The organism is Ruegeria sp. AH7, assembly GCF_056541325.1.
In genome coordinates this window covers 1-56,410 of the sequence record NZ_JBQFYF010000004.1, presented here as the reverse complement: position 1 = coordinate 56,410, position 56,410 = coordinate 1, and the positions used below count along the sequence as shown (strand labels likewise).

Below are 56,410 nucleotides of genomic sequence, written 5' to 3'. Positions count from 1 at the left end.
CCCTTACCGAGCCCGGATCGGGTTCAGATGTTGCGGCCAACACCATGACTGCGACGCGCGACGGGGATCATTTCATCCTTAATGGCGAGAAAACCTGGATCTCGAATGGCGGGATTGCTGATGTCTACACGGTCTTTGCGAACACGGGTGAAGCGCCGGGTACCAAGGGCATGTCGGCCTTTATCGTCACGCCAGACTTGCCGGGTTTTGATGTTGCAGAGCGTCTTGATACCATCGCGCCACATCCTTTGGCGACCTTGCGGTTTACGGAATGCCGTGTCCCCGCAAGCAGCATGATTGGGAATCCGGGGCAAGGCTTCAAAATCGCAATGTCTGTCTTGGATGTGTTTCGTGCCAGCGTGGCAGCCGCGGCTTTGGGCTTTGCGCGCCGCGCGCTGGATGAAGCACTTGGGCGCGTCTCCTCCCGGCACGTGCAAGGGTCTCCGTTGTTTGATTTACAACTGGTTCAGGGGCATATCGCTGACATGGCTTTGGATGTCGATGCGGCGGCTTTGTTGATTTACCGCGCTGCATGGATGCGCGACAAGGGTGCCCCGCGCATCACCCGCGAGGCGGCGATGGCAAAGCTGTTTGCCACGGATCAGGCGCAACATGTGATAGACAAGGCGGTTCAGCTTTTTGGTGGAGACGGCGTAAGATCAGGGTCTTCAGTGGAAACGCTCTACCGCGAAATCCGGGCGCTGCGCATCTATGAAGGTGCGAGCGATGTTCAGAAAATCATCATAGCGCGCCAGACCATGACCGTGTTCGAGGGGGGTGCCTGATGCTCGGACCGACGGCGCATAGTGATGGTTTCGCGCGGGACAACCTGCCTAGGCAGGACAGTTGGCCTGATTTCTTGACGGCTGGATTTGATTACCCAGAATATCTGAATGCCGGTGTGGAACTGACTGATGCGATGGTGGCCAAAGGGTTCGGAGATCACACGGCGCTGATCGGAAATGGTCGGCAGCGGACCTACAAAGAACTGACGGATTGGACAAACAGACTGGCACATGCACTGGTCGACGATCTGGGTGTAAAACCAGGAAATCGTGTGTTGATCCGTTCGGCCAACAATCCGGCCATGGTGGCCTGCTGGCTTGCTGCTACGAAAGTAGGCGCTGTGGTGGTCAACACAATGCCGATGTTGCGTGCGGTCGAATTGCAAAAATACATCGAACTGGCCGAGATCACGCATGCGCTATGCGACACCCGACTGATGGATGAACTGGAACTTTGCGCAAAGGACTGTCCTTTTCTGCGCGTTGTGGCATTTGACGGGACAATGAACCATGATGCCGAGCTTGATGGGCTGGCGCTGGAAAAATCGGTGACGTTCGATGCGGTTCAGACGGGTCGTGACGATGTCGCCTTACTGGGCTTTACCTCCGGCTCCACAGGTGCGCCCAAGGCAACCATGCATTTCCACCGCGACCTTCTGATGATTGCGGATGGATATGCGCGCGACGTGCTTAAGGTGGTGCCCGAAGATGTCTTTGTCGGTTCACCGCCATTGGCGTTTACATTCGGCTTGGGTGGTCTGGCGATCTTCCCCCTCAGATTCGGTGCAACCGCTACGCTGCTAGAAGACGCAACACCGCCGAATATGATCGACATTATCCAGAAATATAAGGCGACGGTATCCTTCACAGCACCAACCGCCTATCGCGTGATGCTCTGCGCTATGGAAGAGGGGGCTGACCTTTCCAGTCTTCGGGCTGCCGTGTCCGCAGGAGAGACCCTGCCTGCACCGGTTTATGAGGAGTGGATCGCAAAAACCGGCAAACCGATGCTGGACGGGATTGGGGCGACTGAGATGCTGCACATCTTTATCTCGAACCGTTTTGACGATCACCGCGCGGGTTGTACTGGCAAGCCTGTAACGGGGTACGAGGCCAAAATTCTGTCACCTGACGGCAGCGAAGCGCCAATTGGCGAGGTTGGTCGACTGGCCGTGCGCGGCCCGACGGGGTGCCGATATCTGCGGGGTGACCGTCAGGACACCTATGTTCAGGATGGATGGAACGTCACGGGTGACAGTTTTCGCCGTGATCAGGATGGCTATTTCTATTTCGTAGCCCGCAATGACGACATGATAGTCTCCTCTGGTTACAATATTGCTGGGCCCGAGGTTGAAGCGGCCCTTTTGGGGCACGAAGCCGTTGCTGAATGTGGCGTCATTGGTGCGCCAGACGAGGCGCGCGGGTCAATTGTTCAAGCCCATATTGTTCTTGCTGAGAATGTCGAACCATCCGACGAGCTGATCCAAGCTCTTCAGGACCATGTGAAAGCGACCGTTGCGCCCTTCAAATATCCACGTTCTATCATTTTCCGGGATGACCTGCCAAAAACCCCAACAGGAAAGATTCAACGCTTCAGACTGAAAGAGGTGATTCCGGAACAAGGGTCGACATGAGCGTTATCGGACAATTGTCCCCTCGATTTGGGCGGGATCGAGAGGACAAAGCCACGCTTACAGTGGGAACAAGTTAACCGTGCCGAAACGAAACAGGGAAAGGAAAAACCAATGAAAAAAATATTTGCGATGACGACAGCGCTTGCGCTTGCCGCTACCGGAGCGGTGGCCGAGACCAAGATCGGCATGATCACGACACTTTCAGGTGGAGGTGCCGGCCTGGGGATTGATGTGCGCGATGGCTTCATGCTGGCAATCAAACAATCCGGCCGCGATGATGTAGAGGTTGTGATCGAAGACGATCAGCGCAAGCCGGATATCGCGGTTCAGCTGTCAGACAAGATGATCCAGTCCGAGAAAGTAGACATTATGACTGGAATCATTTGGTCAAACTTGGCCATGGCTGTCGTCCCTTCGGCCGTAAACCAAGACGTTTTCTATCTGTCGCCCAATGCGGGACCTTCGGCATTGGCTGGCAAAGGCTGCCATAAAAACTACTTCAACGTTGCCTGGCAGAACGACAATCTTCACGAGGCTGCTGGCGCGTATGCAAATGGTGCGGGCTACGCCAACAGCTTCATCCTTGCCCCTAATTACCCGGCCGGGAAAGATGCTTTGACCGGATATAAGCGTTTCTTTGAAGGTGAGTTGGCCGGCGAGCTTTACACCGAACTTGGCCAAACAGACTATGCCGCAGAGATCGCGCAGATTCGTGCCTCGGGCGCAGATAGCGTGTTTTTCTTCTTGCCTGGCGGAATGGGAATTTCCTTCTTGAAGCAATATGCAGATAGCGGTGTTGATCTGCCTGTGATCGGTCCGGCGTTCAGTTTTGACCAAGGTATCCTGCAAGCGGTGGGGGGCGCCGCGTTGGGCGTGGTGAACACATCGCAGTGGAACAAGGATATCGACAATCCGACAAATGCCGCCTTCGTCGAGAGCTTTCAGGCTGAATACGGCCGTCTTCCGTCGCTGTATGCAAGCCAGGGGTTCGATACGGCCAACCTGATCCTATCGGCCCTGAACATCACGAGTGTTGACGATGCCGACGCGTTCCGTGCGGCTCTGAAAGCCGCCGAGTTTGACAGCACGCGCGGCGACTTTGCCTTTGGCGATAACCATCACCCGGTGCAAACGATCTATGCCCGTGAGGTGATCCAGGAAGGTGACGTTTTCACCAACAAAATTCTTGGTGCCGCCCTCGAAAACCACGCCGACGCCTACGCGGGTGATTGCAAAATGTAGTGAAGATGGCAGGCCTGCCGTACGTGGTGTGCACGGCAGGCCTGTTCGTTTCCGAGGCGATTGAATGTCAGCTATTCTCATTATTGAGCAGGTTCTGAACGGGCTTCAGTTTGGTGTTATGCTATTTCTGATGGCAGCAGGCCTGACCCTGATCTTCGGTGTTATGGGGTTGATTAATCTGGCCCATGGTTCGCTGTACATGGTTGGGGCCTTCGCGGCCGCAGCCGTTGCAGGATACACAGGCTCTTTCGTTCTGGCGCTTGTGGCGGCGCTGGCTGCCGCGGCCTGTGCTGGCGCGATTGTTGAAATGACCGTTATCCGACGGCTTTATCATGCTCCGCATTTGGATCAGGTGTTGGCGACTTTTGCCCTGATTTTGATCTTTTCCGAAGGTACGAGATGGGTTTTTGGGTCTTTCCCTCTGTTTCTTGACATCCCCGATTACCTGTCAGGCCCGATCACATTGCCGGGCGGTATTGAATATCCCTTTTATCGTTTGACCCTTATTTGCGTGGGTATTGTGGTGGCCCTGGGGCTGTGGTGGCTTACCGCCCGTACCCGGATCGGTATCCAGATCCGCGCAGGAGAAAATGACCGCGAGATGATCGCAGCGCTTGGCGTCGATATCTCGAAACTCTACACGATCGTCTTTGCCCTGGGCGCGGCGCTAGCCGGGTTCGCAGGTGCATTGGTGGGTGCTATCCAATCGGTGCAGGTGGGGATGGGAGAGCCTGTTTTGATCCTTGCCTTTGTGGTGATCGTGATCGGTGGAATCGGCTCGATCAAAGGGGCGTTCATCGGAGCTGTCCTGGTCGGATTGACCGATACGCTGGGTGGAATATTCCTGCCGGAAGTTTTTAAACTGTTCATGGAAGCAGGCGCTGCGACGCAAACCGGCTCTGCCTTGGCGTCGATGGCTGTCTATATCCTTATGAGCATCGTTCTGATCTGGCGCCCGACCGGTTTGTTTGGGGTGCGGGCATGATCAGGGAACATTATGTCAATTGGGTCGTGCTGGCCGGGCTTTCGGTTGTGCCGCTTTGGGCTCTTGCAATTGATGAGCCATTCACGATCACATTGGTCACACGGATCGTTGTTCTGGCGCTGGCCGCGGTGGGGTTGAATATCGCGCTTGGGATTGGCGGCTTGGTGAGCCTTGGGCATGCGGTGTTTTTTGGCCTAGGCGGCTATGCGATGGGCATTCTCGCCCATCATGCCCAGACATATACCGCGCTGGAGCTTGGACCATTCAGCATCGAAGGCACAAAATCCATGCCGGTGATATGGTTGACGGCGATTGTCATCTCCGCCCTGGCGGCGTTGTTGATCGGGCTACTGTCTCTGCGCACAACGGGTGTCTATTTCATCATGATCACGCTCGCGTTTGGACAGATGTTCTTTTTCTTCTCCATTTCCTGGAGCGCCTATGGCGGCGAAGATGGTCTGTCGATCTACGTGCGCAACGGATTTCCAGGCATGAACACGCTAGTCCCGATCCAGTTCTTCGGTCTGTGTTTCGCGGCGCTTTGTGCCGCGCTGCTGCTCCACTGGCGACTTCGTGCATCTCCTTTTGGCTTGGCTTTGAACGCAGCACGACAGGTGCCGCAACGTGTGGAAACGGTCGGGCTGAATCCGATGCGTCTGAAGCTTTTGGCCTTTGTCATCTCTGGAGCGGTGACCGGACTAGCGGGTGCTCTTTTTGCTGATCTAAATCGTTTCGTGAGTCCGACGATGTTCAGCTGGCAACTGTCGGGCGAGTTGATTGTTCTGATTATCATTGGTGGTGTTGGGCGTCTGATGGGTCCTGTCATTGGAGCCGCACTATTTGTTATGCTCGAGCATTTTTTGGGGGGTTTGACCGATTTCTGGCATGTTTGGCTTGGGGTGATCCTGCTTCTGATTGTGCTGTTCGCCCGCGGTGGCCTGTTGGGCATTTTGACCGGCAAAGAGGGCCCCCATGTCTGACGTTGTATTATCCACGCAGAATCTCAACAAAAGCTTTGGCGCGCTCAAGGCTACGAAGGATGTCTCGATTGATTTGAGGGCTGGAGAAATCCACGCCATCATCGGTCCGAACGGCGCTGGCAAATCAACGCTGATTGGCCAAATCTGCGGCGGGTTGAGGTCCGACTTCGGTCGCGTCTACTTGAACAATCAGGACATCTCGTCCCTATCGACGCAGGAACGTGCCGAGGCCGGTTTAGGACGAACCTTTCAAATCTCTGCACTTGCGATGGAAGACACCGTGCTTGAAAATGCGCTGCTGGGCGCGCTTGGACATTCCGGAAACCCTTGGCGTTTCTGGGGCGCGGCAAGCCGGGAGACCGACTTGCGCGACAGGGCTATGGAGGCGCTTGTCCGCGTCGGCTTAGACGGTGCCGCAGGCCAAACCACTGCCAATCTCAGCCATGGGCAACGCAGACAATTGGAAGTCGCCGTTGCTTTAACCCTATCCCCTAAGGCCTTTGTCATGGACGAACCGATGGCGGGATTGGGTGCGGAGGGGTCGAAGGAAATGACCGGCTTTCTGGACAAACTGCGCCACGAGTCACCGATCCTGCTGGTTGAACATGACATGGATGCGGTTTTCTCGTTGGCCGATAGGATCAGCGTTCTCGTCTATGGCCAGGTGATTGCGTCCGGAACGGTCGACGACATTCGATCATCGCCCGAGGTCCGAGAGGCCTATTTGGGGGAGGAGGCATGAGTTTGCTCGAGGTTGAAAACCTGACAGCATCCTACGGTCGTACGCCTGCTTTGTTCGGCGTTGATCTGACCCTGAACGCAGGCGAGGTTTGCGCATTGATGGGGCGGAACGGTATGGGAAAATCCACCACTGTCAAAGCGATCTGCCGAATGATCGACTCGTTCGGCAGCCTGATGTTTAATGGCAAAAACCTGCATAAGATGGCGAGCCATAACGTGGCTCGGCTGGGTGTTGGATTGGTGCCAGAAGGGCGCCGTTGCTTTCGGGACCTGACGGTCGAGGAGAACCTCATTGCCGCGGCACGCTCCGGCGCTTGGGACTTAAAAGCCGTCGCCGGGCTTTTTCCCCGACTTGAAGAACGCAGGGGCCAACGCGCGGCCTCGCTTTCAGGCGGAGAGCAACAGATGCTCGCAATTGGACGGGCATTGATGACCAATCCTCAGCTTTTGGTGTTGGACGAAGCCACTGAGGGCCTGGCCCCGATTGTCCGTCAAGAAATCTGGGCAGCGATCACGCAGATTAAGCGTGAAACCGGCATGTCGATCCTGTTGATAGACAAATCCCTGCGCGAGCTGTCCTTGGTCGCCGACAACGCTGTCATTTTGGCGCGTGGCAAGACGGTTTGGGCTGGCAAAATGGACGCTTTGACGCACGAATTGACAGCGCAATATGTAGGTGTGTGATGAGCTTTGAACTTACACAGAAGGTCATGTTCAAACACTGTGACCCTGCTGGGATTGTCTTCTACCCACGCTATTTCGAGATGATTAACGACTGTGTTGAGTGTTTTTTCGCGGACGTGCTGGATTGGCCGTTCGAAGACATTCATGGCCAGAGCGGCGTGCCGACGGCACAGATCAACACGCGGTTTGCCGCCCCAAGCCGGCACGGGGACAAGCTGATATTGCGCTTGAAGATTTCTGCCATCAGCCGCCGATCAATGACGTTTCGCCTGACTGCGCATTGTGAAGAAGAGCTTAGATTCGCAACCGAGGCAACCTTGGTTCACATCAACGCGACAGGACGTGCAGCGCCCTGGCCGGAACGGATCGCACAACGACTGCAAGACTTGAAGGAGCCCACTGATGCCGCATGACGTAATTCACCCCGAAGGTTGGCTGCCGGCGCTGGGCTATGCAAATGGAATACTGGCGAAAGATGGCACGCTTCATATTGGTGGCCAGATTGGATGGGACGCGAACAAAGAGTTTGTGAGTGACGATTTCATCGGTCAAATGCGTCAGGCGCTGCTCAACATCCGCACAATTGTCGAAACGGCCGGTGGCAAAGTCGAGGATGTGATGCGCCTGACCTGGTTTGTCACCGACAAGGCTGAATATTTGGCCGCTCAACGCGAAGTTGGTCAGGCCTATCGGGAGATTTTTGGCAGACATTTCCCGGCCATGTCGATGGTGGTTGTCGCCGGTCTTGTCGAAGACGCGGCAAAGGTAGAAATCGAAGCAACGGCGCAATTGTGATCTTGGTGCAAGCCTATTTCATCTGCGATATGTAACGAACGCCAATCTGTCGGTATGGCGGCGCACTGCCTTCGATCCGTGCTGACTATCTTGCGCGTTCGCCGACTAGGCCGTGATGGAACATTGGTCCATCAATTGGAGCACATCGGGCCACATTATCCAGGGCGCAGTGAACCAATCCTTTGAAGATATCCGCTGATCCAATGGAGTTCTCAGCCTTGTAAAGGCATCGCTCAACTACAATTTAGGTAAGGTCTGCCCACTGGTAAATCACGCTTAGCAAAGGATATCGCACATGCCCCTGATGACATCTCCAATCGACGGTTCGCCCATGCGTGAGGTGGAACGCTATGGTGTTAAGATGGATATCTGTCCCTCTTCGGGTGGCATCTGGTTGGATCGTGGAGAGTTGGAAAAGATCATCATGGCCATCCGCGAAGAAGCGCTCATCGATAGCGGCGTCTCCGCTGACGATGCATATTCTGATGTGCATTATCACGAAAGCCCCCAGCGCGCGCAGCAGGGTTACCCAAAGCGCCGCAAGCGCGGCGGCATGTTCGACAATCTGCTAGAGATTTTCGACTAGGCATATCGCGCTCCTCGTGGCCACTACTGCCGTGCGCGTATGTATGACCGTTTGCCGGGCCTACCGTGTGACTGCCGGGCAAGTCCGGATTGAGGATTTGGCTTAGGCCTTCAAGCGCTGCCACGCAGCTTTGCAAGACCGGACTTTCGCCACAACTGCAGCGTCTAGGTAGTCGGCCAGGTGCCCCGTTTGGGCCGGCACTCTGCCCTGATCGCCTGAAACTGACGGATCGCTTAAGCTCATAGGAACACGTGTTTTGGTGCGCGTCAAAGCCTGGTTTGGCGTTAATACAGACGATGATTGCAGATAGGGAGAGGCTGCGCCGTGACCGCTAGCGCAATACGCAGAGCGCTTTGTTCATGTACGAAGCGTTACCTCACAAGCCAAGCGACCTAGGCGTTCCGATGTATTAAGTTCCAGCTTCCCACCATAGGCAGCCAGTAAATCAACGGAAATAGACAGGCCTAAACCAGTTCCTCTTACTGAGGCGTCCAGCCGACTGCCGGACCGAAGGGCTTCGTCTCGGGCGCCTTCCGGAATGCCGGGCCCGTCATCTTCAATACAAAGTTCGATACCGCTTTAGGCAAGCCTTGCGGTAACTTGGAATGTTGTTTGGCTCAGGAATTGTACACAAGTGGCGTTACGTTGTGATCGCTGTCCCAAGGTGCTCCGCTCCGCAGTCGCCCTCGTAACAGCCATCATCTACTGGCTGTGAATCCGGACCCGAGATCGTCGCGACAGTGTCTCTTCGGATATTAGAGTTTTAGGCGTCTTCCAGGAACCAAGTTGGCTCTGCCAGCAGAGGTTCAGGCTGCAGAAGTTCTACAAATCTGTTGCCGAAACCGGTTTCGGAGCTGAAAGTTAGAAAGATGGGAGCGAATCTTACAAATCGGTTGGATGTATCTGTTGCTGAAAATCAGCAGATGTCTGGCCGTGTTAAGATCCATGATCTTGCAGCCCGGCTTGGTCTTTCGAAAAGCACGGTTTCGCGTGCGCTGAACGGATATCCCGATATTTCCGAAACCACGCGCAAGCGTGTCGAAACCATGGCACGTAAGTTGGGGTACCGTCCCCTTAGCCATGCACAAGCTATTCGAACTGGGCGTGTTCGCGCCATTGCGATGGTGCTTAACGCTGACGAGCCGGATGGCCACAACCCATTTCTGCAGGAATTCCTAGCCGGAGCTTGCGAGGCCGCAAGCGGTTTTGACTGGACGATGACGATATCAACCGCAAGATCTGAGCAGGACACGCTCAAGGTTCTTGCCCGTCTTGTTGAAGAGCACAAGGCTGATGGGTTTATCCTGCCTCGAACTGCGGTCAACGATGCGCGTATTCGATTTTTGCGGCATCTGGATGTACCGTTCATCCTATATGGCCGTACTGGATATGGATGCGCCACTCCGCCTGCAAATACGTCGTGGTTCGATATCTCGGGCGAGACAGCCATCCGTAAGGCGGTGCTTCGGCTGGCAGGTCACAACCATACCCGCATCGGATATGTCGGCAGTGATCTGAAATTCAACTACAGCCATCTCCGCCGCGATGGTTATGTTGAAGGGCTGGGTATCGCCGGGTTGCCTTTCGATCCAGAGCTTGTGCGGAACGGCGCTCGAACGCGCGAAGAGGGAGCCGCCGAAAGCCGGGCGCTTCTGCGTCTGGATCGGCCACCCACCGCGATCGTTTTTGCCACCGACCTGGCGGCCTTGGGATGTTACGGGGTCGCAACCGATCTAGGGCTGAAGATCGGACAGGATATTTCGATCATTGGTTATGACGGTATCCCTGAATGCCACTATGCCCGTCCGGGCCTGACGACGTTTAATGTTGATAGCCACGCTGCGGGGGCTCGCCTCGCAACATTGCTGATTCGTCAAATCCGGGGGGAAGCCCCTGACACTTTGCGCGAGCTTGGCGAGGCATCTTTGACCGAACGGGCCTCTGACGGCCCGCCATCGCTGACGTCGGAGGAGTTGGCGGAAAAAATCACGAAATCCAATGAACACATCTTGGGAGGAACCAATCAATGAAACTTACGCCCAAAGCGGCCAAGCTTATGCTGGGCTCGTCGCTTGCACTCGCGCTGACTGCGTTATCCGTGCAGGCGGACACGATCCGTTTCTGGACAACCGAGGAACAACCAGAGCGTCTGGCCAGACAGCAGGAGATGGCTGATCAGTTCAAGGCCCAGACCGGTACAACGGTTGAGGTGATCCCGGTTACCGAAAGCGATCTTGGCACCCGCGCCACCGCCGCCTTTGCTGCCGGCGATCTGCCGGACGTAGTTTACCACCCGCTGCAATATGCCCTTCCATGGGCTGAAGCTGGCATTCTGGACACCGGGGCTGCAAGTGAAGTGATCGAGGATCTGGGCGCGGATACCTTTGCCCCGGGCCCTCTGTCCATGGCTGCCTTTGATGATGAAACTGCTTCGGTTCCGGTCGACGGCTGGACCCAGATGGTAGTCTATCGCAAGGACCTGTTTGATGAGGCGGGTCTGGAAGCACCGAACAGTTTTGCTGACATTCAGGCAGCGCTGGATGCGCTGCATAACCCACCTGAAATGTACGGGTTTGTTTCCGCGACCAAGGTTGATGAGAACTTCATGAGCCAGGTGTTGGAGCATGTCTTCCTCGCCAATGGCGTCAGCCCTGTAGGTTCCGACGGCTTCCAGCCATTGGACGAAGCCAAGACCACCGAGGTTCTGGACTTCTACAAAGCGATCTCTCAGGCCTCGCCTCCGGGTGAATTGTACTGGAAGCAATCGCGTGAGCTGTATTTCGACGGCAAAGCCGCCATGATCATCTGGTCCCCATTCATTCTGGACGAGCTGGCTGGTCTGCGCGACAGTGCGCCGCCAACCATCAACGACGATCCGACCTCGCGCGATCTGGCCAGCAAGACCGGAATCGTGACCAAGCTGTCCGGCCCGTCAAACCCGGATGGAGCTGCTTGGGGTGATGTGCGTTACTTCGGTATTACCAGCGATGCGGATACAGATGCGGCGATCGACTTTGTGAAGTTTGCTATGGATGATGGCTACACCCAAACTTTGGCTATCGCACCAGAGGGCAAGTTCCCCGTCCGTCGTGGCAACGCCGATAACCCGACTGCCTTTGCGGAAGCATGGGCTGAACTGCCCGTTGGTGTCGATCGCAAAGCGCCGCTCGGGGATCTCTATGAACAGGCCATGATCGATGAAATCGTTGGCGGTCTGGACGTTGCCCAGCGCTGGGGCGTGGCCGAAGGTCAGCTGGCACTGGCGTCGAAGATGATCAACAGCCAGGCGATCAATCGGGTCGTTCGTCAGTATATTGATGGTGAAATTGACGCTGCAGCTGCGGTTGCCGCCATGAATGACGAACTCGCCAAGGTCGAATAACGCGACCTCTCTTTGGCATCTGCAGCGGCGTTCGCGCCGTTGCACCCAACCCCTCGAGGTACCTCATGACTTCGGCCACCCCACCGACCGGAACCGGGGCCTTAGCCAAACGCGAGGCGCGTCTGGCCTGGGCGCTGCTGGCTCCAACCATCATAAGCGTGTCGCTGGTTGTGATCTTGCCATTGCTGGCAATCATCTGGATCAGCTTCAAACCCTTCTCGCTGTCAGACCTGCGTCCACCTGCGCCCGTTGTACGCGAGAGCCTGCGAGGATCGGGTGACGATCTGCGTATCGAATATCGACTGCGCAACTCTAGTCAGGAAATCGCTGTCGAAGGTGTAACGCTCAGCGATGTTTTGCCTGATGGTGTCACCGCGGGTGAGGTCGCCACTCCCTGCATTCTGAATGGACAAGACCTATTCTGCGATTTCGGTACGTTGGAGGGTGGTCAACGGGAACGTATTCGCATTCCGGTCACCCTGGATGGCGATAAGGACACATTTGAAGATCTAGTGGAAGGATCCGAACCGGGCATTACCGGCAAAGGACCAAACGTTCTGACCAGTCTGGACTTCAGTCTGGAAAACTTCGCTCGTGTCTTTGACGGATCAGAATTCTGGGGCGTTCTCTGGGTCACCTTGTTTTACACCGTCTTCGGTACAATTGGTGCCTTGGTCATGGGCCTGTTTGCCGCGCTGCTGCTGAACAAAAGCTTCAGAGGTCAGGGCTTCATCCGGGGTCTTTATCTATTCCCCTATGTCGCACCCGTGATTGCCGTGGCCTTCACATGGGTCACACTGTTTGACCCCTTTTCTGGCTCGGCCAATGCGTTGCTGGTGCAAATGGGGCTCAGTAATGATCCGATCAACTTTTTCGGTGAACGACCACTGGCACTGATCATGGTCACGGTGTTCGAAATCTGGCGCTATTTTCCACTGTCCTTCCTGTTCATTCTGGCGCGGATGCAATCCATCGATTCCAGCATGTATGAGGCTGCGGATATGGATGGCGCTTCTCCCTTCCAGAAGTTCTGGCTGCTGAGCATTCCGCAATTGCTGGGCATCCTGTCGGTGCTGTTCCTGCTGCGCTTTATTTGGACGTTCAATAAATTCGACGACATCTTCCTGCTGACCGGCGGCAATGCGGGGACCCGCACATTGACCGTGAACGTCTATGAGCAAGCCTTTGCGATCTCGAATATCGGTGCAGGCGCTGCCGTTGCTGTTGTGATCCTGATGTGCCTGATCACCTTCAGCTTCGTCTTCTTCCGCTTCATCAGCCGTGAGGAGGGTTTGTGATGCGCAATGGATTTATCACTGGACCTGTTCTGGGTGCACTTTGGCTGGTGGTCATTTCCACAACCGTCGCGGTGACCATGTCTTTCGCGACGGGCGCAGCCTTTCGTCCGCAGGTTCTGATGAGCCTGATCTGGGGGGCGGTGGTTGGTCTGACCTACGTTCGCTTTCCGGCGCGTCTTGCCCCGGCACGCCTGGGTGTGACGGCCCTGCTGGGCCTGTCCTGTGTGACAGGTTTTGGTCCGGTTCTGGTCGGATCAGACACCACGCTGCAGGCCACGATGATCACCGTTATCGCCATGGCTTTGGTGATGCATCTTTCAATGGCAGAAATCTTGAAGGAACTGCCTTTCGGAGAGCTAACCCGCCATGAGTTCGAGGATGCGGTGATCCGCTTCTGCACCGGATTCGGCTATATCTTCTTTACCGCCATTGTCGTCATTCCCTTCTATGTGATGGTTATGACCAGCCTGAAGTCGCAACAGGCGCTGTTACAAAATCCGCTGGATTTCTCGGTGGACCTTTCGCAGGGCTGGGCGCTGTTTCGGAGCTATACGGAACTCTTCCGCGATTTTAACTTCGGCACCTATCTTTGGACCTCTCTCTATGTCTCGGTCCTGACAGTTTTCATCACACTGGCGTTTAGCGTTCCAGGTGCCTATGCGGTCGCGCGTTTCCGGTTTCAGGGGCAAAAGGCGTTCTCTCGCTCAATCCTGCTGATCTACATGGTGCCGATGATCGTTCTGGCGCTGCCGATCTATATTGCGTTCTCGCTGACTGGTCTGCGCAACTCTATCCTGGGCATCGTTATGATCTATCCGGTCACGACGATCCCGGTCGCGCTTTACATGCTGCAGGGGTATTTCCGTGGACTCCCGACCGAGGTGGAGGAGGCTGGTCTGATGGATGGCCTCTCGCGCTTGGCGGTGATCTGGAAGATCACGTTGCCGCTCAGCCTGCCAGCCCTAGCCTCGGTCTCACTCTATGTCTTCATGATTGCCTGGAACGAGTTCCTGCTGGCCTTCATGTTGCTGGACGATCCGTCGAAATTCACTCTGACCCGAGGGGTCACCATGCTGAACTCCTCGGAAATTCCCCGACAGCACCTTATGGCCGGCGCGGTGATCGCCACTGTTCCGATCATGGCGCTGTTCCTGGGGCTTGAACGTTTCATGACCAAAGGCCTGACGGCAGGGTCTGTCAAAGGATGACCGAGATGAACCAACATACAAACCCCGACCGCGAGGCACGCAACATTCTGATTGCCAACGATCGCGGCGGTTACACCATCCCAACCGAGGGGCTGTACCCCTATCAATGGAACTGGGACAGCGCCATCGCTGCGCTGGGCTTTGCCGAGTTCGACATCGACCGCGCATGGGTCGAAATCGAAACATTGTTTTCAGGCCAATGGGATGACGGTATGGTGCCACATATCCTGTTTCATAAGCAGGATGAGGGTTATTTCCCGGGCCCTGACGTCTGGGGCTGCAACGGGCCAATTCCCTCCTCAGGTATAATCCAGCCGCCGATCGCCGCAACGATGGCCCGCAAGATCTGGGAAAAAGACCCCGAAGCCGGTGAGGCGCGGATGCGTTCATTGTTCCCGGCGCTGCTGGCCTGGCACCGGTGGATCATGACGTGGCGCCTGGATGACCACGGCGCAGTTTGCACTACCCATCCATGGGAGGCTGGCCGGGACAATGCACCGGATTGGGACAACACGATGGCGCGGATGGATGCCTCGGACGTGGGCGAATATCAGCGTCGTGACACAAAGCACGTGAACAGCGATGACCGCCCGACCAAATACGACTACGACCGTTATATAAAGCTGGTCCAGATCGGGCGGAACGTGCATTGGGATCAGAGTAGGCTGCTCAATGATAATCCATTTCGGGTTGCCGATCCGACCATGTCCTTCACCACTTTGCGCGCTGCACGGGATCTATTGATCGTCAGCGAAGCTTTGGATTTACCCGCCGACGGTTTGACCGAGGATATCGCAAAATTGGAAGCCGGGGCGCAATCGCTTTGGAGTGATGAACTTGGGTCCTTTGATTCTCGCGATGCGCACACCGGCGAGTGGTCCGGTAGCGTTTCAAACGCATCTTACCTGTGCTGGTATGCAGGTGTGGATTCTAAGGGAATGCTGCAGCGCGCACGGTCGGTATTGGAAACCGTACCATACCCCTTCCCAAGCTATGACCCGTCAATGCCGGGCTTCGATCCTCGCCGATATTGGAGAGGGCCAAGCTGGGCGATCATGAACATGCTGGCCGGGTTCGGTCTGGACGAAATGGGCCACAAGGTAGAGGCAGAGTTGTTACGCAGTAAAACAGCAGATCTGATCTCAACCTTTGGCTTTGCAGAATATTTTGACCCAATGACGGGCAGCCCCGCAGGCGGCAAGGCATTTACCTGGACAGCCGCTGTTTGGCTGCATTGGGCTGGGAGGAACTGATGGGCAGTATTGAACTCAAAGGCGTCGAAAAATGGTTCGGCAGCGCACAGGTCATCAAGGGCGTCGATCTTAAGATCGAAGAAGGTGAATTTGTTGTTTTCGTCGGCCCGTCGGGTTGTGGGAAATCCACACTTCTTCGCATGATTGGCGGGTTAGAAGATATCTCGCGCGGTGCGCTTCTGATCAATGACGGCGATGTCACCGACCACCCGCCATCCAAGCGTGGGCTCACCATGGTTTTCCAGTCCTATGCGCTCTATCCGCATTTGACCGTGGGCGAAAACATGGGCTTTTCACTCAAGGTAGCGGGCGTGCCCAAGGCTGAGATTCAGGAACAGGTTACAAAAGCCGCCGAAGTGCTGAAGCTAGAGCCGTTTCTGGAACGCCGACCAAAGGATCTATCGGGGGGACAACGTCAGCGTGTTGCCATCGGACGCTCGATCGTCCGCGATCCCACCGCTTTCCTGTTCGACGAACCGCTTTCGAATCTCGATGCCGCCCTGCGGGTCGAAATGCGGTACGAGATCGCGAAACTGCACCAGAACCTAAAGCGTACGATGATCTATGTGACCCATGATCAGGTCGAGGCCATGACGCTTGCGGATCGGATTGTCGTACTGGAATACGGCAAGATTGCGCAGGTGGGGACACCACGCGAGTTGTATGAGCGCCCGGCCAATCTGTTTGTTGCTCAGTTCATCGGAAGCCCAAAGATGAACATCCTGCCATGTTCGACGCGGGATGGCGCATATCATCTGGACAATGGCGGTTCAGGCGGGTTTCCCCTGACCAGCGAAGCGACCAAAGTCGGAATACGCCCCGAGCATATCGAGATCGCAGACCCCGGTGCCGGTCAATCGGACGCGACAATCGAGGTGGTCGAGTATCTGGGGGCAGACTCGTTTCTGATTGTCGATTGCGGTAACGAAGAACGTGTCACGGTGCGTCTGAACGGGGATACTGATCTAAGAAGCGGCGCAAGAATTGGCATGGTCTTTCCACCTGACAAAACACACTTCTTTGATGCCGACGGACAATCGATGACCGAGCAAGCTGCAAAGACATGATCGGTCTTTCGCGTGCTTTTCTGGCCAGATGAAATGGAACGGTCGGTGCACTAAAGCCGATTTTGGGCCGTCAAAGCCAGATCCGATGATCCAGTTTATTCCATGGAAGTTCGTTTGACGAATTCGGACGATGCTTTACAAAAATGGCCATGTCAGGTGCACAGCTTGAAATCATCGTTTTTGTAACGCCGCATTTTAATGTCTCGGCGACTTCTGCATTTATCGATCCGTTCCGCATCGCGAATTATCTGAGCGGAGCGTCGAAGTTCAATTGGGTTTTCGTTTCCAAAGACGGTGGCGAAGTTGAAGCCAGCAATGGGATGGTCGTTTGCACCAAGCCGTTGAAAGAGGTCGAACGATCCGAGCCCTGGATGATCCTGGTTAGTTCCAGTTGGACACCCGAACGGCACGCGTCGCGCCAACTTCGCACACTGCTTCAACGATGGGCTGGATCGGGTGTCATCATTGGCGGGTTGGACACCGGCGCGATCATTTTGGCAATGGCGGGATTGCTTAAGGGTAAGACCGCAACAGTTCACTATGAGCACATTGATGCCTTCATCGAAATTGCAAACAACACCACGGTTTCTGAGAACATGTTTGTACTGGATGGTCGCATGTTCACCTGTTGCGGCGGCACTGCTTCGACGGATATGGGGCTGAAACTCGTGCACAAAGTTGCGGGTGAAAGCACTGCCAACGCGACAGCACGCTACCTTTTTCATCACAATGTCAGGGGTGAAGATCAATCACAAAACCCGAAGGTTGTTGAACCCATGGGCTATGTAACATCTGGCGTCGTCCGCGCCGCCATTGATTTGGTGGAAGCCCATCTGGAAAACACCCTGTCGATCCCCGAGATTGCGGAGCGATTGCAAACCTCACAGCGGCAACTCAGCCGCCTGTTTCAGCAATATGTACATAGATCACCCGTGGCTTACTATCGTGATATCCGGCTGGATCGGGCACGTGGTTTGGTCACACAGACTGAGTTGAAGCTAAGTGAGATTGCTGCGGCCTCTGGTTTCAACAGCCAAGTGAACTTTAGCCGGGCCTATCATCAACGTTTCGGCTTGGCACCAAGCGCGGATCGGGTGGCTGGGCGGGTGCCGTTCGAGTTCCGTGCTTGGCCCATGTACCAGCCTGACATCAAGAGCGAAGGTGCCGGGTCGCTGTCTGCAACGCAGTGAGCATTCGATCTCGTTGAGCAGATAGGTCTGCGGTGCTTTGGCCCTTGGATTGTGCTGACATTCCATCGACCAAAAGTTCGATAACATCGTCATTGAGTCTGGGATCCCCAAGATCATCCCACCAGCCGTTGAACGTGTCCTTGAAATGCGCGCAAAAGGCCCTGAGCCCACCTTCGCCCGCGCCGAGGTGAAAGAGCGTTGTCGGGCCCATTGCGGCCCAACGCAAACCGGGTCCTGCCCACATGGCTTTGTCGATGTCTTCGACGCTGGCGACGCCTTCGATGGCCATATGTACTGCCTCGCGCCATACAGCGGCCTGCAAGCGGTTCGCAACGTGGCCCGGAAGACCTTTGCGAATTCGGATCGTGACTTTGCCGATATCCTCATAGAACGCTTCTGTTCGGTCCAAGACATCCGCTTTCGTCGCGGTGTTAGCAGTGAGTTCCACCAGTGGGATCAGATGGGGTGGGTTGAATGGGTGGCCAAGGATCAGAGGGCTCGGATCTTGCCAGCCTTCCTGCAATGCTTCGAGCGTCAAACCCGAGGTGGAACTGGAAACGATCACATCTGGTGTGAGAGCGGCTTCGATATCTTTGTAGGTCGCGTGTTTGATGGGCAGTCGTTCCGGGACGTTTTCCTGAACGAATTGCGCGTCGCGCACAGCCTCTTTTACGTTCGCAACAAAGCGAATGGCATCGGGTGTTGCACGCGTCGTCAATCCAAGCTCTTCAAGGGCGGGCCATGCTTTTTCGATATAGTCACGCACGTCAGATTCAACGGTTGGGCTGGGGTCAAAGACAGTGACACTACGACCCGCAGCGAGGAAGAGTGCGGCCCAACTTGCACCGATAACGCCAGCCCCAAGGACGGCGGTATGATTAATCTCTGTCATCAGAATAGTCCCGGATTAAGGGGTGAGGCTGCGGTCATGCCGCCATCAACAGTGAACAGCTGCCCGGTTGCGAAGCCCGCCTCATCAGAGGCGAGCCAAACAGCCATAGCAGCGATATCCGCCGGTCTGCCAAAGCGTCTAACCGCATGCCGGGCGAGCGCGTCTTGTTTGGCTCGTGCTGGATCATTTGCCAAATCAAAACCTGCATCCAGCATGCCCGTTTCGATCCAGCCGGGGCAGATGGCGTTGCAGCGAATGTCGGGGCCATGATCGACAGCGATTGAGCGGGTCAGCCCATGCACAAAGGCCTTGGACGCATTATATAGTGCCATTGATGGGTCCGCGACAGTTCCAGAAATCGAACCGATGTTGATAATCGCCGATCCCGAAGGCATGTGTGGGATGAACGCCCGACAACAGTTGAACACGCCGCGCGCATTGACGCCCATCACCCGGTTCCAATCTTCGTCTGTGCTGTCGACTACGGACTTTTCGACCTGCACGCCCGCATTGTTGACCAGGATATCGGTGCCGCCGATTGTCCAGACGATTTGTGCAACTGCATCAGGGTCGGACACATCCAGCGTGTGCCAAATTGCATTCTCTGGCAGATCATCAGGTTGTGGGCCGCGCCCGCAGGTCGTAACAGCAGCCCCTTCAGCCAGAAAAGCCTCAACAATTCCGCGACCAATCCCTTGCTTGCCGCCCGTAACAAAAGCGCGTTTGCCAGCCAGCCGCATTAGTGCGCCACCATCACATGGCGGATCGCGGTATAGGCGTCCAGCGCATAAACAGACATATCGCTTCCAGTGCCGGACCCTTTCATCGCGGCCCAAGGCATTTCCGGTGTGGCAACCCCATGCGTATTCACCCAAGTGAAGCCATAGCGCAGTTTCGACGTCATCTGCATGGCCCGGCCGACATCACGCGTCCAGACCGAGGATGCGAGACCGTAAGAACCGCTGTTTGCAATCCTCAGAGCATCGTCCGCATCTTCGAACCGCGAAACTGTCACAACTGGACCAAATACTTCCTTGCAGGCGACCTCGGCATTGTTGTCGACATTGGCGATGACGGTTGGTTGGTAGAAAAAACCTTGTCCGTCAACCTCGGCACCACCGGTCACGATTTCAGCAGCGCCGCGCGCTCGTTCGACGTAGCCTGCAACGCGATCCCTTTGCGCCAAAGAGACCAATGGCCCCATTTCGGTGCCTTCCGCCTTTGGAGCGCCGATCTGAATTTGGCTGACCTGGCCTTCAATGGCTGAGACGAGCTTGTCATAAGCTTTGGCAGCGACCATCACCCGACAGGGTTGGGCACAGTCCTGACCGGTGTTGAAATAGCTCCCAAAGCGAATGGTCTCGGCTACGGCCTCAAGATCAGCGTCATCAAAGACAATCACAGGTGCCTTCCCGCCCAGTTCAAGGTGGACATGCCGGATTTGCTGCGAAGCTGCCCGCATCGCCGCCATGCCCGTTGCGGGGGAACCTGTGACGCTGATGGCTTCCATTTGCGGGCTGTTGATGAGGGCGTCGCCAACAGTTGGGCCGCGCCCGTGGATCACATTCAACACCCCTTTGGGAAGGACGTCTTGCAGCAGCTCCGCCATGCGAAGGGTAGACAGAGGGGTTATCTCGGACGGTTTCAGGACGACCGGGCAACCGGCGGCGATAGGGGCCGCCAACTTCCAGGAGGCCATCATCAAAGGATAGTTCCATGGTGCGATGGCGGCGACCGGACCCACGGGATCACGACGGATCATCGATGTATGCCCGGCCACGTACTCTCCGGCGGCTGAGCCCGTCATTGTGCGTGCGGCACCGGCAAAGAAACGAAAGACATCGATGGTTAGCGGCATTTCGTCATCAAGGGCCGAGGGCCATGGTTTGCCGACATCAAGGCTTTCCAATTCTGCTAGTTCCTGACTGTGTTCTTCGAGGATATCAGCGATCTGCAGCAAAATGGCGGCGCGATCAGCAGGAGGCATGCCTGCGAAGCTGTCGAAGGCTTCGGCAGAGCTGCGAACAGCCGCTTCGACCTGTTCTGACCCGGCTTCATTCACGGCCCCGATGACCTCACCCGTTGCGGGGTTCACGACATCAAGCGCCTCGCCCGTACCGTCCACCATTTCGCCATTGATCAGCATTTTCGTTTGCATGTTGTCCTCCCTAGAACCCGACCTGATCGCCACCTTTGAGGGCAAGCCGTGCGCGCGCTTCTGCAGGGGATGCAACTGTGAGGCCAAGGCTTTCAACTATCGTGCGGATCCGTGCCACCTGTTCGGCATTCGATTTGGCCAGTTCGCCTCTACTAATAAATAAGCTGTCCTCTAGCCCGACGCGTAGGTTGCCGCCACGCATGGCGCTTTGCGTGGCGAATGGCATCTGGTGGCGGCCAGCGGCCAGCACGGACCATTCGTAGTTTTCTGATCCGAACAGCTTGTCGGCTGTGTTGTGCATGTGGACCAAATGGTCGGGGTCAGCCCCGATGCCGCCCAAAATTCCAAACACCATCTGAATGAAGAATGGCGGTTTGATGATCCCCTGATCGACAAACCATTTAACGTTGTAGAGGTGGCCAAGATCGTAGCATTCAAACTCGAACTTCGTGCCATGATCTCCGCCGAGTTTTTCGATAGCGTAGCGGATCGTCTTGAACGTGTTGGGAAAGATGAAGTCTTCGGTCATCTCAAGGAATGGACGTTCCCAATCATGCTGGAATTGGGTGTATTTCTGAAGCATCGGGAAGATCCCGAAATTCATTGAGCCCATGTTCAGGCTGGCCATCTCTGGGCTCGCAGACGTGGCCGCCAACAGCCGTTCGTCGATAGACATTCCCAGCCCGCCTCCAGTTGAAACGTTGATGATCGCACCAGTCGCCTGCTTGATGACAGGCAGGAACTGGCCGAATAGCTCCGGCCGTGGGTCGGGCTTACCCGTCTCAGGGTGACGGGCGTGCAGGTGGATGATCGACGCGCCAGCCTCTGCCGCCTCGATGCTTGCTGTTGCAATCTGAGATGGCGTGATGGGCAGGTGAGGCGACATCGACGGCGTGTGAATGCCACCGGTCGGTGCGCAGGTGATGATAACGGGCCTGGGCATCAGAGCTTCATCTGTTGCACTTGCGCCGACAGACCTCCGTCCAGCACCCATAGTTGGCCTGACGCATAGCGCGCCTCGTCCGAGGCAAGCCAGTTCACCAGATTGGCGATATCCGTCGGTGTGCCGTAAGTGCGCATCGGGTGCACGTCGCGCACTGCTTTTTGCAGGGTTTCGATATTGCCTCCGCCACCGCCCGAGCCATCGCCGTTGAAGAAACTCTGCAACATGGGCGTATCGATGTAACCAGGGCAAACCGCATTGACCCGAATGCCTTCTGGGCCGTGATCGCAGGCCATGGCGCGCGTAAGCGCGTGGACCGCCCCTTTCGTCGCGCAATAGGCAGCCAGTCCCGGGTCAGCGATGAACCCGTCATAGGAGCCAAAATTGATCAGGCTGGCGCTGCTACCAGACTTTGCTGCTGCTCGCATCAAAGGCAGCGCGTATTTTGAGGTCAGGAACGTGCCGGTAGAATTAACCGCGAAACTTTGGTTCCATTCCTCAAGCGTGGTTTCTTCGACCGTCTTTTCGATCTCGATACCCGCCGCGTTTACTAGGATGTCCAGTTTGCCATGGGCCGCGCCGACGATGTCCATTGCGGCGATGGCGTCCGCTTCCAGGGTGACATTGAGTTTCACAAAGTGACTGCCGTCGTCGTCGTGCTTTTCCAGTGACCCTTGGGGCGTCAGGTCGGCTGCGTAGACCGTCGCACCCTCTTTCAAAAACCGCGCTACAATCGCGCGGCCAATTCCACCGCGCGCACCCGTCACCAGTGCGATTTTTCCTTTTAACATCATTGATCTTGGTCCTTCCGGGGTGGGAAGCGATACCTGCTGGCCGCAAGCGTCCAATCCATGTGGTTGCGCACATATTGCTGGCTGGCGTCAGCGGGCGGGTTGTAATCCCAAGACTCGCATGCTCCGGCTTCCATAGCAGCATGCAGAGCCCGTCGTGACCTTTGCGTCGCTATGATCTGCTTTCGAAGCGTTTCGCCATGCCATCGTTCAGCGACCTCTTTGGCAAAGCTGGCTGCGGCATCTGTGTAACCCGGGTCTGCGGCGACATTTTGCGTTTCCTTGGGATCGCGGCCAAGGTCGTAGAGCTGAGGGGGATCACTATCGCAGTGGATGTACTTGAGCGGCCCACGCCGGATCATGATGACGGGGTAGCCGGTCATTTCGGCACAGTACTCGCCAATCGCCTCGTCCACAGGATCGTCTTTTCCCTTCATCAAAGGGATCAAGCTGCGCCCGTCTATCGGTTCGCCCAGCATCGATAGATCGCCACCAGCGATGTCGATGAAGGTGGGGAGGAGGTCTACAAGCGAGACCGCGTTCTGAGCCGTCCCAATCACTACGCCAGGGCCTGCCATCACAAGCGGCACGCGCGCGGAATGCTCAAAGAAGTTCATCTTGTACCAAAGACCACGTTCACCCAACATATCGCCGTGATCTGCGGTCACGATCACGATCGTATTTTCAAGTTCCCCAGTTTCTTCGAGGGTCTGAACAAGTTCACCGATCTTGCTGTCAAAGTAGCTGACATTGGCCAAGTAAGCGCGTCTCGCGCGGATCACTTCCTCATCCGTCAGTGGTACGTAAGACGCCTCGATCCCATCCAACAGCCTGCGTGAGAACGGGTCCTGATCTTCAAGCGCGGGCACAAAGTCCGGCATCTCGATATCGTCGTCGGAATATAGGTTCCACCACTCGGGCCGGGCAACATAAGGGTCATGCGGGTGAATGAAACTGGCAACCATCGCAAAGGGTGCCGCGTTGCCCGCCGCCTTGTCGCGCGCTGCATCAAAGAGCCACCGTTTTGCGGTAAAGGCGACCTCATCGTCGTAGTCGATCTGAAATGTTGCATGTGCCAGGCCGCTTTCCTTGACGGTCTGCATATTGTGATACCATTTGTCGATCCGCTCATCGGGTGCTTCCCAGTCCGGGGTCCAGGCAAAATCCGATGGATAGATATCAGTGGTCACGCGATCTTCGAATCCGTGCATCTGGTCAGGGCCAATAAAGTGCATTTTGCCTGACAGGCAGGTCCGATATCCCAACATTTTCAGATAATGGGCGAAGGTCGGGATGGATGCCTTGAACTCTGACGCGTTGTCATAGGCCGCAATACGGCTGATATGCTGACCTGACATGAAGGCGAAGCGCGAGGGCGCACAAAGAGGTGAATTACAATAGGCCGCATCAAACCGCATACCACGCGCAGCAAGCGCATCGAGATGCGGCGTTTTAGAGGTTTTGTGCCCGTAAGCTCCGGTGAAGTGTGGCGCCAGTTGGTCTGCCATGATCACGAGTATGTTGGGCTGCGTCACGCGGCACCTTTGGTGTAGGCATCCAGAAGCAGTCCGTGAAAGTGATGCACCGCATGTTCGGATTTTCCCGATCCATCAGGGTCATGCACGATGCGCCCTTGGGTAAAGGCAGGCGTGCTCATACCGCGCTGCACACTTTCGACCAGACCGATGTCTTCGACCTGAAGAACCTCATCCAGATATCGGATGGCATCAAGCTCCATTGCGTCAGGCTCGGGCGTTTCCAGAAAGAAATCGTAGGTTTCCAAAGTCCGATCCGGCCCAACTGGAATGATATTAAGGACGATCATGCTGGACCGCCCCGGATATCGCATCAGGCAGGTCGTTGGATAGAGCCACCACACCGCGTGGGTTTTGACTGTGGCATTGGCAACGTCATACGCTGAATTTGCGTGTTGACCTGCATCGGCCATGTGGCTGGAATAGATGGAGTGGGTTGTTACCTTATAGGTATCCATGTCTACCAGATCGCAGAAATCCTTATGCGCGGTGGGGCAATGGTAACATTCCAGGAAGTTATCGACGACATTCTTCCAGTTCGATTTGATGTCGTATGTCAGTCGGTGGCCAAAGGTCAGCTGATCTACATCAGGGGCCCAATGGCGCACTTCGATCTCAAGATTGCCAGACTGCTCTGCCAACGGGATGGCGTTTGGGTCTAGGTTGACGAAAACGAAGCCACAGAACTCTTCAACCTGCACCTCGTCCAAGCAAATTTCGTTCACGTCGAAATCGACGAGATTTTCGGTATGTGGCGCGCGCACCAACTGCCCATCCAGTTTGTAGACCCATGCATGATAAGGGCACATAATCCTTGTTGTGGTGCCTTCGCCTGAAAGGAGTTCATGAGCACGGTGTTTACAGACGTTATAAAACCCACGCAGTACGCCAGTTTTGTCACGTACAACCGCAATTGGCTGGCCCGCGATCTCAACTGTGACATAGGCCCCCGGATCACGTGTTTTTTCAACGTGGCAGACCCATTGCCAAGTCTTGCCGATCACGGACTTTAGGTCAGTGTCGAACCATCTTGGCTCGGTATAGGCTTCTGCCCTCAATGATTTCGAACGCGCTGGATTGTCGTCATAGCCATCTGAAATTGCCGCGATGTCCATCAATTCATCCTCCCGGATTTGAAAAAACGATATTGAAGCGGTGGAACGAAACTTAGCATTTTTCGCCAAAATAATTACAAAAATAGCCATCCAACAAAGGAAGAGTCTGTGAATTTGGATCAATCTCAATGGGCTTTGTTTACGAGAAGTCTGAAAAATACAGTTGCCAAGATCTGAAGCATCGTCATGAAACATTGTGTTGAGGTCTAGACCATTGGCGCTGGGTGCCTCATCTTTTGTCAGCAATCATTCTATTCAAGCATGACGAGTTATCTCTGCGCTATGATCTTTGTACCGCTGCCTTTTGTTGTCACAATCTTACTGGTACTGCTTTTTGTCAGCATCGCCCGGCGGGAGAATGATCAACCCAAGAACTCAGCATTTATGCTGTTGATCATATGTGCGGCTTTGCAGTCCATGTTGATCGGATTGCGTTTCGGGTATGGTGTTGAATGGGTCCGCTTCCTTTCGCCACTGCTGGCGACCGTAATGGCCCCATTGGTTTACTTCGGCTCGTTGCAACTGGTCGGCCCACGGCGGGTTGGGAAACTCTATCCGATTGCGCCGCACAGTCTTCCACTTTTGATGGTCCTGTTTTCGATGGCTTTCTGGCCCGCTGCGCTGGACGTGATTATTATCGTAACGTTCCTTGTCTATGCAGCTCTTATACTTTTTCTGCTGAGATCCGGGGCAGATGCACTTCGGGTGACGGCGCTGGAATCTGCGGGACTGGTTCACCGTGCTTTGGTTTTTGCGGCACTTGTCTTGATATTCTCTGCAGTGGTTGACACGCTTATCACTGTTGACATCGCGATCATGAATGCCCGTCATTTGCCGCAGCTCGTCTCGGTTGGTAATGTCGCAACTCTGCTCTTTCTTTCAATGGCCACCGCAGTGGCCAGTCGTGGTCGAGCCACGGGTGAAAGCTCAACACACGCCCCAACAACTGCGCCATCGTCACTCTCTGGTTCTGCTGATGATCAAGAGATCATGGCAAACATCGAGAGTTTGATGAGCGAAACACATATCTATCGGGACGCCGATCTAAACCTTGCGCGCCTCGCCCGCCGGGCGGTTGTCCCGTCGAGGCAAATCTCGGGGGCAATCAACCGGATGACGGGAAACAATGTCTCACAATACGTCAACGGCTACCGTATCGCTGAGGCTTGCGAACTGCTGGAGAACAGCACACGTTCGGTAACGGAGATCATGTTCGAAGTTGGTTTTGAGACAAAATCTAATTTCAACCGAGAGTTTCGACGTGTGACAGGCGTAACGCCGCTTGAATGGCGCAAATCAAAAGGGTCCACGTCAAAAGTGGCGCGCTGACCTCGCTTGGAATTGACTGAATCGCGATTTCGAACGTCCTAGATCGCGTTAGAGGTCGCGGGTTCGCGGGATGCGACAAATTCTGGTGACATGAAAACAGTCACCGATCAAAACAGTAAGATGTCCGAGACGCTGAGAGAGCTTTCAGCGTATCCGGCGCCAATTGCATCGGGCAGGTCATCGCGGCGCTTTTCCAAGCTGTCTTTGGCAAGTTTAACATCTGTGTTGTTGTTTGCGGCCGGTCTGGGAATTGCTCTTCTGCCTGATGGCGCGCAGCGCACTCTGTTGCAGTCTGACGTGCCGAATACGTCAGTTGGAGCTGCGCCGCAGCGTTTCGTCTTAGACTCACCTGCTCCTTCTTCAGCACCCATGATCCGAGAAATCACTGGTTCCGGCTACGTCGCCGCACAATCCTCAGCCGTTGTTTATGCCGAACATAGTGGGCTGATAGCGGATATTCTTGTTGAACCCGGAGATACGGTTCGTTTGGGCCAACCGGTACTTGTTATCGAGGACAAAGACGCCAGGTTCGCGTTGGAAAGCGCGCAGCTCTCGCGTTATGTCGCCAAACTGGCGCTTTCTGCTGCACGTATTTCCTGGGCACAGGTTGATACGACACTGCAGAGACAGGCCGAGCTCAGCCGAAGGGGGGCGGTTCCAAGTAGTCGGTTGGAAGATGCACAAACGGCTGCGCGCATGGCGGCCAACCGGGTCGAACACGCCAAAGCCGAGTTTAACAGGGCCGAGTTCGCTGTACGCGTCGCGGAAGAACGCGTTGCCGATCTGACCGTGCGTGCGCCGATCGCGGGAACTGTGACACATCTTTCCGCTCATGTAGGCGATGCCGTTCTGGACCGTATCGATGCGATACATGACGGAATCGGTCTGATGAAAATTGCTGATCTGGGCCAGTTGGTCATCGATGCTGATGTGATAGAAAAAGCGATTACTGACCTAAGCGATGATCTCATCGGTGAGGCGGTTCTGGACGCCTTTCCCAATCAACCCTTCACTTTTTCGGTTCAACGCATAGCGCCATTGGTGAATGCCGCCAAAGGAACGGTTGAGCTGCGCCTTAAACCGATCGATCCGCCAGCCGGGCTGCGGCCAGGCATGGCAGCACGCGTCAACATCACGTTGCCTTCATCATCGATGCACACCCAAATAGAACCGGGAGCTAACCCATGAGTACCAATTCAGAAACCAACAAATCTTTCATCACACTGCACGGTATCGGCAAGACCTTTCAAACCAGTGGCACGAGCGTTCCAATATTCGAAAACCTCGATCTCACCATCCGAAAAGGTGAATTTGTTGCTGTGATGGGGCCATCGGGTTCCGGGAAATCAACGCTCCTCAACCTGTTGGCCGGCCTTGACGGGCCAGATACTGGTGAGATCTGGATCGCAGGCCAAAGGCTGGACCATATGGGCGAGGCCGCCCGTTCAGCGTGGCGTGCGCACCATCTTGGGATCGTGTTCCAATTCTACAACCTTCTGCCGATGCTAACGGCCGAAGAAAACGTGGAACTTCCGCTGCTGCTGAAACCGATCCCTGCTTCTATGCGGCGCGAGCGGGTTGAGAAAATACTCGATCTCGTGGGTCTGGCCGGGCGCGGACGGCAAAATCCTGCGCGCATGTCCGGTGGGCAGCAACAACGCGTCGGAATCGCACGCGCAATTGTGTCTGATCCAACTCTTTTGCTTTGTGACGAGCCGACCGGGGATTTGGATCGCGCATCCGCCGATGAAGTACTGACAATGCTAGAATACCTGAACCGGGAGCTTGGCAAGACCATCGTGATGGTCACCCATGACCCCGAGGCTGCCGAGGTCGCGGGCCGTACACTGCATCTTGATAAAGGCGTGTTTATTGAGCGTGAGCGGGTGATGGCATGACATTCTTTGGTCTCACTCGCAAAAGCGCGCTACGCAAACCACTGCGTTCCATATTGCTGGTCATTTCCGTCGTAGTGGCTTTTTTCATCTACGGTCTGACCGCCAGTTTTATTGCCGGATCACAGGGCACGGCCGCCGCCAGCGACGATTTGCTTGGTGTAATGCACTCAGCCGGTCGAAGTCAGCCCTTGCCCGTGGCCTATCTACCGCGCATCGCTAAGGTAGCTGGTGTTGCAGAAGTCAGCCCCATCACACGGTTGCGCGGCAGCGTTCGCGATGAGCGCAATGTGGTCGCGGTCAGCGCAGGTCAGCCCGACAAGTTGCTGGCCGTCAGCGGTAGTGATCTCGGACTGAGTCAGTCTATGATTGATGCGCTGGGCTCCGGGCGGGATAGGGTGCTTGTTGGGCGCGCCCTTGCCGAGGCTCAGGGCTGGAAGGTCGGAGACCGACTGACGGTTTCGGCCTTCCGCACCAAAAGACATGATGGAAGCCGTGACTGGCCGTTTGAGATTGCCGCAATTTTTGATGGTAAAAGTGCCAGCACAGATACGTATTTTATCCTTGCCCAGTATCGCTACATCAACGAAGGCCGCGCACGGGGCAAAGATACCGTGTCCACCTCCGCGCTTCGTCCAGAACCAGGAGTTGCACCGCAGGAATTGGCACCGCGTATAGACGCGTTATTCGCCAACTCTGCGGCACCCACGCGCACCTTATCAGAAAAGCAATTCCTCAGTGCGTTCCTCAGCCAATATGCAGACATCAAACATGTTGTAACGCTGGTTGTGAGCGCCTCTTTCGTGACGCTTTTGATGATCGTGATCAACACAATGGTCTTCGCCTTGCGCGAGCGTCGTTTTGAGGTCGGTGTGCTGAAAACCCTGGGGTTTTCGCCATCGCGTATCCTGCTGATGGTTTTGGCTGAGGCCCTTTTTATATTCCTGCTCGGCGGTACCATCGGATTGGGACTTGCGAAGCTTGCCAGCCTGGCCTTGCCGCCCGCTCTGGGGCTGGTTTTTGATCCGGGTGTCCTGTTGCGCGCAGCCGCACTGGTTTTCCTGCTTGGTCTCGTCGCCGGGGCACTGCCCGCGCTGACCGCCATGCGAACGCCAATCCTTTCCGCTTTCAGAACGAGGTAAGCCCGATGCCTTCATCCTTTCGACAAATCATTGCAATGAGCCGTGCAACCTTTCTCAGTATTCCGCGCAGGCAGGCCATTTCCTTGTCTATGGTCGGGTCAATCACGCTTGTGGTCTGCGTTCTAAGCGGCTTTCTTGCCATGGCGCGGGGGTTCGAAATCACGTTGCAAAGCGCGGGATCATCAGACGTGGCTGTTATCCTTGGCGGCGGTACACGACAGGAAGGCAACTCTGATATCCCAAATGAAGTTGTGCGAGCACTTCTGGCAACGCGCGGCGATTTGGGCGTCTTGCGCGACGATCGAAATGTACCCGTCCTGTCGCGCGAACTGGTGGTTCCCGTCGAGTTTCGAGAAAGTCCCGACGCGGTACCTGAAACACTGGCACTACGCGGGATGGATGAAACTGGCCCGGGCATTCGCGCGGTTGTTACGCTCGTTTCCGGCCGCTCGATGAAAGCCGGTACGCGTGAGATCATGGTAGGTGAGCAACTGGCCGCCCGCTATCCTGGCTTGAACGTCGGTGATCGGGTTCGGCTCGGTCCGGTTGATTGGACGGTTGTCGGACACTTCTCTAACCAAGGAAGTGCTTTGGAATCAGAGATTTGGGGCGACATTGATGCTGTGGCAGCGGCGTTCGATCGTTTGGGTGAGGTGCAAAGTCTTCGGCTCTCTCTCACGGAGGCCAACAAGCTTGACGGGCTAATCCGCGCCACCTCTGAATTCAGTACAGCTCAACTTTCGGTTCTGACCGAGGCTCAGCTCTACGCTGGGCAGGCCGAGGGAACGGCGCGACTCGTCCGGTATTTTGGATGGCCAGTGGCGATCTTGATGGCGATTGGGGCAACTGCTGGGGCGCTGAATACCATGATGAGCTCGGTATCGGATCGAACCATCGAAATCGCCACCGTCCGCGCACTGGGGTTTAGCCGATTATCGGCTTGTGTGGCGACCTGGTTGGAGGCTGTATTGCTTTCAACCTTGGGCATTGGTTTGGGCCTTGCCGTATCATGGCTGGCAATAAACGGCTGGCAGGCAAGTACGATCGGCGCAAATGGCACAAAGCTGGCCTTCCATCTTGTGGTTGGTCGAGATGTTATGATTGAGGCCGCATTGGTTGGTCTTGCCATCGGAGTCATAGGTGGTGTCGTGCCCGCAATTGCTGCAGCTCGGCTGCCTATTGCTGTCGCATTGAGAGGGCGTCGTTAGATGGTTTCTTCTGTTCTGTGATTATCAAATGTACCGCTGCTTGATGTCGATGACATAACCTCTCGCTGGTTTGCTAATCTCGTGCATCCTGAAACAAAATTGCCCGTGAAGCCGTTTTTCGGAACCGCCTTAGGTGATAGTTGTTGGGTGCTTCTAACTGCGCTCGGCGAGCACTTGGGTCAGAGCTGAATTCTCTGAATGAGCACGTTTCGCCGGGCATTTTCCACAAGCAAAGGTATTGAATTTGCGTTAGAACGCACATTGAAGCCAATGTGGTCAGACATTCAATACACAGGAATTTCGTTGCCAAGTGGACTAGCCCCTGCCGAACTGATCGCCATCTTAACGGCGGTAACGGATGATCAGCCGCGGGTTATGACCCTACGGGGTGGCGAGGCCTTGCCGTCCGGGCCTTTCGAATCCTCTCATCGCAGTTTGCAAAGCGGATTGCGCGCTTGGATCGAGGCACAGACCGGCCATCCAGTAGGTTATCTCGAGCAACTCTATACTTTCGCAGATAAGGATCGTGATCCACGATCTGAGGAGGTCACCAGCTCGCAGCGTATTTCGATCAGCTATTTCGGGCTGGTGCGTGAGCAGGATGCAGCCGGGGCCAGACGCCCGACATGGCGCAGCTGGTATCGGTACTTTCCCTGGGAGGATCATCGCCGTGACCACAGCCCCAAGGAACTTCCGCTTATCACTGACCGCCTCACAGCCTGGGCAGCGGCGGATGCGCTAAAGGTCCAGCGTGTCGATTATCTGTTCGGTCTAAATGGAAAACCGTGGAACGAAGAGCTTGTTCTGCAACGCTATGAATTGATGTACGAGGCCGGGCTGGTCGATACGCCAGAATTCGGTGTACCCATGGCAGCCGACAACCGTCGCATCCTCGCGACAGGCATTTCGCGCCTGCGGGCCAAGATCAAATACTCTCCGGTGGTATTTGAACTTTTGCCCGAAAGCTTCACTCTGCTTCAATTGCAGCGCACGGTCGAAGCGTTGTCCGGTCTGCACCTGCACAAACCCAATTTCCGCCGCCAGATTGACCAGCAAGAACTGGTTGAAGAAACCGGTGAAATGTCCAGCGGCACCAGCGGCCGTCCGGCGCGGCTGTTCCGATATCGCCCCGCCATTCTTGAGGCCCGAATGCTGTCGGGTGTCAGATTGCCGCTCTCCAGACCCTAACAATCCATTGACATAATCTCGAAACGAGAATAAGTAGATGCAGAATGTACTCGAATCGAGTATAAATGGAGTGTCCAATGAAAGATTTTCGACTGCCCGAGCTCTATGATCGGGTTAAGCAGGTCATCCCGCCCCCAGAGTGGATGCTGTTCGAAGAGAATTTGGAAGCCATCCTCGAACTGAAGCGCAAAAAGAACGCGGTCATTCTGGCACATAACTATCAGACGCCAGAAATCTTCCACGGAGTTGCCGACATTGTGGGTGACAGTCTGGCTTTGGCGCGCGAAGCCGTTGAGGTCGATGCTGACGTCATCGTTTTGGCGGGTGTGCATTTCATGGCCGAGACCGCCAAACTGCTGAACCCTGAGAAAACCGTACTGATTCCGGATTTAGGGGCAGGGTGTTCGCTGGCTGATTCCATCACCCCCGAGGACATCGCCTTGCTGCGCCAAGCCCACCCAGGGGTTCCGGTGATCACCTATGTCAACACGTCGGCAGCGGTGAAGGCGGCATCGGATATCTGCTGCACGTCGGGCAACGCAGTGAAGATAGTGGAGTCCCTCGGGGTGCCACGCGTTCTGATGATACCTGATGAGTATCTGGCAAAGAATGTCGCTAAAGAAACAGATGTCGAACTGATCGCATGGCGCGGGCACTGTGAAGTGCATGAGCTGTTCACACCTGACGACGTGCGCGCCATGCGCGAAGCGTGGCCGGGCGTGACGGTGCTGGCCCACCCTGAATGCCCGCCAGAGGTAGTTGCTGAGGCGGATTTTTCGGGCTCTACCGCCGTGATGTCGGATTTCGTAGACGCCAACAAACCGGCGCGGGTTTGCCTGCTAACGGAATGTTCAATGAGCGACAACGTTGCGCTTAACCATCCGGACGTCGAATTCGTGCGTCCTTGCAATCTGTGCCCGCACATGAAGCGCATTAGTCTGCGCAATATCCGCGAAGCGCTGGAACTTGATCGCTATGAAGTCACCGTCGACCCGGCCATTGCCGAAGATGCGCGCCGCTCAGTGGAACGGATGTTGGCAGTAAAATGATCCAGATCGACGGTCTTCATGGCCAGGTTGCAATAATCGGAAGTGGCATTGCCGGGTTGATCGCTGCGCTGGAATTGGCCCCGCAACCGGTGGTGCTGATCACCCGTGCAGGGCTGGGGCAGGAAAGTTCCAGCGCTTGGGCGCAAGGCGGTATTGCCGCCGCGTTGGGCGCGGATGACGATCCGGCGCAACATTTGACCGATACACTGCAAGCTGGAGACGGGTTGTGCGACAAGACCGTCGCGGCGGACATTCTGGCCGACGCGCAAGAGGCGATCACCATGCTGGAAAGCTATGGTGTTTGCTTCGACCGGAGTGCTGATGGCGCATATGACTTTGGGCACGAGGCTGCACATACCCATCGTCGCATACTGCATGTGGGTGGCGACCGCACTGGCGCCGAGGTCATATCTGCCTTGACACGTGCAGCCCTGAAATGCCCGTCGATCACCTGCCTGACAGATGTCGAGGCTCGGCGGCTGACAACGACTGACGGGCGTGTCACCGGCATTCACGTTCAACAAGGCTGTCAGGCAGAGGTGTTGCATACGTCTCAGGTTGTCATGGCGACTGGTGGGTGCGGCGGTTTATTCGACGCCAGCACCAATCCATCGGGCAGCTATGGGCAGGGTGTCATGATGGCTGCGCGCGCTGGGGCAGCACTGCGTGACATGGAATTCGTGCAGTTTCATCCCACCGCCTTGGATACTCCGCAGACGCCCTTGTATCTGGTCAGCGAAGCCGTGCGGGGTGAAGGCGCCATCCTTGTCGATCAAAACGGCAAGCGCTTCATGGCGCATATGCCGGGTGCTGAACTGGCCCCGCGCGATGTGGTTGCTCGCGCTGTGCATCAAGTCATCGCTGATGGTGGCCGCGTATTTCTGGATGCCCGCACAACACTTGGGTTCAGTTTTGCGCAGCATTTTCCCAGTATTTATGGGTTATGTAATGCCCATGGTATTGATCCGGTTTGCGAACCGATACCAGTACGCCCGGCGGCGCATTACCACATGGGTGGTATCGCGGTTGATCGGAACGCCCGAAGTACCCTGACTGGCCTTTGGGCCATTGGTGAATGCGCAGCCACTGGACTGCATGGCGCAAACCGGCTTGCAAGTAACTCGTTGCTAGAGGCTGTGGTGATGGGTCGTCGCGCTGCCCACAGCATTGCCGGGTGTAAGAACCAAATTCCTCGGACCGCGCTTGAGCCTGAATGGCTACCTGATCCCGATCTTGGTTTGGTCAGGTCGTTGGTTTCAAGACATCTAGGTGTGATCCGCAATGAGGCAGGGCTGCGCTCTGCCATTTCAAACCTGTTGCCCATGGTTGACTCCGCTGGGTGCGCCTCTGATCCGGCGCTTGTGGCGCTATCTGTCGCGATCTTCGCGCATCTTCGTTGTGAATCGCGCGGCGGACACTATCGCAGCGATTTCCCAAATTCGGAATCCGTGGCGCATGCCAATCAGATGACACTGACCGAAATTCTCACCCATGCAGGTTCGATCTGCCAGGAACCTCTTCTAAGGACTGCTTGAACTATGACCGACACACCCCTAGCCCCGTTGCCCCGGATGATGCTGGAGCCTGTAGTCCGTCGCGCCCTTGAGGAAGACTTGGGTCTTGCCGGCGATGTAACCTCAACGGCTATCATTTCAGGGGATCACAGTTCTGAAGTTGTGGCTCGTGCGCGTCAGTCTGGATGCATTGCTGGACTGGATTGCGCAGAACTGGCCTGTGCATTGGTCGATCCCGCAATCAAAGTGACGCGTCATGTAAACGATGGCGATCTCGTCGTGTCCGGCGCGGTCATCGCAACGTTCCAAGGCCCCTCTCGCAGCCTTTTGATAGCCGAACGCACCGCGCTCAACTTTATGGGACATCTTTCTGGCATCGCCAGCGTGACGGCAGATCTGGTGCGCCGGGTGAAAGACACGGGTGCAGCGATCACCTGCACCCGTAAGACCACGCCCGGTTTACGTGCGCTCGAAAAATATGCAGTGCGTGCAGGTGGTGGCATGAACCATCGCTATTCCTTGAGTGATGCTGTGCTGATCAAGGATAACCACATTGCAATAGCAGGCGGTATTGGCAAGGCTCTGACCAAAGCGAAACAGAGTGTCGGCCATATGGTCAAAATTGAGATTGAGGTCGACACCCTTGGACAGCTTGCGCAAGTTCTCGAGATTGGTGTTGATGCCGTGCTGCTTGACAATATGGATCCACAGACCCTTCGCAAAGCGGTTGCGATGATCGATGGACAGGCGATCGCCGAAGCCTCGGGCGGGATCACCCCGGCTCGTGTGCGAGAAGTAGCGGAAACCGGAGTCGATCTGATTTCGATGGGCTGGATCACCCACAGTGCGCCTTGTTTAGACATCGGGCTGGATTTTGTCGCTACGGTTAATTCTTAACCCGAGCCCGCTCCGAAAAACTGATTTTAGCCCTATTGCTATTCTGCAGCGGCGCGCGGGCGTTCCGTGAGGGTTATCCAGGCCTCGTTTTGTGATAGAAAGACATGCCCGTTTAAGTCCTCAATCAGGCGCGAGCGACTTAACCGATCCATTACAGGCCCTTTGACTTCAGAGAAATGCAGCCCAACGCCCATGTCTTTTAGACGTGCGTTCACCGCTTCAAGGCTTTCGAGCGCGGAGTAATCCACTTCGTTGACCGCAGAAAACATCAGGATAACATGGGCAATGTTGCAGCCTTCGGTAACGCGAGACTGTATCAAGTCCTCTAAAAAGCGAGCGTTGACGAAGTAGAGGCTCTCATCGATGCGCAGGCTCAACACGCGCGGGTCGGTTTCGACTTTGTGGCGCAGGATGTTGCGAAAGTGTTCGCTGCCGGAAACGCGGCCCACCTCGGCCACATGCGGCTTTGAGGTTTTGTAGAGGTGCAGCAGCACAGAGATGATCACACCCGAAGCAACCCCGACCTCGACCCCCAGCGACAAGGTCAAAACAATCGTCGCTGTAACAGCGACGAAATCGGCGCGGCTGTAGCTCCAGGTTTTTTTCAGGATCGAGAGATCAACCAAAGACAGCACTGCAACAATGATTGTCGCTGCAAGCGTTGCCTTCGGTAGGTAGTAAACCAACGGCGTTAGCGCAGTGGCGGCGATAGCGAGGCCAATGGCGGTGAATGCCCCAGCAGCAGGAGTTTCCGCGCCTGCGTCGAAGTTTACAACGGAGCGCGAGAAGCCACCTGTAACGGGATAACCGCCGGTAAATGCAGCACCAAGGTTGGCCGCGCCCAGCCCGATCAATTCCTGATCCGGGTCAATCCGCTGCCGTTTCTTGGCCGCAAGAGTTTGAGCCACGGAGATAGATTCAACAAATCCGATGATCGAAATTAAAATCGCTGGCACTAGAAGGGCTTGGATGAGGTCCGGGGAAAAACTGGGCATGGTCAGCGGTGGCAGGCTTTGCGGGACAACCCCCACGACCTTTACGCCTTCGTCTGTAAGACTGAGCGCCCAAACCGCAACAGTGGTGCCTATAACGGCGACAACGGGACCGGCCTTGGTGGCAAGCTCTGCAACAAACGCCGGAACCCCAAGACGGTTCAACATTAGCGGCAAGCCTTTGCGCACCCAAAACAGGAACGCCGTTGCAGTTGTTCCGATGACAAGCGTGATCCAATTCAATTCATTCAGATGGGATACTGTCGCCACAACCATCTCGGGCAGAGTATGTCCTTGGGCGGGAACGCCAAGAATGTGTTTGATCTGGCTGGCCGCAATCAGAATGCCTGACGCAGTGATGAACCCGGCAATCACCGGGTGGCTGAGGAAATTGGCCAGAAATCCCAGCCGGAACACCCCCAAAAGAAACAAGAATCCACCTGACAAGAAGGCGAGCGTTAGTGCCGCGACCGTATAGCCTGCTGTACCCTGTTCTGCGACCTGTCCAATTGCCGAAGCAGTCAGGAGTGAGACCACCGCAACCGGCCCTACGGCCAGAGCACGGCTTGTCCCAAACAAAGCATAAAGCAAGATTGGCACGATCGACGCATAGATACCCGCCTCCGGTGGGAGGCCCGCCAACAGCGCGTAGGCAAGGCTTTGTGGGATCAACATAATCGTGACGATCAGCGCCGCGATCATATCGTTCGAAAGAGCGCTGTGATCGTAGCTGCGTCCCCAGTCCAGTACTGGCAGGTAGCGGCGTAGAAGTTGGGTCATGGCCCCGTCCAGAAGAAAGAAGATGGGCTCAGCGGTTCACGCATGAGCCAACCCTTTTATGATGCGCATCCAGGAAAAGGTTCCGCTGCGCCGGTTATCAGCCGCTTATTCGGCAGCGACCTTGAGTTTTTCGGGCTTGGCCATCCATTCCTTGCCCTTCAGCATGGCTTTCCAATAGATCGGTGGCAGCATCTTTTCCTTGAGAAACCATGCCAAGCGTGTGGGCTTGGTGCCGTCCAGCAGTGCGCGTGGGAAGCTAGGCTTTAACACGCCACCATAACCGAACTCGGCCAGAACGATTTTTCCGCGTTCAACAGTCAAAGGGCATGACCCATAGCCATCATAGGCGGCAGTCGGTGAGCGACCCGCGATATCGGCCACGATGTTTTCCGCCACTGTTGGAGCCTGCTTGCGCGCTGCCGCTGCAGTTTTCGCATTGGGGGCGTTCATGACATCGCCAAGGCTCCAGATGTTTTCGTAGCTCTTGTGGCGGAGGGTACTCTGATCGACGTCAACCCAACCCGCCGCATCGGCCAAAGGAGATACTCGGACAAAGTCAGGGGCCACCTGAGGGGGGCAGACATGCATCATGTCAAAGTCTACTGTGACTGTTTCCGGCTCAGTTTCGGGTTTGGCGACCTTGAATGTTGCCGTCTTTGCCGGGCCATCGACAGACACCAGATTATGGAAGTAGTTCAGCGTCGCACCGTACTTAGCCACATAGTGTTCCAAAGCAGGTACATAGTCTTTCACCCCGAACAGGACCCCACCCGCGTTCATGAACTGAATGTCGATATCCTTCAGGCGACCGTTTCGGAACCAGGCGTCGCCTGACAGATACATTGCCTTTTGAGGCGCACCTGCGCATTTGATAGGCATCGGTGGCTGCGTAAAAAGGGCGCGTCCCTCTTTCATATCCTGCACCAACTGCCAGGTGTAGGGTGCCAAGTCATAGCGGTAGTTCGAGGTTACGCCATTGCGGCCGAGCGTTTCTTCGAGCCCCTCAACTGCTTCCCAATCCAGTTTCAGACCGGGGCAAACAACCAATCGATCGTATTTAACAACACGACATCCATCCAGGATCACCGCATTGTTTTCGGGTTCAAACGCGGCAACCGCTGCCTTGATCCATTTGACTCCATTCGGGATGAGCGAGCCCATAGTTTTTGCGGTTTCGCTGGCCTCGAAGATACCACCGCCGACCATGGTCCATCCTGGCTGGTAGTAGTGAATATCCGCCGGATCGATGATCGCTATCGAAAGGTTCGATTGGCGGGATTGCAGGCTGGCAGCGACAGAAACACCTCCGGCACCCGCACCGACAATCACAACATCAAAATTTGCATCGCCCGTATCCGTTGGGGTCTTACCCCCGTTTGCTATACGTCTCGCGACACCGTTCATATCGTATCCCGCGGCTTTCGTCGCTGCGAGTATTTCGGGCATTGGACGTTTCTTGCTTTCGTGGAACGACCAAAGGGTGGCTGACCGCGTTCCGGTTCGGCAATAGGCAAGGACAGGGCGTGGCAGCTGGGCCAAAGCGTCACCAAATGCCTCGACATCTGCATCGTTTACGATCCCGGATCGAACGGGAACGTAGACGGCGTCAAGCCCAGCCAGCGTTGCTGCTCCCTCGATTTCTTCGAAACTGGGCTGGTCTGCTCCTTCACCGTCGGGACGGTTACAAACTATCGCTCGGAAGCCGGCATCCTTGATTGCGGTTATATCGTCGACCGTGATTTGCGGGCTTACCGAGGTTTTGTCAGTGATTTTCCTGATATCCATTTCGACCTCCTCAGAGTGCATTCACGGGCACTTTGAGCATCGGATTGCCGTCAACGTCTTTTGGCACTTCTCCGGCGCGCATGTTCACTTGCAGTGAAGGAATGATGAGTTTTGGCATGGCAAGCTGTGCATCGCGTTCGGTGCGGAACTTGACGAATTCTTCCTTCGTTTTGCCTCCGCCAACGTGAATATTGTGGGCTTTTTCGTCACCAACTGTGGTTTCCCACTGTATTTCACGGCCGTTTGGACCGTAGTCGTGACACATGAAAAGCCTCATCTCGTTTGGCAGTGACAGCACTTTCTGAATGCTGTCGTAAAGAACGCCGGAATCGCCGCCTGGAAAGTCGGCTCGGGCCGAACCTCCGTCAGGCATGAAGAGGGTGTCGCCTACAAACGCGGCATTCCCCATTACATGCACCATACAGGCAGGTGTATGACCCGGCGTATACATGACAAAGGCTTGCATGTTGCCGATCATGTAGGTGTCGCCATCCTCGAACAGCGCATCGAACTGAGATCCGTCGCGCTGGAATTTGGTGCCTTCGTTGAAGATCTTTCCGAACGTATCCTGCACCACCATGATTTTTGATCCGATACCGATCTTGCCGCCCAGCTTCGACTGAATGTAGGGGGCCGCGCTGAGGTGATCGGCATGAACATGTGTCTCTATGATCCACTCAAGTTTTAGCGCTTGTTCTTCAATTCGGTGGATCAGTTGGTCTGCGTGTTCATAGGTGATACGTCCGGCGGCATAGTCGATATCCATGACGCTATCGACAATCGCGCAGGCATTCGATGACGGGTCCTTTACGATGTAGCTGATTGTGTTGGTGGCTTCGTCAAAAAACGCTTGAACATCCGGTTTGATGCCCATGCAGACGGGGTAAGTCATATCGTGTCCTCCGAAGGGGTTGTCAGGTGGTCGATTTGGCTGGCATAGGGCTGATCAGGCGGCGCAAATAGAATCCGCCAATGACCGACGCGAGGAACAGCGCGACTTCCCAGCGGCCTGTTCCCAATGCAGGAATGGCAGCGCCCGGACAGAACCCGGCAATTCCCCAGCCAATGCCAAATAGGGCGGCGCCCCCGATGAGTTTGTTATCGATCTGCTTGGAAACAGGCAGCTGGAAACGGTGTTCAAACAGCGGGGCAGGGCGATGCCAAACAAGCCGATACCCAATAAACGTTACGACCAAAGCACCGCCCATGACGAAAATCAAACTTGGATCCCATGTTCCAGCAATGTCAAAGAAGTTCAGAACCTTTGCAGGGTCCATCATCCCCGAGATTGCAATTCCTGTTCCAAAGACAAGTCCGGTCACTAGGGCAAAAAGATGTTTCATTTCAGCCTCCTGCGACATGGCGGATTAGGAATACGGTTAGTGCCGCTGTCGCCATGAAAACCGGCACCGCTACGAACGAACGGATTGATAAGCGCGACAAGCCACATATTCCGTGACCAGATGTGCAACCAGACCCCAGGCTTGCGCCGAGCCCGACAATCACACCGCCAATGACAATCATCGCCGGGCTGACAGGGACGGTGAGCACGGGCATGGAGCCCGTCACGACATAGATGAACCCCGGAGCAAGTATCATTCCTGCGATCAAAGCGAGCCGCCACATCAGTTCTTCCCGGTTTTGGACGAAGACTATGCCAGACAGAACCCCGGTCGCACCAAGTACCCGCCCCAGGCCAAGCATTAGCAGCACCGCGCTAAGGCCGATCAGCAAGCCACCACCAAAAGAGGTGAAAGGAGTAAACGAAGTTTCCATTGCTTCAGGACCGGCAGGTCTTAAAACCGAAGATATAGTAGATCGGACAAACACGCGTTGCCGAGACAATCAGCATAACAATACCGACCGCTGTCGCGCCGAATTTCAGAACGTTCCCGTCAAACAATGGCAAGCCGCTGAAAAGGGCAAGATAAAGCAATCCAAGGCCAAGCGCAGCGCGAAGGACGCGGTCAATGGTTCCAACGTTCGTGTTCATGGTGTTCTCCATCATCATAACTTGGAGAACGGATATAGTTTTGACTTCAGGGGTTCAGTGACATTGTCACTTAACATGCAAAAATTTGAATTAGTTGGATGCAGCGCGTTCTCGTAGCGCTTGTTTGTCCAGCAACAAAATGTGGCCACGTGATTGGGCAATCATTTCACGCTTCTGAAAATCCTGCAGAATTCGGCTAACGACTTCTCGCGCTGTGCCCAGTTCACTCGCCAATTGTTGGTGGGTGGTCGAGATCTCCTTAAACTCGCCTGCCAATGTCAGAAGCCGCTCGGCCAAACGCACATCCATATGCCCAAAGGCCACGTCATCCACGACGCGCAGGAGGTCGATCAGCCGCCTTGAATAGGCTGCGAAGACGAATTTCCGAAACTCTTCTTCTTCGGCGACCAACCTGTCAAAGGCAAGCTTTGGAAGAACGATGGCGGTTATGTCAGTCTCTGCCATACCTTCGGCGTTGTAAGCCTCTTCCGCCAGCATACAGGCCGTCGTCAGAACGCAGCTTTCCCCGGCATCTACGCGATAGAGGACGATATCGCGACCCGTGTCCGAACTTTGCGAGACACGGATGCGCCCATTATAAAGAAAGAAGAGGCTATCTGGCACATTCGCAGGTCCAAATACCTGCGCGCCTTTAGGCATTTCGACGATCCGCGCTTCCTTAAGCAGGCGGTCGCGCACCGAGCGCGGCAAGGCCGCAGTCCCCTGAAAGCGCTCTGTCCAATCAGCGATCATCGTGCTTTGCGCATCGGTGCTACGATACCCTCTTCAATAGTAGCAATGCGAGAGGACAAAAGGTTTGCCCAATTGAACACCACCATTATGCCTTCGTCGGGTGACCACATACCCCACGAAGCCCAGTTCATGCACGATCTTTTTGATATGCGGTCGTGCAGATCCATTGACCTGCATGACGTCATCGACCCGGATCAATTCAATCGCTTTGAGAGCCGCGCACTGCGTATTGGCCAGGCTAAATTGATGCAGGTGTCAGCTTCATCCTATGACCTCGCCTTGAACGATGATCCATGTCATCTGACATGACTCCATTGGCGCGAATGCCAGCAACACCTGTTCCGATGATCAAAAGCTAATAGTAGAAACCTTTAGAATCTTAGCGAAAGACAGGACATCCCCCCATCCAGCTTTGCGCAGTCGGTGTTGTCGATCTGAACGACCTGGTAGCCTTCGCGATCCAGCATCTCTGCAGTGCGTGGGAAGCCCGCTGCCATCAGGACCAGATTGTTAAAGCGGATTGCGTTGGCAGCGGCTTCTTCGCCGTCAGCGACATGCAATACACGGTAGCCTTCAAAGCAACCCAATGCATCCAATCGACGGGTCGACAGGATTGTCTCGGCATCCATCAATGAACAATCTGTCTTGAAATGCAAAACGCCTTCTGGCGTGAATACTTCGCGCAGTTTGTAACCCCAGTTAGATGTAATTTTTGCGAGCTCGGCGACACCTTCAGCATCCGTTCGCTCGGACCGGCCCACCAGTATTTCGCGACCGGTCACTAGTATATCCCCACCCTCGATATGACCGGGGCCTTTGATTTCGAAGACCATTTCGTAGCATGCGCGAAGTGTCGGAGCCATTTGGCCGACTTCGCCCATCCGCGACGGTGCACCTGGTCGCATCAGTATGGCTCCTTGTTGTAGGCACAGGGCCGTATCCTCGACAAATTGCGCGTCAGGGAATGCGTCGAGGGAACCAAGCTCGATCACCTCCGCTCCGGTACTTTTTAGTGCTGAAACGTAAGCCTTATGCGCCGCTATCATCCCGTCAAAATCCGGGTTTCCGATATCTTCTGCACGTAGCCCTCCGGCTATGGTCGGAGCCGGGCGACGGGTAATGGCACGGGAAAACTCAAAGGTGGGGTCTGACATGTTTCAATCTTTCTGAGGTTCGAATTTCAGAGCGGTGACTTCGATCATGACCGGTCCATCTGTGGCGACTGTATCGCGCATGGCCCGCGCGACAGCGCTGGGTTCAGCTGGAATCGAACTGAATGGAATGCCAAATGACTTGGCGGTGGCGGCGAAATCTGGGGGCGAGGGGTCACACCCTATGACGGTCACGCCTACATCCTGCATTGATGTGGCGATTTCCCGATACCCGTAGTTGTTCCAGATCACGAATGTGATGGGCAGGTTTTCATCGACTGCTGCCATAATTTCGGGCAATGAAAACTGCGCGCCGCCATCGCCGACTACACAGATCACCCGCGCGGACGGATCGGCGATTGATGCGCCGATAGCCGCCGGTATACCGTATCCCAGCGCACCATACCCCGTCGCTGCATTGAACCAGCCACCAGCCCGGTCGTGATCGTAGAAAAGATTACCGGCATAAATTGGTTGGGTAGAGTCCCCAACCATCAACGCGTTCGGGACAGCCGCGCGCATCGCATTCAGGACTTCCACCTGATGGCGATAATCGGGGCCAATTTCTTTCCAGGCGGCGTCGCGTGTATTGCTGGCACGTTCTGCACCATCGCATTGCTTTGCGTCCAGAGGCAGAGCCTCAAGCAGCTGCGGAATAACCACATCAACGTCACCTTGAATGGTAAGCACTGCCGCATGTCTGGCCAGTTGATCGCTACACCGATCAATCCGGATCAGGTTTGGCAGTTTCGCAAACTCACCCGTGTCGTACATATCGTAGTCTGTTGGCCCCAGCTCAGTTCCCAAAGCAAGCACGCAATCGGCGCTTTCTATCAGTGCGCGTACCGCGTTCAGGCTCGGGCTTGCTGGAACGGTCAGAGGATGCCCATGCATCAAACCGCGCGCGTTGACAGTTTGGACCACGGGCGCATCCAGCGCTTCGGCCAAAGCTTGCAGTCCGGCCCCAACACGTTTCGCACCGCCACCTGCCAAAATGACAGTTTGCTTCGCTTCAGCCAGTTGCGTTGCGGCTTGTGTGATCAAGGCCGGGTTAACCGGCGGCTCTGGATCGAGCGTCGCGAGAGGCGTTTCCTGATATTCAGCCGCAGCGATATCCAACGGAACCTCGATATGCACCGGTCCAGGGCGGCCGTTTGCGAGGTTGTGAAAAACGCGGCTCAAGGTCGGGTCCAGAGCCGTGGTGTCGGAGACTTGTTCCGACAGTAGCGCAACTGTTTTGGATAGCTCCAGTTGATCGGGCAATTCATGCAAATGCCCCAAGCCCTTGCCGAGCGATGCGGTTTTGTTGACGCCAGACACCACCAACATTGGCACTGAATCGGCGCGTGCCTGTGCCATCGGCGTCAGCGTATTTGTTAATCCGGGGCCGGTAATCACAAAGGCCACACCCGGTTTGCCCGACACGCGGGCATAGCCATCGGCCATGAAACCCGCACCCTGTTCGTGCCGAGGCGTAACATGACGAATGCCCGAGGCCGCAAGCCCGCGGTACAGCTCAACCGTGTGTACGCCTGGAATTCCAAAGACGCAGGTTACATCCCTTTGGTGAAGTTTCGAAACCAAAGCTTCGCCGATTGTCATTCCGCTCATGCGACCTCGCGTGATTTGCTGTTGGCGTGATCGATGATGCGAGAGATTGCGGTGGCAAAATCTGTGTCGTTGATCGTCAGCGCGACGCGGACCCAATCTTTTAGGCTGCGCCCAAAGGCGGAACCCGGCATGACAGCTACCCCGGCTTGCAACAAGTCCCATGCATAGGCGTCGCCATCCAGCCCAGTGGCGGACACGTTGATGAGGGCGAACATTCCTGCCTCGGGGCGGTGAACTGTCAGATCCGTTTCCGCTTCAAGACGATCGGCCAAAAGGGTTGCGCGCTTGAAGAAGCGGGTGGTCATTCCGTGGGCAACATCAGACCCGTCGCGGATTGCCTTTTCGGTCATATCCGCAATGAAAGGCTGATTGCCAAAGAGCATGGTCTCGGAATACGGCAGCAGCGCTTCGCAAAATGCTGCGGGTCCAACACACCAACCACTGCGGAACCCCGGTGCGGCATGTGATTTCGAGATGGAGGACACGCCTATGACCCGATCCGCCAGTTCCGGATTCGCTAATGGTGAAACAAACCGGGCACCATCAAAGACTAGTTCTTCATAAACCTCGTCCGAGATGATCCATAAATCATGGGCAATTGCGAGTTTCCCGATCTCGGCAATTTCCGTCGCGGTCAGGATTGCGCCCGTCGGGTTGTGCGGCGTGGTTAGAAGAATGGCACGGCTGCGCGGAGTAATCCGCGCTGCGATATCTTTGGCCTGCATGCGAAACCCGTGCTCAGGATGCAGCGGAACGGGCACCATTTCCGCTCCCGAGGCGCGTATGACCCCTTCGTAGGTCGCATACATCGGGTCACCAACCAGAACTTCATCACCTGCCTCAGCAACCCCAGCCATCGCTGTGAACAGGGCGGTTTGTGTTCCGGGAAAGCAAAGAAAGTTCTCGGGCCCAAAAGCCCGTCCGCGAGAGGCTGAATAGCGCGTGGCAAGCGCGTCAAGCAGTCCAGCTTCACCGCGTCCGTTGGAATATCCTGTCCGCTGCGCACGTAGTGAGGTTACAGTGGCTTCGACCAAAGCTTCGGGCACCGGCACATCCGGTTCGCCAATCGTCATCTCAACGATGTCCGCTCCGGCTTTGATAAGGTCGCGCGCTTTTAGATGGACGCCCCATTTGGCGCCCCCCAAACCCGCCAATCGTTCGGTCACTGACGTGGTCTTCATGGCTGTTTTACCTCTTTGGTCAAAGGAATACCGACGATGGCGCTGACAGAATCCAGCCCGATCTGCGCCAACTGGCCTTCAAAAAATGCATCCGGAAGCGCTCCTCCTTCCAACCAGAGGCCGTCGATCACCGCGTTACAGGCAATGGCCAGTTGCGTTGCTTCTGATGCTGCGACTGTGCGCCCGGTTTCTTGCAATGCGGCGACGATCAACTTCTCGAGATGATCCCGGAAATAGTTATAGGTTTGCTGGTGGATGCGCTGCATTTTCGGATCATGCTGCACCTTGTTCAGGAAGCCGGCCCATAAGGCCACAGCGCTTGTGTTAACGATTGGTGGCCGCAACGATGCGTCAACGAAGTTGGTTAACCGAGAGACTGCGCTGCCCTGACCCGACGAAGCAGCCGTCTGATCGGTCAGCGTGTTCATGTGGTGCTCATATGCCGCCTGAACCAGCTCTTCCTTCGTCGAAAAATAGTGACGGATTAAACCTTGGGTCACGTTCGCGCGGGCTGCAATCTCACGCACAGTAGCACCCCGAACACCCATCTCGGCGATCAGGTCCAATGTCGCCAGGATCAGCGCCTCGCGCCGAACTTCAGCAGACTCACGTGTAAATTTTCGGCTGTCGTCCTGCACGTCCCGGTCATCCATGGCATCGAGTTATTATACACTTGCATAATTGCGAGATTCGGGGCTTACTGCAAGTCGAAATCAGAAGATTCTTGGATATGGACACAGCCAAAGCAACATCATCCACACTCGAAGCAACCGCGACGAACGAGGCAATAAAGGTTGAAGACCTTCATAAATCCTTCGGTACGCTGGAGGTTTTGAAAGGTGTGTCGCTAACAGCCAACAAAGGGGATGTCGTTGCCATCATCGGGGGGTCAGGTTCTGGTAAATCCACTATGCTGCGCTGCATCAATTTCTTGGAAACGCCGAGTTCGGGAAAGATCACCATAGGTGGTGAACTGGTTGAGATGCATACCGATGGCAGCCCGTCCAACCGCCGCCAGATCGAACGTATCCGAACGCGGTTGGCGATGGTGTTTCAGCAGTTCAATCTGTGGACACATCGCACGCTATTAGAGAACGTAATCGAAGTGCCGGTGCATGTGCTAAAGATACCAAAGTCAGAGGCCATTGCGCGGGCGCATGAACTGCTGGAAAGGGTAGGGCTCGGCGACAAGGCCGATACTTATCCAGCCTATCTGTCAGGTGGCCAGCAACAGCGCGCTGCCATTGCACGCGCGCTTGCGGTCGATCCGTCTGTCATGCTGTTTGACGAGCCCACCTCGGCGCTTGATCCCGAACTGGTCGGCGAGGTTTTGACCGTGATCCGTGATCTGGCCGCCGAAGGGCGCACCATGCTGCTTGTCACCCATGAAATGAAGTTTGCGCGCGAAGTCGCAAACCACGTTGTCTATCTTTTCGAAGGCCGCATTGAAGAGCAGGGGCCACCTGCCGAGGTCTTTGGGAACCCAAAATCAGAACGGTTGAAGCAATTCCTCAGCTCGGTCGCCTGATCCAGTCAAAACTAACGAATGAATCAACAGGGAGTAACAAAATGAACGTCAAGAAACTGCTCGCATCCGGGCTTGCCGCCGCCATTCTTTCGGCTGGTGTCGCCAGTGCCGAAGAGGTCAAGATCGGCATCGCAGCTGAGCCTTACCCGCCATTCGCGTCGCTGGACAGCTCAGGTAACTGGGTTGGCTGGGAGATCGACGTTATCAACGCCGTCTGTGTTGCGGCCGAGCTTGACTGTGTGATCACACCCGTCGCTTGGGATGGTATCATCCCATCGCTGACCGGTCAGCAGATCGATGCGATCATGGCGTCGATGTCGATCACCGAGGAACGCTTGAAGACCATTGATTTCAGCGATCCTTACTACAACACACCTGCCGTCATCGTCGCGGATAAATCGATGGATATCGAAGCAACCCCTGAATCGCTGGCGGGAAAAATTGTTGGCATTCAGGCTTCGACCATCCACCAGGCTTATGCGCAGGAATATTTCAAGGATTCCGAACTGCGCGTCTACCAAACCCAGGATGAGGCCAATCAGGATCTGTTCGCAGGCCGCATTGATGCCACACAGGCCGACAGCATCGCGATGGCTGACTTTGTAAACTCGGATGCCGGCGCCTGCTGCGAAATCAAAGGTGCCGTTGCAGACGATCCGGCCATTTTGGGCCGCGGTGTGGGTGCTGGCGTCCGCAAGGGTCAGGACGACCTGCTTGCGGCGCTGAATAAGGGCATCGCGGCAATTCTGGCCGATGGCACGCACGAGGAAATCACGTCGAACTATTTCTCGGCCAGCATCTACTAAGCTGCCGCTGTGACCGAACTGTTGGACTCACTTGGATTGGCGCAGAGCGCAGAGCTTCTGTCGCTGTCGCCACCGGGGTGGGGGGCCAATCTGCTGCGCGGATTGTCCCACTCATTGCAGATCGCCCTTGGTGCATATGCGCTGGGCCTGGTGATCGGCTTGTTCGGAGCTTATGGCAAACTTTATGGCGGGAAGGTCACGCGCGATCTTCTCGCCATTTACACGACGGTCATCCGGGCCGTACCGGAACTGGTTCTGATCCTGATCCTGTACTACGTGGGATCGGATATCATCAATAAAATCTCTGCTGCCATGGGTGGTGGCCGGGTCGAAGTCAGCGGCGTTGGCGCAGGCATATGGGTACTGGGCGTCGTTCAGGGTGCATACGCGACCGAAATTCTGCGCGGTGCCATTCAGGCGGTTCCACCCGGTCAGATCGAAGCTGCTAAATCCTACGGGATGCCTGCCTTCATGACCATGCGGCGTGTGACAATCCCTGCGATGATGAGCTTTGCCGTGCCGGGTCTGGCCAACCTGTGGCTGATTGCGACCAAAGACACGGCACTGCTTGCTGTCGTGGGTTTCAACGAGTTGACGCTGGAGACCCGACAAGCTGCCAGCAGCACGCGCGCCTATTTCACTTTTTTTCTGGCGGCGGGTTTTCTCTATCTCATGGTCACGCTGTTTTCCGGCGGTATCTTCGCCCGGATTGAGAAATGGGCGCGTCGCGGCCAACCCTCTCTGACGGGAGGGAGCAGATGATCGATTTCAGATCGCTGATGCAACCACACCGCATCGTGATGATGCTAGTCTTCGTCGGGATCGTCATATGGTGCGCAGTATCGCTGCAGTGGGACTGGATCCCGAAATACGCCCCATTGGCCCTTCAGGGCATTTGGACGACAATCTGGCTGTTGGTTGTCACCGTTGTTCTTGGTTTCCTGCTTGCGGTTCCGCTTGGGTTGGCACAGGCGGTTGGGCCCTGGTATCTTGCCGCCCCTGCCAAGGCATTTTGTACTATCATCCGCGGTACTCCGCTGCTGTTACAGCTTTGGTTGTTGTACTATGGGTTAGGCTCGCTCTTCCCCCAGTTTCCGTGGATCCGGTCTTCAGAACTCTGGCCCTATCTGCGGCAGGCATGGCCTTATGCTGTGCTGGCGCTGACGTTGTCCTATGCCGGGTATGAAGGTGAAGTTATGCGGGGTGCGTTCAAGGGCGTCGCCAAGGGGCAGCTTGAGGCCGCCAAATCTTTTGGTATGCCGCGGCTTACCATGTTCCGCCGCATCTGGTTGCCACAGGCGATCCGCAATGTTCTTCCGACGTTGGGTGGCGAAACCATCCTTCAGTTGAAAGCAACCCCCTTGGTCGCCACTATAACCGTCGTCGATATATATGCCGTCTCTTCACGTGTGCGCTCTGATACTTTCATCATCTATGAGCCGCTCCTTCTATTGGCTGTATTCTATATTCTGGTCGCGGGTATGATTGCATTGGCGTTCCACTGGTTGGAGGTCCGAGTTCTGGGAACCGGAAAGCGAAGTACGTCTTGATTTTGACCCAGCGGCGGATAGCGGACGATTGCATGTCAGCTCTTTCCGCGATCCTCTTGGCTCCACCTTTCTGTCAGCTTCTGTCGTGAACGGGTGGCGAATTGTTGGACTTCACATGCGTTCGCCATCGCGTTTGCAACAGACTTGAAGCTAAAAGTTTCGCAGAATTTCTTCGGCGTTCGTCTGGCTAGCGTTCACGGGGCAGGCGGTCCTATCGACCAGATGCCCGAGCCCGCTTTGGTGTCAAAGACAGCGAGCGGTAAGACGCATTAGCATATAAACTCAAAGGTCAAAAATGTGCACCCCGTGCCACCGTCGACCAACTTTTGCAGTCGCGACGCATGACATCTTAAGCGACAGAATCGGGCTTGAGCTTATATTTTTCGGTAGACCAGACTGGTGTCCGACGAGATTGGAAGTTGATCCAGAACCGATGCAATCTGGGCATGCATAGGTGACTTCTGGCAAACTGGATCAGTTGCGGCGGCATCACCAGACAGTGCAAGCGCTTGACAACGACACCCACCAAAATCCAACTCTTTGCGTTCGCAACTCTGACAGGGTTCCGGTAGCCAGTCGGTTCCGCGGAATATGTTGAAAGACTCGCTTTGGTACCAGATATCTCTAAGGCTTTTTTCTCGTACTGTGTCGAACTGAATATGCTTGATCGTCTGGGCCGCATGACATGGTAAAACTGTACCATTGGGTGTGACGTTCAGGCCTGTTGAGCCCCAACCGCCCATACAGGCTTTGGGATAGTCCGAGTAGTAGTCCGGCGGTACAAAATCGAAGGCAAGAACCCCTTTAAGGCGCTGTGCGGCATCGGCGACCGTATTCTTTACCACTTGGGTTTGTTCACGGGTTGGTAGCAACGCAGAGCGATTTTCCAAGGCCCATCCGTGAAATTGGACGCAAGCCACTTCCAGTCGGCGCGCTCCGAGCTCGACGGCCATTTCAATAGTGCGATCCAGATCATCCAGATTTTGACGGTGCATAACAGCATTCAAGGTCAGGGGAATACCCCGCGCGCTGACCTCTTTTGCGAAGGCCATCTTGCGGTCAAACCCTCCGCGATACCCGCCGATCCGATCTGCCAGTTCAGCGTTGGTGCCTTGCAGCGAGAGTTGGATATGATCCAGACCTGCAGCCTCAAGATGATCTAGCCGTTTGGGCGTCAGACCAATGCCCGAGGTAATCAGGTTAGTGTAGAGGCCGGTGGCGGCGGCGGCTTCTGTCAACTCTTCTAGATCACGGCGCGATGCGGGCTCGCCACCAGACAGATGCAGCTGCAACACGCCCATGTCGTAGGCCTGTTGGAACACGTCTTTCCAGGCGTTGGTTTCCAGCTCGGTTTCTTTGCGCTCTAGCTCGACCGGGTTGCTGCAGTAGGGACAGCTGAGCGGGCAGCGATGGGTCAACTCGGCCAAGAGGGCAATAGGTGCTTGAACACTCATGTTTGCACCATCAGGTACAATCGGCTGCGAAGCGTTTGAAGAAATTGTTGCACATCCTGTGCGATTTGATCCGCAGGCGCGTTATAAGTATCGGCCAACTCCGCAATGATCTGATCTAAACTGGCTGCGCCATTGATCCGGCTCAGGATCGCAACGCCGATTTCATCCAGTTCGATCACCTTTTCCGGGGCCATCAGCACTGTGCGTTTGCGAACCTGGTCGTGTTGAACCCGCACGCCGCGTGGCAGATAGGGGCGATCTTGGGGGCGTAGCTTAAGTGTCATGTCAAACCTTCCCCTGGCTGCCAAGCCCCGGGGGGGATCAGGCCGGGTTCGACATAGGCGCACCAAAGCGCATCAAGCTGAGCCCAAAGGACATTGGTTTTGAAAAGCAGCGCTTCACAGGCCATGTCCTCTTTTTCAGGCGTGTCGGCGTGATCGAGCACCCAGTTCAGACCAAAGGCGACGTCCTTGGGCGCTTGAGTGAGGCGCTTCTGGAAATACGACAAGCTATCTGGATTGGCGAAGTCGTAGTGCGCCAAAAGTCCCTCAATCCGTCGCTCGTGGATTTTTGGTGCAAACAACTCTGTTAGTGAGGACGCAACCGCCTGTAGAAGCGGTTTTTCGCGGACATAGTGTACATAGGCATCCACTGCGAACTGGGTCGCCGGGAGGATACCTTGGCCGGACGCAACATAGTCAGGGTCTAGTCCCACCGCCTCGGCGAGCTTCAGCCACCTTCGGATACCACCGCCCTCGTCAACGCCACCGTCGTGATCTTCGATCCGTGACCGCCACTCGCGTCGGATATCGGGATCGGTACAACGCGACATAAACGCAGCGTCTTTCATCGGAATGGCTGCCTGATACGCCCATCGATTTATAACCCAGGCCCGTACCTGATCGGGTGTGCACTGCCCGCTATGAAGCCGATGGTGAAACGGGTGTTTATCATGGTAGCGTTCAGCGCCGATTTGGCGCAGGCGAGCTTCCAGCGCTTCGCGGCTCATATCGTGATCTCCTGCCCGTCATAAGCAATGGACCAGCCTGCGTTCTCGACAAAAGTCCGTTCCGGCCCGCCGGGTTGCAGCATCGGGTTGGTGTTGTTGATATGTATGAACGTCTTGGCTGCCGAGATGTCTTTGAGCTGAGCGATTGACCCATCAGGTCCGCTGACCGAGATATGGCCCATGCGTTGCCCGGTTTTGACACCCGTTCCCGTGCGGATCATCTCATCATCGTCCCAAAGCGTGCCGTCAAAGAACAGCTGATCCCCGTCTGCGATCTGGGACAATAGGTCTGGCGTCACCTGCGCGCACCCGGGGATGTAGTAGGCGACCTTGCCGCCTGCGCTAAGCCTTACACCAACTGTTTGTTCCCCGATCAGATCGGTTTGCACTGTGTCACCTTCCATGAACAAAGGTACCTTACCCGGTACGGCAAACAATCGCGCGTGAAGCCCGTTCTGAAGATCGAAGTCTTGTTCCAAAACAATCCGTTTGCGATCTACTTTCGCCCGGTTCACCGCGTCGAAAATCCGGTTGTTGGAAAGCACTTCCAGAATGTCACCGGTCGCAAACAGGGTGAACGGGGTTTGTTCACGCAGGCTGAGTAAACCTGCAATATGGTCAATATCGCCATTGGTCAGCAAAACTGAGACGACTGGTGTATCGCGCAATGACCGGGGGTGCATTTTGGGATTGTCCAGCATTTGCTGGCGAATGTCTGGTGAGGCATTAAGAATGCTCCAATGCTCACCATCTTGCGATACTGCCAATGAAGATTGGCCGGAAGGCGGGATAAGCCCGTTACGGGCATCCTCACAGTTCCGGCAACCACAATTCCACTGCGGCAGTCCACCGCCTGCAGAAGCCCCAAGAACCAGAAAATGCACTTTGGGCCTCCGCTGAGATCAGATGATCAAAACAGGTCGCGTTCGTGCTCGCGGCCTTCATCCTCGGAGGGAGAGTACATGTTGATCTCCATTCCGCAGTTCACTTCTTTCAGCTTCGGTGTGCTCCAAGTCATGATGTCTCCTCCCATGAACAGCTGGTGTTTCCTCAAAACCTACAGTTCGCGCACTCCGTCGAAAATGGTGCTTTGGTCGTAGGGATAGTCGAAGTCTCAAGGTTCGGGCAATTCACGTCAATAGCCTTAGGGTCGTAGATACCTAGCCTAGGACTTTCGTCGAATGTCATGTTAAAGGGTGGAAAGTTAGTCTTTCGCCCATGCGCGTACTTCAGAGTATGTTGGTGTTCCTTCTTGGCAGCCTTTCGGCTTTGGCCGAGCCTTCGCCACGAGAACAGATTGAACCCTACGTACGGGCTCCGATGTCGCTGGGTGAGGCGTTAAACGAAGATGGCGTCTACAGTTTGTTGAACTCGGGTGGCGCTGAGGTGGGATATGTATTTGAATCCGAACCTTTAGCACCATTGCCGGGCTTTTCAGGGGCGCCGATCAACCTGCTTGTTGTTCTGGATCTTGAAGGTCGGTTTCTGGATGTCCAACTGATCGAACACAATGAGCCGATCTTTGTCTCGGGCCTCGGAGAGGCGCCATTTCACAAGTTTTTTGAACAATATGGCGGGCTGTCGATTTCGGATTCGATCGTAGTTGGCACGCCCTATGGCGATGGCGCTTCGGGGTCGTCTTTGGTGTATTTGGACGGGGTCACAAAAGCGACAGCCAGCGTTCGGATCGCGCATGAATCGGTTATGGGTGCTGCTTTGGCCGTTGCGCGAGAGAAGATGAAGGGCTTGGCAACGGCGCCTCCAGCCTTTCCGAAACCCGACTACGAAGAGGACTTGACCTGGCAGGACCTGGTCGACCAAGGTATCGCGACACGCAAAGTGATCACCAATGCTGAAGTCGACGCCCTGTTCAAAAGCACCTTATGGGAGGATGACGACCCCGAAGCAAAGGATTATCCGGAAGACCCATATCTTGATCTCTGGATTGTGGATCTCGGTCCCAAATCCATTGCTCGCGCGGCTTTGTCTGAAGACAGCTTTAAAGAGCTGCAGAATTTTATGGAAATCTCAGACAATGACGAACCGATCCTGCTGATTGAAACAGCTCGCCATGGATTGGTAAGCGATGAATTTGTGCGCAACACTGCACCGGACTGGATCGCGGCAGAACAAGGCGGGCTACCGGTCGCACTACGCGATGCAGATCTGCTGGTCGAGCTTTCAGACACTATGCCCGATGGGGTTGCCATGATCTTGCGCACGGATCGCAGGTTGGGTTTTGATCCTGCAAGCGACTGGGTGCTGAAGGTTCTGGCGGTGCGCGAACATGGCATGTTTCAACCCGAAACAGGCTCGGTGACACTAGAGGTACCTCACAGCACGCCCGAACGGTTTTTTGACAGGCCAGTACAGGTCAAACCGGCGCCGCCTTGGCTGGAAGCGCTGCGGAACCGCCAGGCTGATATGATTTTATTGGGGGTTTTCCTGACCGGGCTCGTCGGCGTTTTGGGTCTGCGGATGAACGCGTTTGCGGCTCGACCGCTGTTCACCCCGTTGCGTCTTGGGGTTCTTGCCATTGTCACAGGTTTCATCGGCTGGTGGGGGCAGGGTCAGCTGTCAATCGTTACGGTTCTGGGGTCTCTGCGCACCGCCTTGGAAGGCGGAAGCTTTGCGTTTCTGCTCTACGATCCCTTCTCGCTTTTGGTTTGGGCGGTCGCACTTGCTGGCCTCGTGGCGTGGGGCAGGGGGCTTTTTTGCGGTTGGCTTTGCCCGTTTGGCGCGCTTCAGGAATTTTCCCATCACCTTGGTAAGGCGTTGCGAATCCCGCAGATCGAACCTTCTCCCAGATGGGACAATCGGTTGAAATGGCTGAAATACGCCATTCTGCTGGCGCTTATTGCCGTCGTTTTCTTCGCCCCGGATCAGATTGACAAAGCAGCCGAAGTTGAACCGTTCAAAACCGCGATCACAACCTTCTTCATCCGCGAGTGGTACTATGCGGCCTACGCGATATTCTGGCTGGTGCTGAGCATGGTGCTCTTCAAGGGGTTCTGTCGCTACGTTTGCCCCTTGGGGGCCTTTATGGCGATCGGAGGATTGCTGCGCGGTCGAAACTGGATCGAACGCCGCACGGAATGCGGTTCACCTTGTCAGCTATGCAAAGTCAAATGCAAATACGGTGCGATCCGGAAAACCGGTGAAATCCAGTATGACGAATGCTTTCAGTGTCTTGACTGTGTCGCCATTCATGATGACCAAAGCCGCTGTGTTCCGCTGATCATCGCAGCGCGGCGCCAGAGCCGAGGGGTAGCTGCGCGATGATGAACCGACGCCGCTTTCTGGCCATTTCAGCCGCTGCCCTTGCGACCCCGGCACAGGCACGTCCCATTCATTGGCAAGGCTATGCCTTGGGGGCCGAGGTTCACCTGACCCTCGAAGGTGATCCCGACTTAGCTCAGAACGCGATTGTGCATGTGCGATCCATACTTGAGCGGTGTGAGACGCTCTTCAGCCTTTACCGTCCGGATTCGACTTTAGCACAGCTGAATCGTACTGGATTTCTGAGCGACCCTGACCCGGATTTTCATGCTCTGCTTGTGGTCAGCGACACCGCTTACAAACTGACCGGAGGATTTTTTGATCCGACGGTTCAGCCGCTTTGGACGGCCCGCACCTCGCAAGAGATCAAAGTAGCACAGCGGCTCGTTGGTTGGGATCGGGTGCGCATCTCCCGGTCCCGCATTCAGTTGGATCAGGGCCAGTCACTGACCTTGAACGGTATAGCTCAAGGTTACGCCACAGATCTTGTCGCACGCGCATTGCGTCAAGCCGGGTGGACAAAGGTCCTGGTCAATGTTGGAGAGTTCCATGCCGGTGGCCGCACTTGGACTCTTGGTGTCTCCGACCCGACGCATGGCTTGGTTGAAACAATCCAACTGCAGGATCGCGCAGTTGCAACGTCCAGCCCAACAGTATCTCAGTCTCGATCAGGTGGTCCACACATTCTGGACCCAAATGGCGCTCGCGCACCGCAATGGTCCACGGTGAGTGTACAGTCGTCGAACGCAACGATTGCGGATGCCTTGTCGACGGCCTTCTGCTACGCGAACAAAGTTGAGATTCGTACGGTTCTTTCTCGAACCGATGATGAAGCCACAGCTCTTTGTGTTCATCGAAACGGCACTGTGAAAACTCTGACCGGATAGCAAAAAAGCCCCGATTTTCACCGGGGCTTTGCTGTGTCTATTGGTTTTCTACAAACAAGCTTGGACGGCACGTTTGGTCATGACGGAGACCAGATGTGCGCGGTAGTCTTTGCTGCCGTGCAGGTCGGCGATCATGTTCATCGGGTTGACCTTCAGCCCCATCAA

56 protein-coding genes and 1 pseudogene (1 of these 57 cut by a window edge) are annotated in these 56,410 nt (G+C 55.6%); 32 read left to right on the top strand and 25 right to left on the bottom strand.

Features of this window, described 5'->3' with window-relative positions; translation table 11 throughout:
• From ACR0JX_RS10815 to ACR0JX_RS10770, 10 genes are all read left to right on the top strand, one after another.
• Nucleotides 1–785: the 3' portion of an acyl-CoA dehydrogenase family protein gene (locus ACR0JX_RS10815; RefSeq protein WP_480543810.1), read on the top strand. 367 nt of this gene lie to the left of the window's left edge; only the last 785 of its 1,152 coding nucleotides appear in the window; the start codon falls outside the window, past its left edge; the stop codon is at nucleotides 783–785.
• Entirely contained in the window at nucleotides 785–2,419 is a 1,635-nt protein-coding gene (locus tag ACR0JX_RS10810) for an AMP-binding protein (RefSeq protein ID WP_480543809.1), read from the top strand. Before ACR0JX_RS10815 ends, ACR0JX_RS10810 begins: the two co-directional genes overlap by 1 nt.
• A gap of 111 nt (nucleotides 2,420–2,530) precedes the next feature.
• Entirely contained in the window at nucleotides 2,531–3,661 is a 1,131-nt protein-coding gene (locus tag ACR0JX_RS10805; protein ID WP_480543808.1) for an ABC transporter substrate-binding protein, read from the top strand.
• A gap of 64 nt (nucleotides 3,662–3,725) precedes the next feature.
• Entirely contained in the window at nucleotides 3,726–4,646 is a 921-nt protein-coding gene (locus ACR0JX_RS10800; RefSeq protein ID WP_480543807.1) for a branched-chain amino acid ABC transporter permease, read from the top strand.
• Nucleotides 4,643–5,626, top strand: a complete 984-nt coding sequence (locus tag ACR0JX_RS10795; protein ID WP_480543806.1) for a branched-chain amino acid ABC transporter permease — start codon at nucleotides 4,643–4,645, stop codon at nucleotides 5,624–5,626. Before ACR0JX_RS10800 ends, ACR0JX_RS10795 begins: the two co-directional genes overlap by 4 nt.
• Nucleotides 5,619–6,368, top strand: coding sequence for an ABC transporter ATP-binding protein (locus tag ACR0JX_RS10790; RefSeq protein WP_480543805.1), 750 nt, complete (start codon nucleotides 5,619–5,621; stop codon nucleotides 6,366–6,368). The genes ACR0JX_RS10795 and ACR0JX_RS10790 overlap by 8 nt, the downstream gene beginning before the upstream one ends.
• Nucleotides 6,365–7,051 (top strand): ABC transporter ATP-binding protein, encoded by a 687-nt coding sequence (locus tag ACR0JX_RS10785; protein WP_480543804.1) that lies wholly within the window; start codon nucleotides 6,365–6,367, stop codon nucleotides 7,049–7,051. Before ACR0JX_RS10790 ends, ACR0JX_RS10785 begins: the two co-directional genes overlap by 4 nt.
• Complete coding sequence (locus tag ACR0JX_RS10780; RefSeq protein ID WP_480543803.1) at nucleotides 7,051–7,464, top strand: acyl-CoA thioesterase; 414 nt, start codon at nucleotides 7,051–7,053, stop codon at nucleotides 7,462–7,464. Before ACR0JX_RS10785 ends, ACR0JX_RS10780 begins: the two co-directional genes overlap by 1 nt.
• Nucleotides 7,454–7,846 carry a RidA family protein gene (locus ACR0JX_RS10775; RefSeq protein WP_170537414.1) on the top strand — a complete coding sequence of 131 codons (393 nt, stop codon included), beginning with the start codon at nucleotides 7,454–7,456 and terminating at the stop codon, nucleotides 7,844–7,846. The genes ACR0JX_RS10780 and ACR0JX_RS10775 overlap by 11 nt, the downstream gene beginning before the upstream one ends.
• Nucleotides 7,847–8,141: 295 nt before the next feature.
• Complete coding sequence (locus ACR0JX_RS10770) at nucleotides 8,142–8,432, top strand: TFIIB-type zinc ribbon-containing protein (protein ID WP_480543802.1); 291 nt, start codon at nucleotides 8,142–8,144, stop codon at nucleotides 8,430–8,432.
• A gap of 357 nt (nucleotides 8,433–8,789) precedes the next feature.
• Here the strand turns inward: ACR0JX_RS10770 and ACR0JX_RS10765 are convergent, their stop codons facing one another.
• Nucleotides 8,790–8,993, bottom strand: coding sequence for an ATP-binding protein (locus tag ACR0JX_RS10765; RefSeq protein WP_480544117.1), 204 nt, complete (start codon nucleotides 8,991–8,993; stop codon nucleotides 8,790–8,792).
• Between the two features lie 362 nt (nucleotides 8,994–9,355).
• Here ACR0JX_RS10765 and ACR0JX_RS10760 point away from each other — a divergent pair, with 362 nt between their 5' ends.
• From ACR0JX_RS10760 to ACR0JX_RS10730, 7 genes are all read left to right on the top strand, one after another.
• On the top strand, nucleotides 9,356–10,462 hold the full coding sequence (locus ACR0JX_RS10760) for a LacI family DNA-binding transcriptional regulator (protein ID WP_480543801.1): 1,107 nt from the start codon (nucleotides 9,356–9,358) through the stop codon (nucleotides 10,460–10,462).
• Nucleotides 10,459–11,814: an extracellular solute-binding protein gene (locus ACR0JX_RS10755; RefSeq protein WP_170537420.1), complete on the top strand. Its 1,356-nt coding sequence runs from the start codon at nucleotides 10,459–10,461 to the stop codon at nucleotides 11,812–11,814. The genes ACR0JX_RS10760 and ACR0JX_RS10755 overlap by 4 nt, the downstream gene beginning before the upstream one ends.
• A 65-nt stretch (nucleotides 11,815–11,879) precedes the next feature.
• Complete coding sequence (locus ACR0JX_RS10750) at nucleotides 11,880–13,112, top strand: carbohydrate ABC transporter permease (RefSeq protein WP_480543800.1); 1,233 nt, start codon at nucleotides 11,880–11,882, stop codon at nucleotides 13,110–13,112.
• Entirely contained in the window at nucleotides 13,112–14,320 is a 1,209-nt protein-coding gene (locus ACR0JX_RS10745; protein ID WP_480543799.1) for a carbohydrate ABC transporter permease, read from the top strand. Before ACR0JX_RS10750 ends, ACR0JX_RS10745 begins: the two co-directional genes overlap by 1 nt.
• Before the next feature lie 5 nt (nucleotides 14,321–14,325).
• Nucleotides 14,326–15,573: an MGH1-like glycoside hydrolase domain-containing protein gene (locus tag ACR0JX_RS10740; protein ID WP_480543798.1), complete on the top strand. Its 1,248-nt coding sequence runs from the start codon at nucleotides 14,326–14,328 to the stop codon at nucleotides 15,571–15,573.
• The gene (locus tag ACR0JX_RS10735) at nucleotides 15,573–16,640 is read left to right on the top strand and encodes an ABC transporter ATP-binding protein (RefSeq protein ID WP_480543797.1); all 1,068 of its coding nucleotides are present in this window, start codon (nucleotides 15,573–15,575) and stop codon (nucleotides 16,638–16,640) included. The genes ACR0JX_RS10740 and ACR0JX_RS10735 overlap by 1 nt, the downstream gene beginning before the upstream one ends.
• Before the next feature lie 143 nt (nucleotides 16,641–16,783).
• Entirely contained in the window at nucleotides 16,784–17,830 is a 1,047-nt protein-coding gene (locus tag ACR0JX_RS10730; protein WP_480543796.1) for a GlxA family transcriptional regulator, read from the top strand.
• On the opposite strand, the gene ACR0JX_RS10725 is transcribed toward ACR0JX_RS10730, so the two are convergent.
• From ACR0JX_RS10725 to ACR0JX_RS10695, 7 genes are read right to left on the bottom strand one after another with little or no spacing between them, the layout of a single operon-like run.
• Nucleotides 17,790–18,722: a 3-hydroxyacyl-CoA dehydrogenase NAD-binding domain-containing protein gene (locus ACR0JX_RS10725; RefSeq protein ID WP_480543795.1), complete on the bottom strand. Its 933-nt coding sequence runs from the start codon at nucleotides 18,720–18,722 to the stop codon at nucleotides 17,790–17,792. The genes ACR0JX_RS10730 and ACR0JX_RS10725 overlap by 41 nt on opposite strands.
• On the bottom strand, nucleotides 18,722–19,462 hold the full coding sequence (locus ACR0JX_RS10720) for an SDR family NAD(P)-dependent oxidoreductase (protein ID WP_480543794.1): 741 nt from the start codon (nucleotides 19,460–19,462) through the stop codon (nucleotides 18,722–18,724). The genes ACR0JX_RS10725 and ACR0JX_RS10720 overlap by 1 nt, the downstream gene beginning before the upstream one ends.
• Nucleotides 19,462–20,880, bottom strand: coding sequence for a gamma-aminobutyraldehyde dehydrogenase (locus ACR0JX_RS10715; RefSeq protein WP_480543793.1), 1,419 nt, complete (start codon nucleotides 20,878–20,880; stop codon nucleotides 19,462–19,464). The genes ACR0JX_RS10720 and ACR0JX_RS10715 overlap by 1 nt, the downstream gene beginning before the upstream one ends.
• Nucleotides 20,881–20,890: 10 nt before the next feature.
• Entirely contained in the window at nucleotides 20,891–21,823 is a 933-nt protein-coding gene (gene kce / locus ACR0JX_RS10710) for a 3,5-dioxohexanoate:acetyl-CoA acetone transferase (RefSeq protein WP_480543792.1), read from the bottom strand.
• A complete protein-coding gene (locus tag ACR0JX_RS10705) occupies nucleotides 21,823–22,617 on the bottom strand; it encodes an SDR family NAD(P)-dependent oxidoreductase (protein ID WP_480543791.1) in 795 nt (264 codons plus the stop codon). The genes kce and ACR0JX_RS10705 overlap by 1 nt, the downstream gene beginning before the upstream one ends.
• Nucleotides 22,614–24,149 carry a choline-sulfatase gene (gene betC, locus ACR0JX_RS10700; protein ID WP_480543790.1) on the bottom strand — a complete coding sequence of 512 codons (1,536 nt, stop codon included), beginning with the start codon at nucleotides 24,147–24,149 and terminating at the stop codon, nucleotides 22,614–22,616. Before betC ends, ACR0JX_RS10705 begins: the two co-directional genes overlap by 4 nt.
• Nucleotides 24,146–25,264, bottom strand: a complete 1,119-nt coding sequence (locus ACR0JX_RS10695) for an aromatic ring-hydroxylating oxygenase subunit alpha (RefSeq protein ID WP_480543789.1) — start codon at nucleotides 25,262–25,264, stop codon at nucleotides 24,146–24,148. The genes betC and ACR0JX_RS10695 overlap by 4 nt, the downstream gene beginning before the upstream one ends.
• Before the next feature lie 384 nt (nucleotides 25,265–25,648).
• On the opposite strand from ACR0JX_RS10695, the gene ACR0JX_RS10690 reads away from it, so the two are divergent.
• The 9 genes from ACR0JX_RS10690 to nadC all read left to right on the top strand — a co-directional run bounded on the left by ACR0JX_RS10690 (nucleotide 25,649) and on the right by nadC (nucleotide 35,486).
• Entirely contained in the window at nucleotides 25,649–26,593 is a 945-nt protein-coding gene (locus ACR0JX_RS10690; RefSeq protein ID WP_480543788.1) for a helix-turn-helix domain-containing protein, read from the top strand.
• Between the two features lie 369 nt (nucleotides 26,594–26,962).
• Nucleotides 26,963–27,781: an efflux RND transporter periplasmic adaptor subunit gene (locus tag ACR0JX_RS10685; protein ID WP_480543787.1), complete on the top strand. Its 819-nt coding sequence runs from the start codon at nucleotides 26,963–26,965 to the stop codon at nucleotides 27,779–27,781.
• Nucleotides 27,778–28,491: an ABC transporter ATP-binding protein gene (locus ACR0JX_RS10680; RefSeq protein WP_480543786.1), complete on the top strand. Its 714-nt coding sequence runs from the start codon at nucleotides 27,778–27,780 to the stop codon at nucleotides 28,489–28,491. Before ACR0JX_RS10685 ends, ACR0JX_RS10680 begins: the two co-directional genes overlap by 4 nt.
• A complete protein-coding gene (locus ACR0JX_RS10675; RefSeq protein WP_480543785.1) occupies nucleotides 28,488–29,630 on the top strand; it encodes an ABC transporter permease in 1,143 nt (380 codons plus the stop codon). Before ACR0JX_RS10680 ends, ACR0JX_RS10675 begins: the two co-directional genes overlap by 4 nt.
• A gap of 35 nt (nucleotides 29,631–29,665) precedes the next feature.
• Entirely contained in the window at nucleotides 29,666–30,838 is a 1,173-nt protein-coding gene (locus ACR0JX_RS10670; RefSeq protein ID WP_480543784.1) for an ABC transporter permease, read from the top strand.
• Nucleotides 30,839–31,141: 303 nt separating this feature from the next.
• Nucleotides 31,142–32,026, top strand: a complete 885-nt coding sequence (locus tag ACR0JX_RS10665) for an NUDIX hydrolase (RefSeq protein WP_480543783.1) — start codon at nucleotides 31,142–31,144, stop codon at nucleotides 32,024–32,026.
• 77 nt (nucleotides 32,027–32,103) lie between these two features.
• On the top strand, nucleotides 32,104–33,075 hold the full coding sequence (gene nadA, locus ACR0JX_RS10660) for a quinolinate synthase NadA (protein WP_480543782.1): 972 nt from the start codon (nucleotides 32,104–32,106) through the stop codon (nucleotides 33,073–33,075).
• Nucleotides 33,072–34,610 (top strand): L-aspartate oxidase, encoded by a 1,539-nt coding sequence (locus tag ACR0JX_RS10655; RefSeq protein ID WP_480543781.1) that lies wholly within the window; start codon nucleotides 33,072–33,074, stop codon nucleotides 34,608–34,610. The genes nadA and ACR0JX_RS10655 overlap by 4 nt, the downstream gene beginning before the upstream one ends.
• A gap of 3 nt (nucleotides 34,611–34,613) precedes the next feature.
• Complete coding sequence (gene nadC, locus ACR0JX_RS10650) at nucleotides 34,614–35,486, top strand: carboxylating nicotinate-nucleotide diphosphorylase (RefSeq protein ID WP_480543780.1); 873 nt, start codon at nucleotides 34,614–34,616, stop codon at nucleotides 35,484–35,486.
• Nucleotides 35,487–35,524: 38 nt separating this feature from the next.
• Here the strand turns inward: nadC and ACR0JX_RS10645 are convergent, their stop codons facing one another.
• The 11 genes from ACR0JX_RS10645 to ACR0JX_RS10595 form a co-directional block, all read right to left on the bottom strand.
• A complete protein-coding gene (locus tag ACR0JX_RS10645) occupies nucleotides 35,525–37,258 on the bottom strand; it encodes a SulP family inorganic anion transporter (protein ID WP_480543779.1) in 1,734 nt (577 codons plus the stop codon).
• Between the two features lie 105 nt (nucleotides 37,259–37,363).
• On the bottom strand, nucleotides 37,364–39,043 hold the full coding sequence (locus tag ACR0JX_RS10640; protein ID WP_480543778.1) for a bifunctional protein tyrosine phosphatase family protein/NAD(P)/FAD-dependent oxidoreductase: 1,680 nt from the start codon (nucleotides 39,041–39,043) through the stop codon (nucleotides 37,364–37,366).
• Nucleotides 39,044–39,053: 10 nt separating this feature from the next.
• Entirely contained in the window at nucleotides 39,054–39,935 is an 882-nt protein-coding gene (locus ACR0JX_RS10635) for an MBL fold metallo-hydrolase (RefSeq protein WP_480543777.1), read from the bottom strand.
• A 22-nt stretch (nucleotides 39,936–39,957) separates the two neighbouring features.
• The gene (locus tag ACR0JX_RS10630) at nucleotides 39,958–40,386 is read right to left on the bottom strand and encodes a DUF6691 family protein (protein WP_480543776.1); all 429 of its coding nucleotides are present in this window, start codon (nucleotides 40,384–40,386) and stop codon (nucleotides 39,958–39,960) included.
• 1 nt (nucleotide 40,387) lies between these two features.
• Entirely contained in the window at nucleotides 40,388–40,819 is a 432-nt protein-coding gene (locus tag ACR0JX_RS10625) for a YeeE/YedE family protein (RefSeq protein WP_480543775.1), read from the bottom strand.
• Between the two features lie 4 nt (nucleotides 40,820–40,823).
• Nucleotides 40,824–41,036: a YgaP family membrane protein gene (locus ACR0JX_RS10620; protein WP_480543774.1), complete on the bottom strand. Its 213-nt coding sequence runs from the start codon at nucleotides 41,034–41,036 to the stop codon at nucleotides 40,824–40,826.
• 90 nt (nucleotides 41,037–41,126) lie between these two features.
• Nucleotides 41,127–41,789, bottom strand: a complete 663-nt coding sequence (locus tag ACR0JX_RS10615) for a Crp/Fnr family transcriptional regulator (RefSeq protein WP_480543773.1) — start codon at nucleotides 41,787–41,789, stop codon at nucleotides 41,127–41,129.
• Between the two features lie 371 nt (nucleotides 41,790–42,160).
• Complete coding sequence (locus tag ACR0JX_RS10610) at nucleotides 42,161–42,943, bottom strand: arginine deiminase family protein (RefSeq protein ID WP_480543772.1); 783 nt, start codon at nucleotides 42,941–42,943, stop codon at nucleotides 42,161–42,163.
• Between the two features lie 3 nt (nucleotides 42,944–42,946).
• Complete coding sequence (locus ACR0JX_RS10605; RefSeq protein ID WP_480543771.1) at nucleotides 42,947–44,551, bottom strand: 5-guanidino-2-oxopentanoate decarboxylase; 1,605 nt, start codon at nucleotides 44,549–44,551, stop codon at nucleotides 42,947–42,949.
• A complete protein-coding gene (locus ACR0JX_RS10600) occupies nucleotides 44,548–45,732 on the bottom strand; it encodes a pyridoxal phosphate-dependent aminotransferase (RefSeq protein ID WP_480543770.1) in 1,185 nt (394 codons plus the stop codon). Before ACR0JX_RS10600 ends, ACR0JX_RS10605 begins: the two co-directional genes overlap by 4 nt.
• Nucleotides 45,729–46,385: a TetR family transcriptional regulator C-terminal domain-containing protein gene (locus tag ACR0JX_RS10595; RefSeq protein ID WP_480543769.1), complete on the bottom strand. Its 657-nt coding sequence runs from the start codon at nucleotides 46,383–46,385 to the stop codon at nucleotides 45,729–45,731. The genes ACR0JX_RS10600 and ACR0JX_RS10595 overlap by 4 nt, the downstream gene beginning before the upstream one ends.
• 77 nt (nucleotides 46,386–46,462) lie before the next feature.
• Between ACR0JX_RS10595 and ACR0JX_RS10590 the strand changes: the two genes are divergently transcribed.
• Genes ACR0JX_RS10590 through ACR0JX_RS10575 form a run of 4 tightly spaced genes read left to right on the top strand, consistent with a single transcriptional unit; the run spans nucleotide 46,463 to nucleotide 49,616 of the window.
• Nucleotides 46,463–47,260: an ABC transporter ATP-binding protein gene (locus ACR0JX_RS10590; protein ID WP_480543768.1), complete on the top strand. Its 798-nt coding sequence runs from the start codon at nucleotides 46,463–46,465 to the stop codon at nucleotides 47,258–47,260.
• A gap of 41 nt (nucleotides 47,261–47,301) precedes the next feature.
• Nucleotides 47,302–48,066 (top strand): transporter substrate-binding domain-containing protein, encoded by a 765-nt coding sequence (locus ACR0JX_RS10585; protein WP_480543767.1) that lies wholly within the window; start codon nucleotides 47,302–47,304, stop codon nucleotides 48,064–48,066.
• Between the two features lie 9 nt (nucleotides 48,067–48,075).
• Nucleotides 48,076–48,828 (top strand): ABC transporter permease, encoded by a 753-nt coding sequence (locus tag ACR0JX_RS10580; protein ID WP_480543766.1) that lies wholly within the window; start codon nucleotides 48,076–48,078, stop codon nucleotides 48,826–48,828.
• Nucleotides 48,825–49,616, top strand: coding sequence for an ABC transporter permease (locus ACR0JX_RS10575; RefSeq protein WP_480543765.1), 792 nt, complete (start codon nucleotides 48,825–48,827; stop codon nucleotides 49,614–49,616). Before ACR0JX_RS10580 ends, ACR0JX_RS10575 begins: the two co-directional genes overlap by 4 nt.
• Nucleotides 49,617–49,990: 374 nt before the next feature.
• Here the strand turns inward: ACR0JX_RS10575 and pqqE are convergent, their stop codons facing one another.
• The 5 genes from pqqE to pqqA are packed head-to-tail and all read right to left on the bottom strand — an operon-like array spanning nucleotide 49,991 to nucleotide 53,097.
• A complete protein-coding gene (gene pqqE, locus ACR0JX_RS10570; protein ID WP_480543764.1) occupies nucleotides 49,991–51,070 on the bottom strand; it encodes a pyrroloquinoline quinone biosynthesis protein PqqE in 1,080 nt (359 codons plus the stop codon).
• Nucleotides 51,067–51,354 (bottom strand): pyrroloquinoline quinone biosynthesis peptide chaperone PqqD, encoded by a 288-nt coding sequence (gene pqqD, locus ACR0JX_RS10565; RefSeq protein WP_480543763.1) that lies wholly within the window; start codon nucleotides 51,352–51,354, stop codon nucleotides 51,067–51,069. The genes pqqE and pqqD overlap by 4 nt, the downstream gene beginning before the upstream one ends.
• Nucleotides 51,351–52,079, bottom strand: coding sequence for a pyrroloquinoline-quinone synthase PqqC (gene pqqC / locus ACR0JX_RS10560; RefSeq protein ID WP_480543762.1), 729 nt, complete (start codon nucleotides 52,077–52,079; stop codon nucleotides 51,351–51,353). The genes pqqD and pqqC overlap by 4 nt, the downstream gene beginning before the upstream one ends.
• A complete protein-coding gene (gene pqqB / locus ACR0JX_RS10555; protein ID WP_480543761.1) occupies nucleotides 52,076–52,963 on the bottom strand; it encodes a pyrroloquinoline quinone biosynthesis protein PqqB in 888 nt (295 codons plus the stop codon). The genes pqqC and pqqB overlap by 4 nt, the downstream gene beginning before the upstream one ends.
• A gap of 26 nt (nucleotides 52,964–52,989) precedes the next feature.
• On the bottom strand, nucleotides 52,990–53,097 hold the full coding sequence (gene pqqA / locus ACR0JX_RS10550; protein WP_170537497.1) for a pyrroloquinoline quinone precursor peptide PqqA: 108 nt from the start codon (nucleotides 53,095–53,097) through the stop codon (nucleotides 52,990–52,992).
• Between the two features lie 218 nt (nucleotides 53,098–53,315).
• On the opposite strand from pqqA, the gene ACR0JX_RS10545 reads away from it, so the two are divergent.
• Together ACR0JX_RS10545 and ACR0JX_RS10540 are read left to right on the top strand one after the other, a co-directional pair.
• On the top strand, nucleotides 53,316–55,361 hold the full coding sequence (locus ACR0JX_RS10545) for a 4Fe-4S binding protein (protein ID WP_480544116.1): 2,046 nt from the start codon (nucleotides 53,316–53,318) through the stop codon (nucleotides 55,359–55,361).
• Nucleotides 55,358–56,245 (top strand): FAD:protein FMN transferase, encoded by an 888-nt coding sequence (locus ACR0JX_RS10540; protein ID WP_480543760.1) that lies wholly within the window; start codon nucleotides 55,358–55,360, stop codon nucleotides 56,243–56,245. Before ACR0JX_RS10545 ends, ACR0JX_RS10540 begins: the two co-directional genes overlap by 4 nt.
• 48 nt (nucleotides 56,246–56,293) lie before the next feature.
• Here ACR0JX_RS10540 and ACR0JX_RS10535 read toward each other — a convergent pair.
• Nucleotides 56,294–56,410 (bottom strand): annotated as a pseudogene (locus ACR0JX_RS10535) (FAD binding domain-containing protein); the annotation flags it as partial.

Bases quoted from the DNA above. Each gene is read 5' to 3' on its own strand.
- ACR0JX_RS10735 (WP_480543797.1), top strand. From the start codon at position 15,573: ATGGGCAGTATTGAACTCAAAGGCGTCGAAAAATGGTTCGGCAGCGCA.
- ACR0JX_RS10615 (WP_480543773.1), bottom strand. From the start codon at position 41,789: ATGATCGCTGATTGGACAGAGCGCTTTCAGGGGACTGCGGCCTTGCCG.
- ACR0JX_RS10595 (WP_480543769.1), bottom strand. From the start codon at position 46,385: ATGGATGACCGGGACGTGCAGGACGACAGCCGAAAATTTACACGTGAG.
- nadA (WP_480543782.1), top strand. From the start codon at position 32,104: ATGAAAGATTTTCGACTGCCCGAGCTCTATGATCGGGTTAAGCAGGTC.
- ACR0JX_RS10630 (WP_480543776.1), bottom strand. From the start codon at position 40,386: ATGAAACATCTTTTTGCCCTAGTGACCGGACTTGTCTTTGGAACAGGA.
- ACR0JX_RS10785 (WP_480543804.1), top strand. From the start codon at position 6,365: ATGAGTTTGCTCGAGGTTGAAAACCTGACAGCATCCTACGGTCGTACG.
- ACR0JX_RS10685 (WP_480543787.1), top strand. From the start codon at position 26,963: ATGATCCGAGAAATCACTGGTTCCGGCTACGTCGCCGCACAATCCTCA.
- ACR0JX_RS10635 (WP_480543777.1), bottom strand. From the start codon at position 39,935: ATGACTTACCCCGTCTGCATGGGCATCAAACCGGATGTTCAAGCGTTT.
- ACR0JX_RS10610 (WP_480543772.1), bottom strand. From the start codon at position 42,943: ATGTCAGACCCCACCTTTGAGTTTTCCCGTGCCATTACCCGTCGCCCG.
- ACR0JX_RS10755 (WP_170537420.1), top strand. From the start codon at position 10,459: ATGAAACTTACGCCCAAAGCGGCCAAGCTTATGCTGGGCTCGTCGCTT.
- nadC (WP_480543780.1), top strand. From the start codon at position 34,614: ATGACCGACACACCCCTAGCCCCGTTGCCCCGGATGATGCTGGAGCCT.
- ACR0JX_RS10800 (WP_480543807.1), top strand. From the start codon at position 3,726: ATGTCAGCTATTCTCATTATTGAGCAGGTTCTGAACGGGCTTCAGTTT.
- kce (WP_480543792.1), bottom strand. From the start codon at position 21,823: ATGCCCAGGCCCGTTATCATCACCTGCGCACCGACCGGTGGCATTCAC.
- ACR0JX_RS10600 (WP_480543770.1), bottom strand. From the start codon at position 45,732: ATGAAGACCACGTCAGTGACCGAACGATTGGCGGGTTTGGGGGGCGCC.
- pqqE (WP_480543764.1), bottom strand. From the start codon at position 51,070: ATGAGTGTTCAAGCACCTATTGCCCTCTTGGCCGAGTTGACCCATCGC.
- ACR0JX_RS10585 (WP_480543767.1), top strand. From the start codon at position 47,302: ATGAACGTCAAGAAACTGCTCGCATCCGGGCTTGCCGCCGCCATTCTT.
- ACR0JX_RS10760 (WP_480543801.1), top strand. From the start codon at position 9,356: ATGTCTGGCCGTGTTAAGATCCATGATCTTGCAGCCCGGCTTGGTCTT.
- ACR0JX_RS10675 (WP_480543785.1), top strand. From the start codon at position 28,488: ATGACATTCTTTGGTCTCACTCGCAAAAGCGCGCTACGCAAACCACTG.
- ACR0JX_RS10590 (WP_480543768.1), top strand. From the start codon at position 46,463: ATGGACACAGCCAAAGCAACATCATCCACACTCGAAGCAACCGCGACG.
- ACR0JX_RS10780 (WP_480543803.1), top strand. From the start codon at position 7,051: ATGAGCTTTGAACTTACACAGAAGGTCATGTTCAAACACTGTGACCCT.
- ACR0JX_RS10770 (WP_480543802.1), top strand. From the start codon at position 8,142: ATGCCCCTGATGACATCTCCAATCGACGGTTCGCCCATGCGTGAGGTG.
- ACR0JX_RS10720 (WP_480543794.1), bottom strand. From the start codon at position 19,462: ATGCGGCTGGCTGGCAAACGCGCTTTTGTTACGGGCGGCAAGCAAGGG.
- ACR0JX_RS10690 (WP_480543788.1), top strand. From the start codon at position 25,649: ATGCTGTTGATCATATGTGCGGCTTTGCAGTCCATGTTGATCGGATTG.
- ACR0JX_RS10705 (WP_480543791.1), bottom strand. From the start codon at position 22,617: ATGATGTTAAAAGGAAAAATCGCACTGGTGACGGGTGCGCGCGGTGGA.
- ACR0JX_RS10625 (WP_480543775.1), bottom strand. From the start codon at position 40,819: ATGGAAACTTCGTTTACTCCTTTCACCTCTTTTGGTGGTGGCTTGCTG.
- ACR0JX_RS10670 (WP_480543784.1), top strand. From the start codon at position 29,666: ATGAGCCGTGCAACCTTTCTCAGTATTCCGCGCAGGCAGGCCATTTCC.
- ACR0JX_RS10645 (WP_480543779.1), bottom strand. From the start codon at position 37,258: ATGACCCAACTTCTACGCCGCTACCTGCCAGTACTGGACTGGGGACGC.
- ACR0JX_RS10730 (WP_480543796.1), top strand. From the start codon at position 16,784: ATGGCCATGTCAGGTGCACAGCTTGAAATCATCGTTTTTGTAACGCCG.
- ACR0JX_RS10795 (WP_480543806.1), top strand. From the start codon at position 4,643: ATGATCAGGGAACATTATGTCAATTGGGTCGTGCTGGCCGGGCTTTCG.
- pqqA (WP_170537497.1), bottom strand. From the start codon at position 53,097: ATGACTTGGAGCACACCGAAGCTGAAAGAAGTGAACTGCGGAATGGAG.
- ACR0JX_RS10620 (WP_480543774.1), bottom strand. From the start codon at position 41,036: ATGAACACGAACGTTGGAACCATTGACCGCGTCCTTCGCGCTGCGCTT.
- ACR0JX_RS10680 (WP_480543786.1), top strand. From the start codon at position 27,778: ATGAGTACCAATTCAGAAACCAACAAATCTTTCATCACACTGCACGGT.
- ACR0JX_RS10740 (WP_480543798.1), top strand. From the start codon at position 14,326: ATGAACCAACATACAAACCCCGACCGCGAGGCACGCAACATTCTGATT.
- ACR0JX_RS10715 (WP_480543793.1), bottom strand. From the start codon at position 20,880: ATGCAAACGAAAATGCTGATCAATGGCGAAATGGTGGACGGTACGGGC.
- ACR0JX_RS10695 (WP_480543789.1), bottom strand. From the start codon at position 25,264: ATGGACATCGCGGCAATTTCAGATGGCTATGACGACAATCCAGCGCGT.
- ACR0JX_RS10750 (WP_480543800.1), top strand. From the start codon at position 11,880: ATGACTTCGGCCACCCCACCGACCGGAACCGGGGCCTTAGCCAAACGC.
- ACR0JX_RS10640 (WP_480543778.1), bottom strand. From the start codon at position 39,043: ATGGATATCAGGAAAATCACTGACAAAACCTCGGTAAGCCCGCAAATC.
- ACR0JX_RS10725 (WP_480543795.1), bottom strand. From the start codon at position 18,722: ATGACAGAGATTAATCATACCGCCGTCCTTGGGGCTGGCGTTATCGGT.
- ACR0JX_RS10655 (WP_480543781.1), top strand. From the start codon at position 33,072: ATGATCCAGATCGACGGTCTTCATGGCCAGGTTGCAATAATCGGAAGT.
- ACR0JX_RS10810 (WP_480543809.1), top strand. From the start codon at position 785: ATGCTCGGACCGACGGCGCATAGTGATGGTTTCGCGCGGGACAACCTG.
- ACR0JX_RS10605 (WP_480543771.1), bottom strand. From the start codon at position 44,551: ATGAGCGGAATGACAATCGGCGAAGCTTTGGTTTCGAAACTTCACCAA.
- ACR0JX_RS10805 (WP_480543808.1), top strand. From the start codon at position 2,531: ATGAAAAAAATATTTGCGATGACGACAGCGCTTGCGCTTGCCGCTACC.
- pqqD (WP_480543763.1), bottom strand. From the start codon at position 51,354: ATGACACTTAAGCTACGCCCCCAAGATCGCCCCTATCTGCCACGCGGC.
- pqqC (WP_480543762.1), bottom strand. From the start codon at position 52,079: ATGAGCCGCGAAGCGCTGGAAGCTCGCCTGCGCCAAATCGGCGCTGAA.
- ACR0JX_RS10790 (WP_480543805.1), top strand. From the start codon at position 5,619: ATGTCTGACGTTGTATTATCCACGCAGAATCTCAACAAAAGCTTTGGC.
- ACR0JX_RS10575 (WP_480543765.1), top strand. From the start codon at position 48,825: ATGATCGATTTCAGATCGCTGATGCAACCACACCGCATCGTGATGATG.
- ACR0JX_RS10745 (WP_480543799.1), top strand. From the start codon at position 13,112: ATGCGCAATGGATTTATCACTGGACCTGTTCTGGGTGCACTTTGGCTG.
- ACR0JX_RS10540 (WP_480543760.1), top strand. From the start codon at position 55,358: ATGATGAACCGACGCCGCTTTCTGGCCATTTCAGCCGCTGCCCTTGCG.
- ACR0JX_RS10775 (WP_170537414.1), top strand. From the start codon at position 7,454: ATGCCGCATGACGTAATTCACCCCGAAGGTTGGCTGCCGGCGCTGGGC.
- ACR0JX_RS10545 (WP_480544116.1), top strand. From the start codon at position 53,316: ATGTTGGTGTTCCTTCTTGGCAGCCTTTCGGCTTTGGCCGAGCCTTCG.